The sequence below is a fragment of the Companilactobacillus sp. FL22-3 genome (genome assembly GCF_054881455.1).
In genome coordinates this window covers 230686-281054 of record NZ_JBTYYZ010000002.1, presented here as the reverse complement: position 1 = coordinate 281054, position 50369 = coordinate 230686, and the positions used below count along the sequence as shown (strand labels likewise).

General features: G+C 36.6%; 35 protein-coding genes and 2 pseudogenes (1 of these 37 running past the window's edge). 9 read left to right on the top strand and 28 right to left on the bottom strand.

The features are described from left to right. On the top strand, window positions 1-435 hold a 435-nt coding region (locus ACYT32_RS03320; RefSeq protein ID WP_395264465.1), incomplete at its 5' end, for an aldo/keto reductase. An 86-nt stretch (window positions 436-521) separates the two neighbouring features. On the opposite strand, the gene ACYT32_RS03315 is transcribed toward ACYT32_RS03320, so the two are convergent. The 3 genes from ACYT32_RS03315 to ACYT32_RS03305 all read right to left on the bottom strand — a co-directional run bounded on the left by ACYT32_RS03315 (window position 522) and on the right by ACYT32_RS03305 (window position 4639). Continuing rightward, the gene (locus tag ACYT32_RS03315; RefSeq protein ID WP_395264464.1) at window positions 522-1343 is read right to left on the bottom strand and encodes a Cof-type HAD-IIB family hydrolase; all 822 of its coding nucleotides are present in this window, start codon (window positions 1341-1343) and stop codon (window positions 522-524) included. Window positions 1344-1559: 216 nt separating this feature from the next. Further along, window positions 1560-3374, bottom strand: a complete 1815-nt coding sequence (locus ACYT32_RS03310; RefSeq protein WP_395264463.1) for a glycoside hydrolase family 2 protein — start codon at window positions 3372-3374, stop codon at window positions 1560-1562. A 14-nt stretch (window positions 3375-3388) separates the two neighbouring features. After that, window positions 3389-4639 (bottom strand): MFS transporter, encoded by a 1251-nt coding sequence (locus ACYT32_RS03305; RefSeq protein ID WP_395264462.1) that lies wholly within the window; start codon window positions 4637-4639, stop codon window positions 3389-3391. Between the two features lie 192 nt (window positions 4640-4831). On the opposite strand from ACYT32_RS03305, the gene ACYT32_RS03300 reads away from it, so the two are divergent. Beyond that, the gene (locus ACYT32_RS03300) at window positions 4832-5749 is read left to right on the top strand and encodes an ArsR/SmtB family transcription factor (RefSeq protein ID WP_395264461.1); all 918 of its coding nucleotides are present in this window, start codon (window positions 4832-4834) and stop codon (window positions 5747-5749) included. Between the two features lie 96 nt (window positions 5750-5845). On the opposite strand, the gene ACYT32_RS03295 is transcribed toward ACYT32_RS03300, so the two are convergent. The 3 genes from ACYT32_RS03295 to ACYT32_RS03285 form a co-directional block, all read right to left on the bottom strand. Further along, entirely contained in the window at window positions 5846-6667 is an 822-nt protein-coding gene (locus ACYT32_RS03295) for a Cof-type HAD-IIB family hydrolase (RefSeq protein ID WP_395264460.1), read from the bottom strand. A 63-nt stretch (window positions 6668-6730) separates the two neighbouring features. Further along, the gene (locus ACYT32_RS03290; RefSeq protein ID WP_395264459.1) at window positions 6731-7402 is read right to left on the bottom strand and encodes a phosphatase PAP2 family protein; all 672 of its coding nucleotides are present in this window, start codon (window positions 7400-7402) and stop codon (window positions 6731-6733) included. Between the two features lie 5 nt (window positions 7403-7407). Beyond that, window positions 7408-8061, bottom strand: coding sequence for a VTT domain-containing protein (locus ACYT32_RS03285; protein WP_395264458.1), 654 nt, complete (start codon window positions 8059-8061; stop codon window positions 7408-7410). A gap of 539 nt (window positions 8062-8600) precedes the next feature. On the opposite strand from ACYT32_RS03285, the gene ACYT32_RS03280 reads away from it, so the two are divergent. The 3 genes from ACYT32_RS03280 (at window position 8601) to ACYT32_RS03270 (ending at window position 15986) form a co-directional block, all read left to right on the top strand. Beyond that, the gene (locus tag ACYT32_RS03280) at window positions 8601-11381 is read left to right on the top strand and encodes a cation-translocating P-type ATPase (RefSeq protein WP_395264457.1); all 2781 of its coding nucleotides are present in this window, start codon (window positions 8601-8603) and stop codon (window positions 11379-11381) included. Window positions 11382-11695: 314 nt separating this feature from the next. Beyond that, window positions 11696-13096 (top strand): glutamate decarboxylase, encoded by a 1401-nt coding sequence (locus tag ACYT32_RS03275; protein WP_395264485.1) that lies wholly within the window; start codon window positions 11696-11698, stop codon window positions 13094-13096. A 346-nt stretch (window positions 13097-13442) separates the two neighbouring features. Continuing rightward, complete coding sequence (locus ACYT32_RS03270; protein WP_461793360.1) at window positions 13443-15986, top strand: Cna B-type domain-containing protein; 2544 nt, start codon at window positions 13443-13445, stop codon at window positions 15984-15986. A 375-nt stretch (window positions 15987-16361) separates the two neighbouring features. Here the strand turns inward: ACYT32_RS03270 and ACYT32_RS03265 are convergent, their stop codons facing one another. The 7 genes from ACYT32_RS03265 to ACYT32_RS03235 all read right to left on the bottom strand — a co-directional run bounded on the left by ACYT32_RS03265 (window position 16362) and on the right by ACYT32_RS03235 (window position 25194). Next, window positions 16362-17180, bottom strand: coding sequence for an alpha/beta hydrolase (locus tag ACYT32_RS03265; protein ID WP_395264484.1), 819 nt, complete (start codon window positions 17178-17180; stop codon window positions 16362-16364). A gap of 74 nt (window positions 17181-17254) precedes the next feature. Next, complete coding sequence (locus ACYT32_RS03260) at window positions 17255-17515, bottom strand: SemiSWEET family transporter (protein WP_395264455.1); 261 nt, start codon at window positions 17513-17515, stop codon at window positions 17255-17257. A 19-nt stretch (window positions 17516-17534) separates the two neighbouring features. Beyond that, the gene (locus ACYT32_RS03255; RefSeq protein ID WP_395264454.1) at window positions 17535-19931 is read right to left on the bottom strand and encodes a glycoside hydrolase family 3 N-terminal domain-containing protein; all 2397 of its coding nucleotides are present in this window, start codon (window positions 19929-19931) and stop codon (window positions 17535-17537) included. 39 nt (window positions 19932-19970) lie between these two features. Then, window positions 19971-21443, bottom strand: coding sequence for a PTS transporter subunit EIIC (locus ACYT32_RS03250; RefSeq protein ID WP_395264453.1), 1473 nt, complete (start codon window positions 21441-21443; stop codon window positions 19971-19973). A 14-nt stretch (window positions 21444-21457) separates the two neighbouring features. Further along, complete coding sequence (locus ACYT32_RS03245) at window positions 21458-22441, bottom strand: family 43 glycosylhydrolase (protein WP_395264451.1); 984 nt, start codon at window positions 22439-22441, stop codon at window positions 21458-21460. Window positions 22442-22549: 108 nt separating this feature from the next. After that, the gene (locus tag ACYT32_RS03240; RefSeq protein WP_461793359.1) at window positions 22550-24322 is read right to left on the bottom strand and encodes a hypothetical protein; all 1773 of its coding nucleotides are present in this window, start codon (window positions 24320-24322) and stop codon (window positions 22550-22552) included. Window positions 24323-24414: 92 nt separating this feature from the next. Then, window positions 24415-25194 (bottom strand): hypothetical protein, encoded by a 780-nt coding sequence (locus ACYT32_RS03235; protein ID WP_395264449.1) that lies wholly within the window; start codon window positions 25192-25194, stop codon window positions 24415-24417. 130 nt (window positions 25195-25324) lie between these two features. On the opposite strand from ACYT32_RS03235, the gene ACYT32_RS03230 reads away from it, so the two are divergent. After that, complete coding sequence (locus ACYT32_RS03230) at window positions 25325-26305, top strand: AraC family transcriptional regulator (RefSeq protein ID WP_395264448.1); 981 nt, start codon at window positions 25325-25327, stop codon at window positions 26303-26305. A 2-nt stretch (window positions 26306-26307) separates the two neighbouring features. On the opposite strand, the gene ACYT32_RS03225 is transcribed toward ACYT32_RS03230, so the two are convergent. The 5 genes and pseudogenes from ACYT32_RS03225 to ald all read right to left on the bottom strand — a co-directional run bounded on the left by ACYT32_RS03225 (window position 26308) and on the right by ald (window position 34064). Further along, the gene (locus ACYT32_RS03225) at window positions 26308-26799 is read right to left on the bottom strand and encodes a PTS sugar transporter subunit IIA (protein WP_395264447.1); all 492 of its coding nucleotides are present in this window, start codon (window positions 26797-26799) and stop codon (window positions 26308-26310) included. 274 nt (window positions 26800-27073) lie between these two features. After that, window positions 27074-27285, bottom strand: a pseudogene (locus tag ACYT32_RS03220) (ATP-binding protein); the annotation flags it as partial. Between the two features lie 697 nt (window positions 27286-27982). Then, window positions 27983-29584 (bottom strand): annotated as a pseudogene (locus ACYT32_RS03215) (ATP-binding cassette domain-containing protein). 615 nt (window positions 29585-30199) lie between these two features. Then, on the bottom strand, window positions 30200-32677 hold the full coding sequence (locus tag ACYT32_RS03210; RefSeq protein ID WP_395264446.1) for a hypothetical protein: 2478 nt from the start codon (window positions 32675-32677) through the stop codon (window positions 30200-30202). 262 nt (window positions 32678-32939) lie between these two features. Continuing rightward, window positions 32940-34064, bottom strand: coding sequence for an alanine dehydrogenase (ald, locus tag ACYT32_RS03205; protein ID WP_395264444.1), 1125 nt, complete (start codon window positions 34062-34064; stop codon window positions 32940-32942). 268 nt (window positions 34065-34332) lie between these two features. Here ald and ACYT32_RS03200 point away from each other — a divergent pair, with 268 nt between their 5' ends. Next, on the top strand, window positions 34333-37065 hold the full coding sequence (locus ACYT32_RS03200; protein ID WP_395264443.1) for an HAD-IC family P-type ATPase: 2733 nt from the start codon (window positions 34333-34335) through the stop codon (window positions 37063-37065). Between the two features lie 148 nt (window positions 37066-37213). Here the strand turns inward: ACYT32_RS03200 and ACYT32_RS03195 are convergent, their stop codons facing one another. From ACYT32_RS03195 to ACYT32_RS03185, 3 genes are all read right to left on the bottom strand, one after another. Next, on the bottom strand, window positions 37214-37720 hold the full coding sequence (locus tag ACYT32_RS03195) for a VanZ family protein (RefSeq protein WP_395264442.1): 507 nt from the start codon (window positions 37718-37720) through the stop codon (window positions 37214-37216). A 263-nt stretch (window positions 37721-37983) separates the two neighbouring features. Then, window positions 37984-39603, bottom strand: a complete 1620-nt coding sequence (locus ACYT32_RS03190) for an ABC-F family ATP-binding cassette domain-containing protein (protein WP_395264483.1) — start codon at window positions 39601-39603, stop codon at window positions 37984-37986. 75 nt (window positions 39604-39678) lie between these two features. Then, window positions 39679-40011, bottom strand: a complete 333-nt coding sequence (locus tag ACYT32_RS03185) for a bacteriocin immunity protein (RefSeq protein WP_395264441.1) — start codon at window positions 40009-40011, stop codon at window positions 39679-39681. Window positions 40012-40356: 345 nt separating this feature from the next. Here ACYT32_RS03185 and ACYT32_RS03180 point away from each other — a divergent pair, with 345 nt between their 5' ends. Further along, entirely contained in the window at window positions 40357-42396 is a 2040-nt protein-coding gene (locus tag ACYT32_RS03180; protein WP_395264440.1) for a KUP/HAK/KT family potassium transporter, read from the top strand. 84 nt (window positions 42397-42480) lie between these two features. Here ACYT32_RS03180 and ACYT32_RS03175 read toward each other — a convergent pair whose 3' ends face one another. The 3 genes from ACYT32_RS03175 to ACYT32_RS03165 all read right to left on the bottom strand — a co-directional run bounded on the left by ACYT32_RS03175 (window position 42481) and on the right by ACYT32_RS03165 (window position 46743). Further along, window positions 42481-44370: a fructose-1,6-bisphosphatase gene (locus ACYT32_RS03175; RefSeq protein ID WP_461793358.1), complete on the bottom strand. Its 1890-nt coding sequence runs from the start codon at window positions 44368-44370 to the stop codon at window positions 42481-42483. 248 nt (window positions 44371-44618) lie between these two features. Next, the gene (locus ACYT32_RS03170; protein WP_395264438.1) at window positions 44619-45521 is read right to left on the bottom strand and encodes an alpha/beta hydrolase; all 903 of its coding nucleotides are present in this window, start codon (window positions 45519-45521) and stop codon (window positions 44619-44621) included. Beyond that, the gene (locus ACYT32_RS03165) at window positions 45493-46743 is read right to left on the bottom strand and encodes a PTS transporter subunit EIIC (RefSeq protein ID WP_395264436.1); all 1251 of its coding nucleotides are present in this window, start codon (window positions 46741-46743) and stop codon (window positions 45493-45495) included. The genes ACYT32_RS03170 and ACYT32_RS03165 overlap by 29 nt, the downstream gene beginning before the upstream one ends. 212 nt (window positions 46744-46955) lie before the next feature. Here ACYT32_RS03165 and ACYT32_RS03160 point away from each other — a divergent pair, with 212 nt between their 5' ends. After that, a complete protein-coding gene (locus ACYT32_RS03160; RefSeq protein WP_395264435.1) occupies window positions 46956-47363 on the top strand; it encodes an iron-sulfur cluster biosynthesis family protein in 408 nt (135 codons plus the stop codon). A gap of 99 nt (window positions 47364-47462) precedes the next feature. On the opposite strand, the gene arsC is transcribed toward ACYT32_RS03160, so the two are convergent. The 4 genes from arsC to ACYT32_RS03140 all read right to left on the bottom strand — a co-directional run. Next, complete coding sequence (arsC, locus tag ACYT32_RS03155) at window positions 47463-47879, bottom strand: arsenate reductase (thioredoxin) (RefSeq protein ID WP_395264482.1); 417 nt, start codon at window positions 47877-47879, stop codon at window positions 47463-47465. A 2-nt stretch (window positions 47880-47881) separates the two neighbouring features. Continuing rightward, a complete protein-coding gene (locus tag ACYT32_RS03150; protein ID WP_395264434.1) occupies window positions 47882-48844 on the bottom strand; it encodes an alcohol dehydrogenase catalytic domain-containing protein in 963 nt (320 codons plus the stop codon). Between the two features lie 135 nt (window positions 48845-48979). After that, a complete protein-coding gene (locus tag ACYT32_RS03145) occupies window positions 48980-49129 on the bottom strand; it encodes a hypothetical protein (RefSeq protein WP_395264433.1) in 150 nt (49 codons plus the stop codon). A gap of 13 nt (window positions 49130-49142) precedes the next feature. Then, window positions 49143-50369, bottom strand: partial view of a nitric-oxide reductase large subunit gene (locus tag ACYT32_RS03140; protein WP_395264432.1) — the 3' portion only. It continues 1071 nt past the right edge of the window; only the last 1227 of its 2298 coding nucleotides appear in the window; its start codon lies beyond the right edge, outside the window; it ends in the stop codon at window positions 49143-49145.

Genomic DNA, 50369 nt, shown 5'->3' with positions numbered 1-50369 from the left:
GGAACTCCTTTTGTCCTCGATCAAATGAGCTTAAATCTGTTGAACAATCACGTTGAAACTAGCGGTTTAGCAAAACTATTACAAGATAACGGTGCTGGCGTGATTGCTTATGGACCATTGAGTGAAGGTTTATTATCCGACCGTTATTTGAAAGAAATTCCACAGGATTTTCATATTCATCATACTAATGCTAGTTTGTTGGACAATGGACCACTTGCCCTGGTCAAGAAATTAAATGCCTTGAACGACTTTGCCAAGAATCGTGATCAAACGCTCAGTCAAATGTCTTTGGCTTGGTTATTAAAAGACCCAGTCGTTGCCAGTGTGATTATCGGTACGACTAATAATCAGCATCTAGATGATAACTTAAAGGCTTTAGATAACTTAAAGTTTTCTGCAGATGAGATCGAACAAATAAACAAAATAATTGGATAGTTTCCCAAAATGAAAAACATCCCAGTAAAATTGACCCTCAAAGAAGATCAGTTTACTAGGATGTTTTTGTGTGGAAAAAAGTTTTTCTACAGAACAAATTTATTTATAACTTCTGCCAAAGCATCATGGTTATTATCGGCAGTAGTGATATATTTAGCGGCTTTTTTAACAGTATCAATCCCATTAGCAACGCTAACCGGTAAACCAACCACTTGTAACATGGGCAAATCATTACTATTATCACCGGCTGCAATAATTTCTTCCGGTTTAATATTCAACTTTTCACCCAATTGAATCGCTGCACTACCTTTATCGATCCCCGCTGGATTGAATTCAACGTAACGACCAGAAGAGAAAGTTGTCGCTAATTTACTAGGGTCAACTTTACTCTCGACAGCGGTACGCATTTGTTTGCGTTCTTCAATTGTTGGCAAAGCCATGATAACTTTCATAATATTTTGATCTTTAAAACGATCGAAGTCAGGTGTTTCCATTACTTCAAAGGAAACGCCTCGATTCTCTAAATAATCCGTGTCATCTTTAACTGGATGATAAATGTAGAGTTTATCTTGAGTATAGACGTGCGTATCAGCTTTTGAATTACTAGCACCTACTTCAAAAACAGCTTTTGCAGTTTCAAATGGCATAGCATTGATGATCAAGGGCTTGTTATTCTTGTTCTCCAAAACCAATCCGCCATTATAAGAAATAGAATACTCGTTGACTTGGTCTTTCAAATGCATTTTTTCTAAATCATTTTGAAAGGACGTATAGCTACGACCCGAATTGGGAACAAAATGAACTCCTTTAGCAGTGGCTGCCTGAATTGCGGCCGCATTTTTCTCTGATAGAGTTCCATCATCATTCATTAACGTTTCATCAAGATCGCAGACAATCATTTTATACATATTAATACCCTCTCAACTTTTAGGTTTACCTTAATACTCTAGCGAACTATTTCTGTAAACGCAACCATCATGACTAATAAAAAGAATTTTGTTTACCTAAGTTGTTCTAAAATGAGCAACAATATCCAACACCACAGTTTTTATCGCAAAAAATGTTCCATAATTGCTGGATTTTATATATCTAACAATTATGGAACATTTTAATGAAATAATTGACTATTTTTTATCATCGAAAGGTTTAACACTAGCGGGAACAAAGAAATCATTAATTGCTTTGATCTTATTTGGATCGACTTTGAATTCTCGGTCATAAGTTAATAATCCATTAACCTCTTGTTCAACATCACAGAGTTGGGTGTAACAAAAACCTACTAAACTTTGCGACTTAGCAATGGCCTTAATTACTCGACCGTAATCATTCAAGAAACCTTCATCTGAACTGACTGATGTATAACCCCAACCAGCATCATTAGAAGCTTTCTTATAACCAATTCCACCACATTCAGTCAAAACTATTGGTTGACCTTGATATTTGTATCCCTTAGCAAAAGTTCTCCAGCCACCAGGTGGTTGAGCTACGAGACGCTGCCAATCTGCTAATGAATCGACAAAATGAGCATATTTTTCAGGTTCATCTTTATTTCCTTGGGCATAATTATGAATGCCACAGACATCAGTAATGGTTTGTTCCCAACCATCATTTGACTCGACTAATCTGGTCGAATCAAGGGCGTGTACCAAATGATAAAGTGCTTGAGCATAATGTTGTTGTTGATGGTCAGAGTGAATTTGAGGAACTCCCCAACTTTCATTGATTGGAACCCACTCGATAATACTTGGATGGTTGAAATCACGTTGGATGATCTCTTGCCATTCGTCAGTTACTTCTTGAATAGATTTTGCAGTAAAGGCTGGTGCGGCTGCACTTTCACCCCAAACTAGGAAGCCTAATTTGTCAGCCCAATATAGAAATCTTGGGTCCTCAACCTTTTGATGTTTCCGACAACCGTTAAAGCCCATCTCCTTAGTCATTTCGATATCTTTCTTAAAGGCATCATCACTGGGAGCTGTTAATAATCCCTCCCGCCAATAGCCTTGATCAAGCACTAGTTTTTGATAAAGTGGACGATTGTTGAGATAAATTTGTCCGTCTTCAGTGTGAATCTTTCTCATCCCAAAGTAACTACTTACATGATCCAGTACTAGGTCATCAGTTGATCTCAATTCAACATCACAATCGAACAAGACTGGATGGTCTGGCGTCCAAGTCCAACCATCATTATGAAACATTGTGCGGAAAATATGATGATCAAAGAGGTTCAAGGTCATGTCAACATGGTTTGCTTCGGGTTTGACCGTAACTCGGCAAATCTCTTTTTGATCATAACGAATTGTGACATTAACTGGATTTCGATGTTGCTCCTCCAGTTCAGCCATAATTCTAATTGTTCCTTCATCTATATCAGGGATGAACTTCAAATCTTTGATTCGTTCAACATTTACTGGTTCAAGCCAAACTGGCTGCCAGATTCCCGTTGTCCCGGTGTAGAAAATCGAGAAGCTGTGTCCAACCCAGTTTTGCTTGCCACGTGGTTGTTCTTCATTAGTAGTTAAATCTTCAGCTCTGACGACTAATGAGTGGCTCCTTTCAGAATTCAAATAATTCGTAATATCAAATGAGAAACTTGTTTCACCGCCAACGTGTTGACCGACTTTTTCACCATCGACCCAAACGGTTGCAGTATAATCGACCGCACCAAAGTGTAATAATAAAGCTTGGTTTTCTTGTTTTGAATATTCGAAATCCTTTTGATACCAGACCACATCATGTGGGTCCAATTCGTTGATTCCACTCAATTTACTTTGATAAGCAAATGGTACTTCAATCTTTTGGTCAAACTCTGGATTCTGAAACCATTCTTTCGATAAACCAATATTTTTATCATCAAAAGCAAAGTTCCATGTTCCATTTAAGCTAGTCCACTCTTTACGTTGAAATTGTGGACGTGGATATTCCGTTCTTTTTGTCATCGCAAACTACTCCCTCATTTAACACTCTTGATCATCATAATAATGCCACCGCCGATGATGCAGATTACAGTTTCAATTGGGAACATTGCTTGGTATCCCCAATTTGAAATGATAATGGCCGCAATAATTGGTCCTAAAACCATCCCTGCGGTATTGGCAAGATTAATAATACCTAAATCCTTCGCAGCATTATCTTTATTTGGTAAAACTTGAATATTAAGAACTTGGTCGACGGAACTGTAACAGCCCATACCGATACCGGCAATAACACCGTAAGCAATCATTGTCCAAGGTGAACGAGACAAGAATGGAAGAAATGCACCAACACCAAGCATAATTGTCGTGATAGCAACTGGGCCTTTTACCCGATGTAATTTATCAACAATTGGTCCAACAATTGCTGGGCAAAAAATACCGGTGATCATTAAGGCCGTTGACATTAAAGTCAAAGTTCTTGCGGTCGCTGCTGCATTTAACTTCATGTAGTCCTTAAAAATATAAAGCTGATATCCGACAATAATATATTGTCCGGTTACCATCAACAATTTACCGATTAAAGCTAAATAATAATCTTTGGCGCCTTTGGTAGGAACTTTAAAATTAGCTAGAATCTCTTTCATAGAAACTTTAGTTTCTTGATCAGACTGATTACCTGGTTCTTGAGCCAACCAAGCTGAAATCAACCCGAGAGCAATTGTCCAAATGGCAAAGAAAATAATACCGGAAACAACATTGTTTAAAAATTGAGCAGCAATAACACCTGAACCATAATTACCAACTGACATACCAACAGCATAGAAGGAAGAAATTGATCCTTGCCAGCGCTTTGGTACACGATCAGAAATTTGGGCAACCATAGGTGCCACAACTCCATTAGAAGCAATTTCGAATAAGGCCCACATTACCAGCATCATCCAGATATTTCTTGAAACACCTAGTGCTACTAAAAATAAACCTGAAACAATTGAATTCCCAATGATCCAAGGAGTTCTCCGACCAAAACGGCTTCTCGTCATATCAGATAGAGCTCCAAAAACGATATTAGCAATTGCGGAAACAATCATCGCAACTGTCGAGAATAATGCTACCAATGCAACTTTATTAGTTGGATCAATCGCACCAATACGACTAGGTAATAATGTTGCAGAAAGACCAACATAAGCACCAAGCCAACCCGCAGGGCCGACTAGTAAAGCCATCCCTAGCCGAGTTGGACATTTATTTTCAGAAGAATGTTCATTAACATGACCGTGTTGTACTTCCATAATTTTTCGCCCTCCCAGACACTTAATGGTTTAGTTAACTAAATATGTTATAATATCTTTGGCCAGTTCTAAATTAACATTGAATGTAACCGATTACAACACTACTTTGACGCTTTTACTAAAAAGTCAAATATCAATGTAATCGATTACTTGATATTTGAAATAGTTAACCAAAATGGAAAGGAAAATGTTATGGATTTAGATGTTAGCAACCACGCATTGCCAGTTTATCGAGCATTAGGTTCAGAGATCCGTTTAGAAATCATTCGTAATATCGGTTCAGGTATTACCACAGCTTCTGAATTAGCTAAAAAGATGTCCTTGAGCGAGTCGGCGATCTCAAAGAATTTGGCACAATTGTTAGATGCCGGTCTCATAGTAAAAAAAGCTTCTGATGATGATCGTCAAAACAAGTTGGAATTAGCAGTTCAAGATATTAATATTCATCTACCTAGATTATTATTCCCCAAATATCAAAGATTGACCTATTCAATCCCTTTGGGTAACTACTTTGCGATTCAAAACGTCTCGGCTAGCTGTGGTCTAGCAGATGACTCTAGGGTAATTGGTAAGTTTGATGATCCCAATGCTTTTTTATTGCCTGATCGTTTTCAAGCCCAGTTACTTTGGTTTACGAAAGGAAGAATTGAGTATCAGATTCCCAATGAACTACCTCCAAATATTCAACCTAAAATGCTCGAAATATCTGCGGAAATGTCTTCCGAATTCCCTCGTTCTAATAACAATTGGCCCTCATCAATTGGATGCTATATAAATAACCAATTTTTAGGTGCCTTTACAGTACCCGGTAATTTTTCCGATGTTCGGGGCCGACTTACTCCTAGTTGGTGGGATAAAGATTATAGTCAATATGGTGTGTTAAAGCATATTCGAATCACCGATCAAAACACTGGTGTTGATGGTAAACAAATCTCTGACGTCAACTTGTCCCAACTAAAAATATCTAATCAAGCTCCATTACGTTTAGCCTTTGAGACCTTGCCACCAAGCGGATCTCCACACGGCCTGACTATTTTTGGACATCAGTTTGGTAATTACCCTCAGGACATCCAAGTGACTGTTTATTACACCGAATCAAAAAACAATTAACTGTTAAAATGTTTTCAACGAATAATCGCTGGAATCACTTCTTGTCAAAAAAAAAAGTATCTTCAGACTATTGTAAAAATCTGAAGATACTTTTTTTTAGACTAAACGGCTCAAAACGTTCAAGACACCCTCGTCGTTATTTGTATCAGTAAAGTGTTTAACATGTTGTTTGATTTTGTCTGAAGCATTGGCCATTGCATAACCATACGGCGTCAGTTGCAACATACTCAAATCATTTTCATTATCGCCAAAAGTCATAATTTCATCGTCCGCAATATTGAATTTTTCTTGTAACTTGCTCAAACCAGTAGCTTTATCAACCGAATCCTCACAGATCAACTCTGTATTATAACCAGATGTCTGACTAGATAATCCAACTGGCAAAGAACTTCTCAAGTCATTGATAGCTGCTACGATATCTACATGTGGCTGGAATGTAACGCCGATACTTGTGATTTGATCCTGCAAACTGCTCGGGGTCACTAACGGCAAGTCCTCAACTCGTTGTAAGTGATTATAGTAATGATAAGTCAAATCATAAGCAGCTTGAGAAATCGTTTGGTCAACATAAGCCGACTTCAAACCGACTACCAAATGTTCTGCAATATCAGTTGCCGCAAATTGACGATTGATAATCTTCAAGGTCGCTTTGACCGCTTCTTCTGGTATTGCTTGAATCAAAAGTGGTTGATCATTACTATAAACTGCCGCTCCATTTTGGGAAACAAAATCCATTTCTTCTTTAAATTCTTTAAACTGATCTTGCAACCGTTGGTATTGAGAGCCACTGGCCGCAACGACCCGAATATTTTTATTACGTAGTTTATTTAAAATCTCACCGAATCGTTGGTGGTTATAAGTATTTTTATCATTTAGGAACGTTCCATCCATATCAAAGGCAACTAATTTAATCGTCATCCACTTACCTCCATAAAATCATCTTTTTATCATATCACAAAAATGATTTTGAGATAATTGAATCTATTTTGCCAACATCAAACGAATTCGGTCAATTGTGTCCTTAGCTAAACCGTAAAATTTCAGATAAAGAATCTGAGCGAATTTCCACCAACCGGTAGCTAATAAGATGCTTCCGACTACATCAGATGGAAAATGAGCTCGCAGACAAACTCTTGAAATTGCCATCAATAATAACCAAAGCCACATAATGTTGGTTAAGACGAACCGATTTTCATAACCTTTAATTCTTGGTACAACGATATAAATTATGATCAATACCAAAATCGTGGTTCCAAATACATGGCCGCTTGGAAAACTAAAACCTGATTCACCGCCAATAACGTGCAATGGCCGAGGACGACGAACAATTTCTTTAAAAATTAAAGCAATCATATCGCCACCAAGAATCGTAAAGGTGATCCAAAGTGCAGTAACATCTTCTTTTTTGACCAAAAAGATAATTGCAATCAACAGACTGATTCCTACAACTACTCCGGGACTGCCAAGAACCGCCATAAACTGAAAAATCTTTGCTAAAAATGAATCAGTCATGATTGTGGTAATGTTTTGAATCATTGAATCTAAGCTAACTAACCAGTCAGCATTCAATTTCACCGCAATCAATAAAAATATAAATGCTAGACAAAAACTAAAACTTTCAATGCCACGATTTTTTCTTTTCTCAAAAATCACTTTGTTTATCCTTCTTTCTTGACCTTGTTTCGTTCATTTAAGCTGACAATGGCAACTGGTAATAAGGAAACAATTACAATTGCCACCATAATCAACTCAAAATGTTGATTAACTAAGGGAATATTGCCAAAGAAATATCCCGAAAGGACTGCGACAAGGACCCAAGAGATCCCACCTAAAAAGTTATAAGTTATGAACTTGTAATATGGCATTTCACTACCACCAGCCACAAATGGGACCAATGTTCTAACAATAGGAACAAACCTACCCAGAAAAATAGCGCTATTTCCATGCTTTTGAAAGAATGCTCGAGCTGTTTCTAAATGTTTAGGATTAATGCGTTTCATCCATTTTTCACTCGTCGTCAAATACTTTCCAAACCGTTTACCAATTTCAAAATTAGTTGAATCGCCTAAAATAGCCGCAATACTCAAAAGAATAATCAAGGCATAGACGTTCAGTCCTTGGTTAGCAATGGCTGCAATTGAACCACTCAAGAAGAGCAGTGAATCACCGGGTAGAAAAGGGAAAAAAACTAAACCTGTTTCTACAAAGATGATGATGAATAAACCCACGTATACCAATGAACCAAACTGGTTGATCAGTGCTGGCAATAAAGTTGTTAAATTAAAAATTGCGCCTAGTGTCATGGCCGTCATTGTTTTGTCCTCCTGAATTAATACAGCTAGCTTAACTATTTAGCCACAGGCCTTCCACATACAAAAAATTAAATTATTCTGAGAATTTTTCAGAAAATAAAAAAATCTTCAGTGAATCAACCATTCTTAATGGTCAAGATCACTGAAGATCCTCGTTAATTTGCAACCAAATATTTTGCTTAGTTGTTGACATAATAATCTGGTATCCATTTGTGTGTTGATGAACTAGTAATTCATCGGCCTATATTATTAACAGCCAATCATCAAAAATCAAACACAAATAATTGCATTATTAAGTTTTTTCATCGATATAACGCTACACCTAAGTTTAAAAAAATCTGTGTGAAGGTTACGGTTCTAAATTTCTCACCGCGATAATCACTATTTCAAGATTCTCCAAATATTTTTTGCAGTTTGGCCAAATAATCATTTTTAGGTATAAATATTTATAATTATCTCATTCAAAATGTCTTAACAGATTTATAATAAGGGATATTGAGAACCAAATATTCTATGTATTTACAAAGTTGGTGATTAAATTGAAAAATATTCAATCTGAAAAAGTTAATCTCGCAACTGAACCAATCAATCAGTTACTGACAGACTTTAAGACAAATGTTAACGGCTTAACCGACTCCGAGGCCAAACGGCGTCTGACTAAATATGGTCAAAATACAATTCACCGTAGCAAGCAGAAATCACAATTAATTACTTTTCTGAAAAACTTTGCCAGTCTAATGGCAATCTTGCTCTGGGTCAGTGGTTTTATTGCTATCTTTAGTGGATCACTGGAATTAGGCATTGCTATCTGGCTAGTCAATATTATCAACGGTTTGTTCAGCTATTGGCAAGAATTTAAGGCCGCCAAAGCTACCGACTCATTAATGGCAATGTTGCCTACCTATACTAAAGTTCATCGTGACGGGAAAGTCGAACAAGTCAATGCGACTGAGTTAGTCCCTGGAGACATTTTTGATTTACAAGCTGGTAATGCAGTTCCGGTTGATGCCAGACTGTTAGACGCTACTTCAGTTCAAGTTGACCAATCTGCTTTAACTGGAGAAACTGTCCCCGAATCAAAAAATGTTAAATTCGTAGCCGGTGAAGGAAAGTTTTCGGAATCGGACTTAGTGTATGCTGGAACTACGGTTGGTGCCGGAACAGCCAAGGCTGTGGCTTTGAAAACGGGGATGAATACTGAATTTGGTAAAATCGCTTCCTTGACTCAAAAACAAAATAAGGAAGCTAGCCCCCTAGAACTCGAATTAAATCGTTTAACGAAACAAATTTCCATTATTGCAATTGGCTTTGGCTTGATCTTTTTCATTGCAGCAATCCTCTTTGTTCACAACCCCATTGCCAAATCATTTATTTTTTCATTAGGTATGATCGTAGCCTTTATTCCCGAAGGTTTATTACCTACTGTCACTTTGTCATTGGCTAAAGGTGTCCAGAGAATGGCTAAGAAACATGCCCTTGTAAAAGATTTGAATAGTGTCGAAACTTTAGGTGAAACTTCAGTTATTTGTTCTGATAAAACTGGTACTTTGACTCAAAATCAAATGACCGTCAATCATATTTGGTTACCTAATGCACAATATACCGTTACTGGTCAAGGTTATGTAAACAACGGTAAAATTCAAAAGAACCAGCAAGATTTCAATTTTCAAACTGACCCTGATCTCAGTCAATTATTAAAAATAGCAACACTTAACAATGATACGACGATCGAATATGCAAAAGACACTCACAAACCCAAGATTTTAGGCACTCCGACCGAAGCAGCTTTAGTAATCGTGTCACAAAAAGCTGGCCTAAACGCTACTGAAACTGCCAAAGAGAATCCACGGGTTAAGGAATTACCTTTTGATTCAGATCGGAAATGTATGACCACGATTCATCAACAGGATGATAAGCTTTTCTTTGCTGTTAAAGGATCGCTCAGTGACCTACTGAAAAAATGCTCGAAGATCCAGATCAATGGCCAAGTTCGGTCTTTGACTGACGACGATAAAGCAAAAATCAATCAAGCTAATCGAAACTTTGCGACCCAAGGCTTGCGGTCACTGGCTTTTGCCTATCGAGTTGTAGAAGCGGACCAGTACCAAGTTGATAATCTAAAGATTGACAATACCGAAGAAAACTTGATTTTCTTAGGCCTTACTGTCATGGCTGACCCTCCTCGTCCTGAAATCTATGATGCTGTCAAAAAATGTCACAATGCTGATATTAAGATTGTGATGGTTACAGGTGACAGCGAAATCACAGCCAAATCCATTGCTGTAAAAATTGGTATTACTAGTAATCAGGCTCGAGTCGTCACGGGAGCTGAATTGGATCAGATGAATTCTGATCAGCTAAAAGAAGCTTTAAAAGGTGAAATTATTTTTGCCCGAGTTGCTCCTGAACAAAAATATAAAATCGTCTCCACTCTTCAAGATATGGGAGAAATTGTTGCTTCCACTGGTGATGGTGTCAATGACGCTCCAGCTTTGAAAAAAGCGAATATTGGTGTTGCTATGGGAGTTACCGGCACCGATGTTGCTAAAGATGCAGCTGATATGGTTTTAACCGATGACAACTTTGCTTCCATTGTGGCCGCGGTTGAAGAAGGTCGGACTGTTTATAGCAATATTCAAAAGTTCCTACTATATATCTTCAACTCTAATATGCCCGAAGCCGTCCCTTCAGCTTTGTTCTTACTCAGTCGAGGATTGATTCCTTTGCCACTGACTGTTTTACAAATTTTAACTGTCGATTTGGGAACCGATATGTTGCCAGCATTAGGATTAGGTTCCGAACAGCCTGAACCTGGTATTATGAACCAACCGCCTCGTTCACGAAATTCTCACCTCTTGAACAAGAATTTGATTATCAAGGCCTTTGCTTGGTATGGTGGCATGGCTTCTCTAGTCTCCACCTTGGCTTATTTCTTCGTCAATATCGAGAATGGTTGGCCAGCTAAGAATTTATTCTCAACCGGTATCGGCTATAATCGAGCAACAACGATGACTCTAGCAGCGATTATCTTTTGTCAGATTGCGGCTGCCATCAACTGTCGTACCAAATATACCTCGGTCTTTAAACTAGGCATCTTCAGTAACCCCAGAATCTGGGTCGGTATTATCTTTGAAATCATCTTACTAGCGGTCTTGGTTTACACTCCTAGTGTTCAATCTGTCTTCAATACAGCACCTCTGCAATTAAGAGATTGGGTCTTCTTATTCTTGATTCCTATCCCTATCTTCCTAATTGAAGAAATCAGAAAGTATTTTGTCAGACGTAATTTTACCAAACAGCAACACTCTTCTCGAACTTAAAATAATACATTTTATAAAACAGTTATTACATAAGCCAACCTTTGAAGATCTAATTTAGATTGTATTGGTAAAGACTTATTTCTAAGAAACATACTTTAATCGGTAGGTTTCTTTTTTTATACTCTTATAAGTGCCGTGAAGTGGTTGCTTATCAAACAACTTTAGGCATAAGTTTTAATTACGATCTTGATAATTTCCTTTATTGTTTGTGCTTTTCATGGTAAAAATGAACTGTCATATGATTCGGTTCCTGATAAACCTGAAGATATACTAAGGCATTAATCAAAACTAATTAGGAGATGATTGCTATGGCCATGCTTTATGGAAAAGACAGTCAAAGTGAATCAAAGTTTTTAAAACCAATTTTTGGCTCCGCAGCTGAGGACAAGGACATTCCCAAATATCAATTGAATCAAAAAGGAATCGAGCCTCGAGAAGCTTATGAATTAGTTAAAGATGAATTATTAGATGAAGGTAATTCTCGTTTGAATCTGGCAACTTTTTGTCAAACTTATATGGAACCAGAAGCCGAAAAATTAATGAGTGAAACTCTTTCCAAAAATGCCATCGACAAGTCCGAATATCCCCGGACAACTGATCTGGAAAACCGTTGTGTCAATATGATTGCCCACCTTTGGAACGCAGATCCTCAGGAAAAGTATATGGGAACGTCAACGATTGGTTCTTCTGAAGCTTGCATGCTTGGTGGAATGGCCATGAAATTTAAGTGGCGTAAGAATGCTGAAAAACAAGGTCTCGATGTCAATGCACAAAAGCCTAACCTAATCATCAGTTCCGGCTATCAAGTTTGCTGGGAAAAGTTCTGTGTTTACTGGGATATTGAAATGCGAACTGTACCGATGGACAAAGATCACATGTCAATGAACTTAGATAAAGTCATGGATTATGTGGATGATTATACGATTGGAATCGTTGGAATTTTGGGAATCACTTATACCGGCCAATATGATGATATTGAAGGACTAGATAAACTAGTTGAAGCTCACAATAAAAATAGTAAGTTTCCAATTTATATCCATGTCGACGCCGCATCGGGTGGTTTCTATGCTCCTTTCATGAATCCAGACTTTAAATGGGATTTTCGTCTCAAAAATGTTGTTTCAATCAATTCCTCCGGTCATAAATATGGTTTAGTCTACCCTGGCGTTGGTTGGATACTTTGGCGTGATAAACAGTTTTTGCCTAAAGAGCTAGTCTTTAAAGTCAGTTACTTGGGTGGAGAATTGCCAACAATGGCAATCAACTTCTCGCATAGTGCATCCCAATTGATTGGCCAATACTACAACTTCATTCGCTATGGTTACGATGGCTACAAATTGATTCATACCAGAACCCATGACGTTGCACAATATCTAGCTTCTGAGATCAACAAAACCGGACTATTCGAGATGGTCAATGACGGCGCAAAATTACCAATCATTTGTTACAAATTAAAAGACGATTCCGCACAAGAGTGGACTCTTTATGATTTGTCTGATCGTCTCTTGATGAACGGTTGGCAAGTACCTGCTTACCCACTGCCAGCCAATTTGGATAAAGAAATTGTCCAACGTCTGGTTGTGCGCTCTGATTTTGGGATGAATATGGCCTATGATTTTACTGAAGACCTTCATGCCGCAATTAAAGAATTAAAAAACTCACACATTCTATTCCACAAACCTAAAGAAATTAAAACTTATGGATTTACGCATTAAACAATTTAGAACTTTTATTTAACCAAAAAGCTGAGGAATCGATTGATACAATACTGTATCAGTCGAATCTTCAGCTTTTTTTAAAAACTATCGATATTTGATTTTATTTTTTAAATTTGTCTGATTTTTATCAATACAATAATTCTTGATACAACTTAATTAATTTACCAATATTTATATCAATTGGTCCTTTTTATCATATTAATCAAATTAATTGAATCAATTCTCTATAATTTTTTCTCAAATCTACATTATGAGGATATAAATAATAGTATTATAATAATTGTAATAGTTCTTATCTGTCGAATAAGACTTATCTATTTTAATATTGAGGGAGATTTTAAATATGTTTAAAAAGGGAAATAACATATTTAGTCTGCTAATCATAATTTTGTCTATCTTTATGACTAGTTCAGTAAATATTGTTAAAGCTACTGATGATAGTAATTCAGCCGGAACAGCTGGCAAAGATTGGGGCAGCGAATTAATTACTAAAGCGGAATTACAAAATTCCGAGGGGAAATCGCAGTCAAGTTTTGGGAAATATGAAGATATCAGAGCTTATTGGGAATTTAAAACTCCAACTTCAGGTGTGCACGCCAACGACACCATGAATGTAACTGTTCCAGAACAGTTGACAATTACTGGCGATATCACTGAGGGACAACCAATTTATGACTTAACTAATGGTAAACAAATTGGCACGGCTACCTTAAAAAAAGGTGGCGATATCGGATCTGGAACTGTAACGATAACATTTAATCAAGAAGCCGAGACTTTGTCTAAAAACGGACCCGTATCTGGATCATTCTATGTCAGCACCAATTGGAATTTGAATGAAGTTTCTACTGAAAATCCTATCCATTTAGACTGGAATATCAAAGGAACAGTGACACCAGACAATCCCGATTACAGTATGGGCACGGGAACTGATACTGGCACAGGCAATACTCCTTCCCCAACTGAAGTTTTATACAAGTACGGTAGTTACGTTGGATCCGGCGATACTATTCTCTGGACCGTCAGAGTCAACTACAAAGGTGAAACAATTGCCAACGCCTCGTACAAAGATACAATTGGACCAAACCAAGAGTTATTAACCGATCAAGATCATCCAATAAAAGTTAACTCTGCTTCAACTGACAGCAATGGTAACTTAACTAATGATACCGATAATGCATTTAAAGATTTGAAACCAGCCATTGCTGCGGACAAGTCAACTTTTACTATCAATTTTGGAAATCTTGAAAAGACAGCCATTATCACTTATTACACTAAAATCACCAATCCAGATAATAAGTCTACTTCATACGCTAACACCGGTGATTTGCTTTCTGATCACGACGAAATCCAGAACATCACTATCAATCAACCTACAACTACAATTGGAAGCGATGCTAAAAGCACTGATGAAATAACTTCTATTATGGGTCACAAAATATGGAAAGTACCCAGTGGTACTGCAATCCCCGAAAAAATCGTCGTTGATTTGAATTGTAATGGTAAAAAGAAAGATTCTCAAACTGTTACGAAAGATACCAACTGGTCATACGTTTTCTATAACTTACCTAAATATGACGAAAATGGAGACGCATATCACTATACTGTCAGTGAGGAACCAGTTGACGGTTTCATAGCAATCACTGATCCAACTAACTACGATATAAAAAATGTTTTACCGGAAATGAAGGTTAAAAAAATCTGGCACGACGGTAACAACTACAAAAACCGTCCTGGCTCAATTACCGTCGGTGTTTACGATGGAAATCACAAGTCATATGGGACAATTAGCTTAAATGACGATAATGAGTGGTCAAATTCCCTTCCAATTTCAAATGCAGATCCTTATTTATATGTATCTGAGATCGACCAACCCTATAATTACATTTCAACCCAAACCATCAATAATGGTAATGATTATGATAAGACTATAACTAACACACTAGCAGTACCATTTACTGTGACAAAAAAATGGGTTGATGACAATGCTTCTGACCGACCAGAGTCTATTCAAATTCAACTTATTCAACTTAATAAAAATAATGAACCTGTTGGTGATCCTGTTACTTTAGATAGCAATAATAAATGGACCTATACTTTTAAGGGATTGCCTCTATTCGATGCTAGCGATAATGAAATAAAATACTCCGCTAAAGAAATTTCAATGCCAAATGGTTATAAAAGTAATTCTAGTGAAGTAAATTATAATAAAGATAAAAATCTTAAATTACTTTCGTTGTCCCAAGTCATCACTAATACGCTGAACTCACCAACTACTCCGACAACCAATCAACGTTCTTTTACCGTTACCAAACGTTGGAATGACGATAACGATAAAGACAAATTACGTCCTACTAAAGTTGAAGTTCAATTAACCGCTGATGGCAAAAATAGTGGTGCTCCAGTTATTTTGAACGAACAAAATAATTGGTCGTACACGTGGGATAAACTTGACAAACAGAGCAACAATACTGATATTCAATATTCTGTTAAAGAGGTCACAGTGCCCGGTTACACTTCTAATCTCGATGTAGTTGATGGTGGCGTCCAAATTACCAATACACATACACCTGAGACAACTACTAATCCTGACGTACCGACTACACCAACCACTCCAACTACTCCAACCATTCCGTCTGTTCCAAATCAGACGGAGCATCCTGAGACTCCTCTGAATCCAACGGGATCAAATGATCAAAAAACTCCAGGTCTACCAAGCAATCCACTAATTCCAAGTACTCCTTCACAACCAAACACTCCGGTTAACTCAACAGACAAAAAGGGTTCTTTACTTCCACAAACAGGAACTAAAGAAGCTGCTGGAATATATAGCTTGCTTGGATTGTTAACACTTGGTTTTGCGCTTTACTTATTCAAAAAGAAAATTTAAAAAAACTCTATTCTAATTTTTGTGTCTAAACTTTATCGTGTTGGTAGATAATTTCTACTGGCACGATTTTTTCTCAGATGAAATGATCTTAAGTCTTTTTTGATCTTTGGAAAGCAATACGGTCGATTATTTACTTCTTACCATCAAAATAATCATTTACTAATTTAACTTTGAATTCTGAGGAGTATTTGGTTATAAAAAAATGCTCCTAAAGTTGTTAAATTATGTCTATCAACTTTAGGAGCACTTCATATATTGATTTGGGTCTTTTAGTTTGTCTTATTTTTTGTTTTAAATCTGACAATCGTTTTCTTGAATCATATTAAATAGTAATTCAATGAATGATGTTCTTCAACAATATTGATTTATAATTAATTATTTATTAGGTAAAATATTTTGTAATTTCAACCAATTTGTCATTAAGTCCCACCAAATAGCATCATTCTCACTTACTTGAGAAGCATACCCTTTATCTTGAGTAACATAAGTTGCTAAAGATAAACCATGATTACCTGAGCCAAATAAATGCAATTCACATTTAATTCCAAGTTCAATCATTCTTGAAGCATATAACAAAGAATTCTGAACAGGTACCAATTCGTCTGTTACTGTTTGCCAGATAAAAGTTGGTTTACCCATTTTTGTAAGAGTTTTTTCAGCACGCCAATATACTTGTTCCGAAGTTATTTCATTACGGGCATTATTTGTTTTAGGCCATCCTATTGTTAAGTCAACAACTGGATAACTAAGAATATTTGAAGATGGCTCTATAAGAATATTGTTTGGAAATATTTTTTCTCTTTGACTTGGATTCATCATTAAAGAATTATAATTGGCAACTACATTGCCACCAGCAGAAAACCCAATTAAAACCACCTTCTGAACATCAATATGTCGTTCATTCCTTTGCGAGTATACCCAGTTAAGTGTTGTAGCCAGTTCTTGCAGTGCTATTGGAAAAACATTTTTTTCTTCTGAAATCAATGAATAATTCAAAACAATTGCGTGCATCCCTATTGAATTAAATTTAAACGCAATAGGTTGTGATTCACGATCAGATAGAAATTTAAATGCACCACCAGGACATATAATTGCTAAGGGTCTATCAGATAATGTATTGAAATCGACTATTGGGTCTACCCAATATGGATTAATAGTAAAAGTTGTTTCTTTATATTTGAGACTTTTCTGCATCACGAGTATTTTCTTCCTTTTAATTAATATACGAAAAACCAACCTAAATTGATTTTAAGTTGGTTTTAATGTGGTTAATGAACACTTGTAATAAATGCAATCAGCGCTAATGCAATACCTGGTAAATTTGCTAAGAATATTGGCCAATCCTTATATTTTTTTAATAATGAATATAAACACCATAAAATGCAATTTCCGGCTGCAAATAGTGGTTGTATCGGATTTCCATAATTTCCAGACAGATTATTTATTATCTGTGGAACATAAGATACATACATTAGGATTGATAGAAGCATTGCAAACCTTCCAAGAAGAATGGTTCTTTTGGAATCCATACTTTAATTCCCCTTCATCCTAATTTATTGATGTGTCCGCCCACATCTTTTGTTCTGAACGTTTAATATATTGATTATTCATTACTTCAAATTCATCACTTAGTTTTAAATCATTTGAAGATGATCCAATCAATAATTTGAATTTTCCAGCTTCCACCTTCCACTTCATTTTGCTATCTAAAAATGCTAGTTGAGAGGCATCTAATTTAAATGAAACCTTTTTTGATTCGTGTGCCTTTAAATTGACCTTGTTGAAGCCAATTAACTCTTTTACGGGGCGCATCATAGATGCGTATTCGTCAGAGAGATACGCTTGTACTGTTTCTTGTCCGTCCACATCACTTGTATTTTCAATAGTCACATTGAACTGTAGTTGTTCATCAGCGTTGATGGATTTATCCTTAATTGATAGATTTTCATATTCAAAATCTGAATAAGAAAGTCCATATCCAAAATAATATCTGGGTTCATGTGATAGATCTGTATATGATGAAAAATAAGTTTGAGTATTGACATCATAACTTGAACCATTGTCGTGATTGTAGATTAAGGGTAACTGGCTTGCAGAATAGGCAACTGTTACGGGAAGTCTGCCACTAGGATTATTCTTTCCAAAAATAGTTTCCTCTAGCGCAACGCTTCCAAATTGAGCGGGACTCCATGCTTCAATTATTGCAGAAGCGTATTTGTCCGCGGCATCACTTGAAATAGGTCTCCCATCAAGATGAACCACGATGAATTTAAGTCCTCTTTTACCTAACTCATTTAAAAAATCCTCTTGAGCCTGAGGCAAATTAATACTTGCTGAATCAATTCCTTCTCCTGTTGTACAAGAGGTGCCCCAACCATATTTTCCACCTACTGTAACAATGGAAATGTCGGTATTTTCCGCATTTTCTAATGCTTCTGTAAAATATTCATGTGTATTTCCAGCGTAAGGGAATCCGTAGCTATATTTGAAATTTATATCCGGATGCTTGTATGTAAATTCGTCAAAGATATTATGGCATCCTTTATAGATTTTATTTGCAGCCTTTTCAAGATAAGGATGTTCCAGTTCGATATTACTTCCAGGATATGTTTCAACTGGTTTATTATTCGAACCATCATCTTTTCCTATCCCAGCCATAGTATTACGAGTCCCCATTGCAAGTTCCAAGACACTCATATAGGAATAACCGCCAAACAAACTACGGATTGATTTAATATGATGTCCTATCAATGAAATTGACTTTAATTGATCCTCTTTTAACGGAAGAATACCATCATTTTTCAAAAGAACCATTGATTCTCGGGCATAATTAAGACTTACTTTTCTGGCCTTTGAGTCATCTTTAGTAGATATAGTATCGTTATTAGCATAGGGATGTTCAAAGAGTCCTAAATCAAATTTAATTTTCAAAAGTCTTTGAACTGCACAATCAATCAGATTTTCACTAATCTTTCCAGTATTAACCAATCTTAATAGTCGTTCATTGAACAGAACTGGCGATGGCAATTCAACTTCGAATCCAGCTTCCAATACTCTAATGGCCGCTTCATCAAAGTCTTTTGCTAAATGTAATCTGGTCACTAATTCTTCCATAGAAGCATAATCTGACACTAAGAGCCCATTGAAATTCATTTCTTTTCTAAGCTTATCTTGTAACAGGTATTTTGAAGTTAAAACTGATTCCCCATTAACAGAGCTATATGCGTTCATTACTGAAATCAGGTTTCCTTGATTAATTGCAGCATTAAATGGCTTTGCATACGTTTCCCACAATTCACGTTCTGGTATCTCGACTTGTGCTGCGTGAATTCCAGCCATTCCACCATGATAGCCAATAAAATGTTTGGCAGTGGCAATTGTATGATGCTTTTCTTGAACCCCTTTTGTGAATTCAGTTCCCAACTCGGAAACTAAAGTCGGATCTTCACTGTAACTTTCTCCTTCTCGACCAAATCTTGGATCACGACTAACATCTAATACGGGAGATAAAGCCTGTCTAATTCCAAATGAACTTATCTCTTTTCCGACAACTTGACCCATTTGATTCTCAAGGTTTGGATTCCAGGCTGAGCCACGGCCAATACCTGACGGGAAACTGGTTGCTCCTGGAATGAGTCCCCCAGTTAAGGTCTCCACTTGAAATAGTGCAGGAATCCCAAATCTACTATTTGAAATGGCTTTACGTTGATATTCATTTAATTTCTCTGTTACTTCTTTCGGACTCTTATACCACGCTGCAGCTAGAAATGCGACGGAACCGACTCCGTGAATAAAATCCTTGTCTAAATTTGGACCTCTTCTATCCTTTGGATTGTAACAACTTAATTGAGCTATTTTTTCAACAAGGGTCATTTTAGAAAGCAAATCATTAGCTCTTTCCTCGGAACTGGCTGTCGCATCCTTGTAATCTTTAATTATTGACATAGATAAACTCCTTTGATCTTGATGCAAAAAAACTAATAATTATTTATCAGAAGGTAATTCGCCACCATTAATTTCAGCGATTTTCTTATCTGTCGTAAGAATATATGAACATATTGCACTAATAATAAATGCTACGAAGAAACAAATGAAATAACCAATTACGGATTGTGGATTCCCATTTGGATTCATTGATGATCCAAAGCTTAAAATACCACCGGCAACGGCTGGATAATATTGATTAACTTTCAAAATTGGAGATAGCAATCCACCTACGGCACCACCAATCATGGCACTAATAAATGGTACACGGTATGGTAAAGCAATACCAAAGATGCTTGGTTCAGTTACACCAAATAATGCTGAGGTCATGCCCGAGAATCCTGTTGCCTTGAGTTCTTTATTTTTTGTCTTCAAAGCAAATCCAAGTGCTGCACCAGCTAGTGCCCAAACGCCTTGACCTAAAATTGGATTAAAAGCATTAGATCCTTCACGTAATGTAATATCAGTCAAAATTGGAATGAAAGCATAGTGGAGACCGAATAGAACCATAACTTGCCAAAAGGCACCAAATAATACACCAGCAACTAGTGGAGAAAGATTATAAATACCCATTGTTCCGGCAGCAAGCCATTTACTTACGAGTGTGAATAACGGTCCGATGACGATAAACGTGAAGGGAACCATAACAATCAAAATAACCATGATACGAAGGAATTCAAGATAGTCTGGAATATATTTCTTTAAGTATTTTTCAAATTTTCCAGCCAACAACGTACTAATCATTGTTGGGAACAAAGAATTACCATAAGATTTTAGTAAGACAGGAATACCTAAGAAACTCATATTTACATTTTTCGTTGTCGCCGTTACAATTGCCGGTAAGACCAGTGTGGCACCAATTGCGACACCAATATATGGACTGGAGCCAATTGCCTTAGAAACAGATACTGCAATAATAATTGGCAAGAAATACAAGAATGCATCATTAATGCTCGTTAAAAGGATGTATGTTCCATCTTTAGTAGTTAACCATCCAAATAACAAGGTCACTGACATTAAACCTTTTAAAATACCGACTGCAGCCATTGTTGGGATGATCGGGAAGATCATCTTAACCATAGCACGAGATATTCTATTAAATAATGTTGTGTTGTTCTTTGCCTTTGCCTTGGCAAATTTATTTTTTAATTCATCCTTTTTATTCGTTGATGTATTCGGTGCGACTTCATAATCTTCTGGCACTTCAGCATCGGCAGCCGATGTAGTTCCACCTAACACCCTCTCAACGGCATCATAGGCATCATTGACAATGCTACCAACAATAACTTGGTATTGACCGCCAGCACGCATGACACCCATAACTTTTTTAATTTTTTTAATTCGTGCATCATCAGGAATTGATTCATCAACTAAAACAAATCTTAATCTCGTTACACAATGCGTTAAGCCTTGAATATTTTCTTTACCACCGACTGCATCTACTATTTCGGTAGCCATATCATTTAAATCCATTGTAATTTCCCCCTTTATAAGTCATTCATATTCCAATCGTCTTGCCAAATCACTTCAGGAAGACCTTCGTTACCAAATGATATTGGAAGCCAAACATATTCAGATAAACTTGTGTTTATATTCCAGGAACTTTTTTCAACCGTTGCATTTTGATCAGGAACCCATCGATCACCAATTGCAACTAATTGATGAGTGTCAGTGTCATGGAATACACTACTAAATTGACAATTAAACGAATCTTTTTTTAAATCATCAATTATAGGATTTCCCGCAATGTACCAAGGCCCATGAATATTGTCGGAAACTGCTAATAATGTTGGATTTGGGTAGTATCCCGTTGTTCCAGATGTAAAGAGATAATATTTATCCTTTACTTTAAAAACAGCTGGTGCTTCTCGAGCAATTGGTGGACCGATGAAATGAAGATGACTTGTAAAATCACCGGTAACATTCAAATAGTCTTTTGTTAGATCTGCAACAATAATTTCAGTATGAACTTTCCCAAAAATAAGATATGCTTTTTGATTATCATCGACAAAAAGATCAAAGTCCCCGCTGCTCATTCCTAAAGGAACAATTTTGTTTACAAGTTTGAAGTCATCCGTGATATGTTTTGCTGTTGCAATACCCATATACTGATAATTCCAATTATGAGGTTCCTCTTTTGTACCAACTAATTTCATCCACATAACATATGTTTGTGTAGCTTCATTAAAAATAATGTGTGGTCTATCCATAATTCTTGTTGGATGTAATGGATTATCTGGATCATCTGAACTTTTTAGAATAGTATTTTCAAATTTCCAGTTTGTAAAGTCCCTAGAAGAATAACAATTGACTCCATTTTGCCAAATATTACTACCTGGCACTGTCAATTCTTTGTTTTCCCCATACCAATAATAAGTATCTTTAATTTTTAAAATACTGCCGCCATGTGCTTGAATTCTATTACCAGTAGTATCATACCAGGCACCACCTTGATGAATTTTATTGTTCATTTCTTTCTCCTTTCACTCATTAAATATAAGCGCTTTCAACAATCTCAACAATGACACTTGAATTGCTAATATATAACATATCTTTAGATGTATGTTAAGGGCTCCTTTTTAGAAATCAAACTCTTTTACAATTACATCACCTGTAATACCAAGTGGGCCTAAGACCAAATATTGTGAGAGATAATCCCGTTGATACCTCCCCAAACTACTTGTCCAAGTAATAGTTATGTCATTTATTCCTTTTTTTATATATGAACTTATATCATACACATATGGAGTTCCGATTCGGCTTCCGACTTGTTTTCCATTTACAGAAATTGTAAGCAATCCAGATACATCTTTTAAATAAATTATTGCTTTATTTTTAGAAATATTAATTTTCGTTGAATACGAGACTGTTCCAGCAAAATTACAATATTCGTCACCGAGCCCCAACAAAGGAAGGCCTTTGCTTTTAATCTCTATTGGTGCTTTTTTTGTCAGTCCAACCCCATCGAATGTTATGTCCCACTTATTATCCTTAAGTGACGTTTCCCAAATATTGCTATATGAATAATCATCATTCTTTTCTGAATCATCTTGAAAAATAATTAACGTTTGTGATGGTTCTAGCTTGATATTAAGAATATCTTCATTAATTACCGGATCAATTATTTTATCTAAAGTGGGATCATATATTTTCCAATTTTTTTTCTTTAAATTTATTTTTTTACAAATGGTTACCTTTGTACTTTCATTAAAAAACATCTGAACAGAACCATCGTGTAGCTTATAACTATAAAACCTTAACCATGGGGTATATGACTTGGAGTTAAGACGGATAATTTTGAGATCATTCAAATTTTTTATCAAATCAGATAATTCAATTGAAGAAGACCTTTCAATTAACTCATTCAATAATGATGTGTTCTTCAAATCATCACTAATACCCTTTGGTAGACCACCTATAAACAAGATATTAACGTTATTTTTCTCTAATTGAATCAATTTTAATATAAGCTTTTTTGGAAGACGTTCACTATATGGAATTATCAAATTGTTGAATTTCATTTTGTTAATAATAAACGTTGCTTTTTTCGTTAATGAACTCTCAATGATGTAATCTGACGGAACAATCTCGAATCCAATCTGTGATTCATCAAGTTTTCTTGTTACCTTTTGATCTAACATTCTTTTTCCCGACCATTCGGCTTCGCCATGATAAAGAACTGCAGTGTTACATTCGTGTTCACCACCACTAAAGATTGTTGATACCTTGTTCATGTATGAGACAAGTTCTCCCATCCCTTTATATTGTGGATTTTTGCCATGAGCATAAAAATGGGGTGGACAATCTGAATCGGGATATTCTTTCATAGAAAATGCGTGTGGAACAAAATTATTAACTCCACGTACTAACATATGATCTGCAATCCATTTCATAAATGTTAAGTCTTCAGACCAACCAAACGCTCCAAACACTTCACACATTGTATTGCCATGCTTTTTAGGATCAAGTCGTCCTAAGGATGTTCCCATCTCTGCCAATGCATAATGAAAGAACTCCCCGTCCCATCCCGTTGATGTCATCGCATTAAAATAGCCATTATTATGTTCTGGCAATAACTGATGCAAAACTATATCAATGCCTGCCATATCCTGTCCAACCATCGATCTGAAGAAATGTCCAGAACCATATCCTAATCGAGCATGAGCATTATTATCTTCAATTACATGACCGATATATTTAACGTTGTGTGCTTTACACCAATTTCCAATACGCTTTGAAAAATTAATACTGTAAAGTGAACTAACTAAGTCCATAAATGAATATTGAATTTCATGTGCTAAGGGACTTTCTCCATTGAACAATAGTGGCAATAGTTTGATAACATCTGACACATTCATCCCTAATTTGTCGGCAATTTTTTTTTCTAAACCTTCAACCTAAGGCAATGCCATTTTTTTCTTACCAATGATTGCATCCGGACCCTTCACATTACCAAATCGAGGTTCATCGGAAAAAAACCATCAATTGTTGTTCCAAAATATTGACCAAAATGTTCAAAATGTTTTTGATAAACATTATTCAATAATAAATCTGTTGCTTCGGGAACTAACGGATTTAAGTAACCGGAGGTTGCTTGCTCACCTACCTCGTGAGTTATATATACTACCGTAATTGTCCAATCACCAGCTGGAATATCCCAATACAGGACACCATTCTTTACTTTATCTGTTAAATTTAAAATCTTATCTTCTTGAATTTTTTTATAGCCCAATTTGGGGGCAGCAAGAACCGCGACTGTTTTATTCTTGTTAGTGTCTTTTTCTAAGTTCACATCAGATTCTTTTCCAACGCTCATAATATGAGGACGGTTACCGGTGGCCCAATTGACCATAATCGTACTGTTCTTCATCGGCCCCGAAAAATCCAACTGAGATTGATCCAAAAAAGTTTTTTTTAAATGCTCATTCTCAACCTTTTCAAGCGCCCCTCCGGCATATCCTGTTGGAAAATGTTGATCATCAAAGAACCATACTTTCATTTTTCTCTTTTTACATTCTTTTATTATTATTTCAACATCTTTCCACCATTTCTCACCTAAAAAATCTGGATGTGGACGGGACTCTAAGCATACTGCTTTAATGCCAGTTTCATTTATCTTTTGAATATACTTTTTTATAGTATTTTCAGATTCTCCGTGCATCCAAACGAATGGAAACAAGTGGTTATCATATTTTTGGCTTATAAGATTATTTATTACTTTCAAATGATGTACCTCTCTTAAACTTAAATACATTGATTTATTGATTACTCTTACATTTTATAAAAGAAAGCGCTTTAATATAATGTCATAAGGATATAGAATATATAACATATCTTTGGAAAGAGGAATTCGTATGGAAATTACCGACGTTTATAAGAGATTGCATAAACTGACAACGAGAGAGGAATATTATAAAAAAAGAAATAGCCAGCTTTCCGCCGACTATTACGATAGATTGAAAAAGACGGAAATTAACGGAAAAGAAGCCTACATTTTTGATGATTTAGATTTGATTCCTACCGGACAAAGCTTCAACATTGTCAAACATACTCGATTTGTCCCAGTTCCACTGCATGTACACAATTTCATTGAACTGAATTACGTTTATTCTGGATCGTGTACTCAAGTAATCGACGGAAATACTGTAAAATTAACCAAAGGACAGATTTGCTTAGTTGATACTGATGTTCCACACTCAATAGATAATACTGGTGTAGATGATATTATAATTAACATCTTGGTTAAAAAAGATTATTTTCTCCGACAAATTAGTCAAGACAACTACAACGGTGGAATCGTTTTCGATTTTGTCCTTAATGCCTTATCAGAGTCACAAAGTCACAATCAATATATCGTTTTTGAAAACTCACAAGATAATAAAATTAGGTTGATCATAAACCAGATTATTACAGAACATTTAGAGCCAGGAATCGGAAGTGATAAAATTATTGAAAATTTGATTTCGATTCTATTCACGATGTTGGTCAGAATATTCAATTATCAAACCAATAAACAAACAAGTAAATCTCATTCTGATGTGTTATTGATTCTTCAATATATTGATCAAAATTATCAAAAATTAAGCTTGGATGATATTGCTCACCATTTTAACTACAATTCAAGCTATGTAAGTACATTAATAAAAAAAGCAACTGGAAGAACATTCTCCCAATTGCTAATTAATCTACGCTTAGATAGAGCAGAATCACTTATAAGAAACTCTAATAGTTCTATACGTGAGTGTGCTGAAAATTCAGGTTTCAATAACATATCTTTCTTTTACAAAAAATATCAAGAAAAGTATCATAGACTACCTTCGGCTAGCAAGGAATAGCATTACTTGTTAACTTGATATGATCCTATCTGATCAGATGCTGATGTTGTTCCATAACTATTGATATTAATTTTTTTAACTTTATCCATATTCGTAAATACGACGACAATATCGTCTTTAATATTTTTATTTTTCAAATAATCTAAATCTACTGTCGCAATTTTTGTAGAACTATTTACCTTATCTCCTTCTTCTACATATATATCAAATGGAATACCCTTCAATTCAACTGTATTAATACCCATGTGGACAAGAACCTGAACGCCATTATCACTTTCTATCCCCACCGCATGTTTAGTTGGAAATAAAGAAACTATTGTTCCAACTATCGGTGAATAGATATTTCCGTCGGTTGGCGATGTTGAAAAACCATCACCCAACATTTTTTGAGCAAAAACTTCATCTGGCGTTTTTGTTATATCGTATGAAGTTCCATTAACTGGACTGTATATATTAAAGTCTGTATTTTGCTTATGGAATAACTTTTTGAACATATTGTATCTCCTAAATAATAAAATTGTTTACAGTTATAAATATTATTGTAATCGGTGTCATTTAACAATGTCATATCTTTTTTTTAACGCAACATATCTTTAGATACTGAACTCTTCGTATATCAGTATTGTATTCCTTAAATACACTTTATTTACCATATCTTTATACAATTCAAACATGTTGAATTGTATAAAGATATGGACTTTTTTTTCAAATGCGGTCTTAAATTGTTGAAAAATGGCGGTTTAAAAATATAGGCTTTTGACGCTATCTTTACTCTTTTAATCGGTATGATTTACCGATGTTTTTATAACGTTCGCATGATGGACCAACTGGTTCAAAATGGCAGCTGCTATCGTTGGGTCGTGAAATTTTTCAACCTCACTATTGACAGTGATGATGGTGGAATTTCTCTCATAACGAGCGTTTATTAATTGAAACAACAAATTGGCTTTATCATGACTGACTGGTAAATAACCAACCTCGGCTTTTAATTTTGAACTATATTTAACCATATAAAAAAAGCTCCATAAACGTTAGATTTCTTGTCTAACAATTATGAAGTACTTCAAATCGGACTGATGCGATTTTTGTAATCTTGACCTCTGGTTCCTTTAGAACATGGGAAAAAGTTTTGAAAAAAATGATTGATATATTTTTAGAACAAATCTACTTCTTCCCTTTGATTACTATTTACATTTCTTTTATAACACGGTAAATCATTGACTAGTTTTTCTGGTTTAATATATCTTCAAAGGTTCGATCGTAAAATACTCATCATGATAGTTTCAGACATTAAACTTAACCCTATCTCCATTAACATCCCTTACTTAAATATTATCAACCATCTATAAAAGCAAAATAAACTCTTCCTATATTTGAGGTACTAACTAATGATAAAGGCTTACAACCTCAGAGAAAATCAGCTATTTAACATAACTCCGCCCCATTCAAAATGGTCAGGGTTATAAAGCTTTAACCTCAAATCAAGCAATCTCCCCGTTTTAGAATACTCCAATGCTTTCTGAAGTACTGAGAGATATTTAAACGTATAAAAGGGTTTAAAACGAATTTCTTTTTGAGCATCGTATTTCTACTAGGCATGTAACTTGAAAAATAATTTTGATTTCTTTCATTATAATAAAAGTCTGGATACATTTTTTTAAAGACAATTCTTAATTATTAATCTAATGAACTTGGAATGAGCCCATCCTTTTTTAACACAAAGACAGAATTATACAGACCTTCAGTTTCATTACTTATATGATGATCAATTTCTATCACGGAAATAGATTTATTTTTCAAAATCGAATCATGTATTTCATTTGCGGTCTCTTCATCGAGCGAGGCAGTTCCTTCATCGATCAATAATATCTGCCTATTGAAAAATAACGCCCTGGCAATCTCAATTCGCTTTAATTGACCACCTGACAAATTATGTCCATTTTCACTTATCCTTAACTATAATCCATCCTTAGATGCAAACTTTTCCAGCCCGGCCTTTTGTAATGCACTTATAACTTCCTCATCACTACTGTCAGCTTTCCCTAATGTCACATTCATTTTGAGCGAATCTTCAAAGATTATGGGTTCTTGACCAACTATTCCAAAGATATTATAGGCAAATGATCTGTCATAGCTATGATCATTAATTGTAATTTTACCCGAATAATTTTTCTCTTCCCCAAGAATTAATTTGAATAGTGTTGATTTCCCCACTCCAGACTTACCTTTAATCAAAATATGGTCACCATTTCTTAAATCAAAAGATACATCATTAAAAACGTTGTTATTAGAATACTTAAATGATACATTTTCAACGCTCAATCTCTCAAAGTTTTCTGAATTGTTCACCAGTGAAGGCTTCTTATTTTGAGGTAGTTTCAATAATTTTTTTCTAATGTCTTTTGTACTATTAATAGTATTCCATCCCTGAACTATTGAATTAAATCCATTTAAAATCCATGAAGAAGAATATTGAATTGCAACAAATTGAGCTAAAGTAATTGTCCCATTTATTGTAAAATAAATACCTACTGCAATTGGTAAGTATGTACAGATATATAGTAAAAATGTAATGGCATTATTAGAAAGAGCAATTTTATTTTTCAATTCTGCATTAGAATTCTCCATTTTTGAAATTGAGGATTTAAGTCTCTCGGAGAAACCAAACACAGAATTATATCTTTTTAATAATAATGATCCGTGTAATAAGTCCTTTACGACTAATGATAAATTTTGATTGTTTTTTGACCATTGATTTGTTTTTTCTTGAATACTTTTACTGAATATTTTAGGTGCAATCGTTGGTAAGATCATAAATCCTAAAAACACAAGTGTAATGTATACATTGCTATATAAAGCATACCCCAATGTTCCCACAGTCATTATGAAACCACTTAGTAATGAAAAGATTTGTCTCCAATAATTATCCTCTAATAATTTAAGATCATTCATAAAAAAAGAGAGGTTTGTAGACTCAAATTCATTTTCATCGGGATTTACCATCGAAATTTTGTCAATCATAAATGAATATTTTATATTGTTGTTAATCGAGTATACGTTTTTATTTATAAAAACACTTTTTGTATAATTTAAAGTACAGAATATACCATAGCCTACAATAATCACCACTACAGAAGGAAAAATTAATGTACTTGATTTGTTACTAATTAAATAAAATATATAAGAATAAGTAACAACATTAAATGGTGTTTCTAATCCTGCCAAAATACTTAAAATAATTGTAATAAAAAATAAAGGCTTATTTACGAATTTTTTCATGCTAAATCCCTTCCTTTAACTAAATAGTCGATCATGCCATACCTGGGGTACCACTTGCTTAACTGGCCTATTTATTATCCATTTTTGGTAATTATTAGTACTCACTGTCAAATTTTGTGTCAATGGTTCCCTTAAAAAATACAGAAAATTCGTTTTTGAAAGATAATCAACGATCATACTATGTATTTGATAACCATATAACTACAAATAAGATAAAAAATATAAATTTATTAACTCAATTTACGTATTGTATTTCCATATTTCATTGGCTTTTGGGATCTAGTCTTCGATATTTATCATCTATCTTATATCATCAATAACTTGTACACTCGATTTCGATTTAAAAATTTGCTAAAAATTGAATGAATCAATTACTACAAAATAGGATAATAGTATCAACAAACTTTTCTAAATGCTGTTTGTTATCCAATACTTCTAGCCGAGTCAACCAAGTTAGCACCCATGCTGAGTGCACCAAAAAAATCGTGCCAGTAGAAATTATCTACCAACACGATAAAGTAAGTTTAGATCCAAAATTTTAAAAAAACTCTATCCTATTTGACTGCTGTATAGCAGTGCAAATGAGAATAGAGTTTTTTTACTGACGAATTTATATCAAAGGTTTTCCATATAATCTCCAACTTGCCAGAAAACGGTACCATCGTATTTACCAGCTTGGTTATTACCGATCTGTTGCAATAATAATCCTGTATCACTCTTCCACAGATCAGCCACATTGATGGGAACGGCCTGGGGACCATAAGAATTTTTATCGGATAAGATTTTCACATACCCCTCATCTAAATCAAATATCTCTTTTTTATTATTGTAGATCAGACCACCATTAAAAATATCACCATCATTATCGGTCAGCTCAGACGATGCGACACTTAAAGTCCAAGGATTTTTCAAACTGTTGACGATAACATCATAATCATTGATTCGATTTAAAATCTTGTCCTGACTAAAGTTAGTAATTGTCTTGAACTCAAGGTTTGGCGAGACTTCTAGGCTCAGTAATCTATTCGGTACAACATTAATCGTGTACTCAATTGAATTAGAACTAATATTATCTCGATCAGTGGCTGTAACGGTAACTGTATGTGTTGAATTTTCTGTGAAAATATTCCAGAAATCTTCGCCAACAATATCGACTAAATTCAAGTCCAATTTACCTGTTGCTGGGTCAACATTTTTGGTAACTTGATATGCTTTATCTACCCCTGAAATCTTTAGAGTATAACTAAATTCATCCTTTTCACCAATAGCATGATTGTCACTATAGGATAAAGTAGTTGGCAAACTGACTACCGATTCATCAGGTTGATATGGTACTTCAAGTTCTGTTCCACCAGCTAAATTCAGTGTCCAATCTTTTGGCGTTCCGATAATGAAGCTAGGTGAATTTGTTGATGCAATCGCATTGGAACCTGTGAAGACGGCTGGTTCTTCATCAATATGATACTCTTGGTCGCTATCATTAGTGGCCACACCATATATCTTGACGTGAGCAACATTGTTGGTATTACCATTAATATTTCCCAATGGCTTTTTAATTGGAGCCCCGATGGTTTCATCATTTTCGCCTAACGCAGAATAAACATATTCCTTGGTACCGTCCTCATACTCAATTGTTGCTAAGATCCCCTTATTTGCCGGATAATTAACATGTTTTGGCAATTGGATTTTTCCACTAATATCTTTCCAATTATCGCGCCCTTTAACGAATTCAACCTTATAGTCGAGTTCCAAATTTGCGCCATGAGGAACATAATTATCAGCTTCGGTAACCGTCTTGCCATTATCCAAGTTAGTAATCGTGGCCTCAACGTTTCCAGTAGCCATCGCTGGAATGGATTCAAAAACCACCATCTTACTTGCAACACCAGGCGTGTAACCATTAGCACCAGTGAAGCCCCAGAGAATCTTTCCATCTGTAGAATTAAAGATTCTCGGATCGACTGTGATTTCCTTATCAATTCGCTGGAAAAAGTTTCCTTTAGTATTAAAATTTTCCTTTCCGTCAATATCTTTATCATTGAACGAATACTTAATAGTAGCTTTTTTGTCGTCATGGGGAATCCACTTGAAAGTTAAATGATGCCACAACAAACTACGACCTTCTAAGTTTTGATCATCAATCAAATTAGCCGGAGTCGAATCGATATGAAACATTGAAGGAGCTTCCTCATATCCCTTCCAGAGCTTGGTATTGTCGTAATCTGTAATCGGATATTTATAATACGAATCAATTATTCCTGGATACGTCAAAGCAATATGACCATATGTTCCTCTGGCACCTAAGGCGGTATTGGTAGGAAAAACGCTTGGTATATTAATGGAACGGGTGCTGGCAGTATCATATCCATTTAGTGAATAAGTACCATTACCATTACCTAAAATCATCGTTTCTGATAAAGTAATTGGCATACCGGAACGGCCATTGGTTGTAGTTGCGGGGTCTTCAATTGATGCATTAACATCGCTACGTTGAGTGTCGAATTCAAGCGATATGCTATTTTTAATAGCTGTATTCAAAACATACTCCACCGATGGTGGGGTTCGGGTCGTGAAGCCAGCCACGGTGAAATTATAGTGTTTGTCGTAACCATAAGCACCTAATCCCTGTAATCCCATCCCAATCGACTTAGTTTTTCGATCGTCATTTTGAAGCGTTAAAGTCATTCCGTGACCGTTATAGAGTTCGTCAGAATTATAATCGGGGCCAAAATATAACCAGGCGGAAATAGTTTGTTCTTCATTAATATTCATGTAGTTTAACTTGGAACTATTTCCCCAAATAGCACCGTAACTACCTTTGACATCTTTTCCCGGTCCATCCGTCAGTACTAAGACATCATCATTACCAGCTATTTTGGCGGAATTAACTGTGAAAGGGAAATCCTTCGTATAGCTAAAACTGTCAATCGTAAAATAATCTTTGATATTCAAGCCACCAGGATGTTCAGCAATTGCGTTTTGATCATCTGTGGTTAAGGCATTGATCTTTAATGGTTGAGAAAACCAAAATATCCAAATAAAGTTCAACACTACCAATATAATAGTTATCCCTGTCAGCCGCATTTTACGCATGTTTTTTACCCCTCGATGAATAATTATTCTGTTGATGATGAAATTACTGATACACCAAAAAACCACTAACTAATTTAGTGGCTTTTTCCAACCTATCCAATCCAAATGGTGACAAGTCTTCTAGCCTGTCGAGGTTGGAATCGCTTTCAATTATAGTATATCATATATATCATCCATTAATATTCCATTATTAAAAACGCTCTAAACCTAGCTGACAAAAAAAACTTGTTTTCTACATTAATGTAAAAAACAAGTTTCTTTATTATTGATTCTCAACCATGCTTGTAAGTTCTGCAATTGAAGTAAAAGGCAAACCCAAACTATCGGCAACAGCTTGAGAAGTTAATTTACCATCGAACACATTCACGCCAGTAGCGATTGTTGAATCCTTAATTGAACTTTCAAATCCTTCAGCTGCAATTTTAACTGCATAAGGCAGGGTCACACTTGAAAGAGCTTCAGTCGCAGTCTTAGGAACGGCGCCTGGAATATTTGCAACGGTATAATGGATCACGTCATGAACCAGATAAATTGGATCGTCATGCGTCGTTGCTTTAGTGCTAGTTTCAAATAGACCACCTTGATCGATTGGAATATCGACTACCACTGAACCTGGTTCCATGGTGGCAATCATCTCTTCGGTAACTAATTTTGGCGTGGCTGCCCCAGGAATCAAAACGGCTCCAATCACCAAATCTGACTCTTGGACTACTTTAGCGATATTTTGCGAGTTTGACATCAAAGTGTGGATCTTGTCATTGAAAATATTCTCAATTTCTGCCAACCGATTGGCGTCGATGTCTAAAATTGTCACGTCAGCACCCATACCGATAGCAATCTTAGCAGCATTAAAACCGACTGTTCCACCACCGATAACGGCAACTTTTCCACGTCTAACTCCTGGGACACCGCTCAACAACAAACCCTTACCTTGATGAGGTTCTTCTAAAAAGTGTGCCCCAACTTGGACTGCCATTCGTCCAGCAATCTCACTCATTGGAAAAAGTAAAGGCAAGCCGCCTTTTCTACCGACCATGGTCTCGTAAGCGATTCCAATCACATGGCTCTTTAACATCGCTTCTGTCAATTGTTTATTGGCAGCTAAGTGTAAATAAGTATAAATAATTTGTCCTGGCTGGAAGTATTGATACTCAACCTCGATTGGCTCTTTAACCTTAATGATCATTTCATTATCCCAAGCCGTCTGAGCATCAACGATCTTTGCGCCAGCTTTTCTATATTGTTCATCAGTATATCCAGAACCAATTCCAGCAGATGTTTCAACTACAACTTGATTGCCATGTTGAACCAATTCCTTAACGCCACTAGGTGTCATCCCCACGCGCTCTTCTTGATTTTTGAGTTCCTTTGGTATACCAATTTTCATGTAATGCCTCCTTGAGTGATTTTTTATCTATCCGCGACATACCATATCATGGATTGTAAACGTTCTCAAGCAACTGCACGTCAAATTGTTCACTTAAAATTTGACTGTCAGCAATTGAATCTGATTGGTCAATATCCCTAAAAACAAATATTTTTATTCCAAATTTTCATTATTCTTGTTGTTTTAGAATAGGCTTCTCCCTTATAATGTTTCTTAGAAATACCATGAGGTTTTTTAATATTCGTTTAATACAGGAGGAATTTTTTTAATGCAAGACGAAAACGTCTATCAATCTAAGGGCTCTCAAGACTCTGATTCGGATCACGTCCCGATACAAAGCTCAAAAGAAATCTGGCAACTGACCGATTCGGAATTAACCCAAAAGTACCAAACTAATTTGGTTGATGGTTTAACCATTGAGGAAGCCAAAACTCGACAAAAAAAGGATGGACCTAATGAACTAGAAATCAAAAAGACTTCTAAGTTTATCCAATTCATCAAACAATTCAACAATAGTATCATCTACATCTTAGCGGCCGCTGCTATCATGACCTTTTTGATGCATCGCTATTCGGATTCAATTGTTATTGGCTTGGTCATTATTGTCAATGCCATCATTGGCTACATTCAAGAACAACAAGCTGGCAATGCTTTGGAAAAGATTCGGGAAATGTTAGTCTCCAAGAACTTTGTCTTTCGAGATGGTGAAAAACTGGAATTAGATGCGAGAGAATTGGTAGTTGGCGACTTAGTCAACTTGGAAGCTGGGGATGCAGTACCGGCCGATATGAGACTGATCTCTGCAGACAATTTAAGTGTGCAAGAATCAGCCTTAACTGGTGAAACCAATCCTATCGAAAAAATTGAAGAAGCAATTTCTGAATCCAAGTTACCATTGGCTGAACGCCGTAATATGGTCTACGCCTCCACTGCTGTAACTAGTGGTTCAGGATTAGGGATTGTGACGGCAATTGCTGGCCAAACCGAAATTGGTCAAATTCAAGATTCGGTTGAATCGGTTAAAAGTCGTCCAACACCATTGATGCGGAACTTGAACTCATTAGGTTTTGGCCTATCAGTTGCAATCGTTATTGCTGCGGTAATTCTCTTTATCTTCGGTTACATTTTCGATACTTATTCCCTACCAATGCTATTGATCTCAGTGATCACAATGGTCGTGGGTTCAATGCCTGAGGGGCTACCCGCAAGTACTTCGGTCGTTTTGGCAATGGGAACTAGGAAGATGACTAAACGAAAAGTTATCGTCAAGTCGCTTCCAGCCGTTGAAACTCTAGGAGCTGTTGATATAGTTAACAGTGATAAGACCGGAACTTTGACTAAAAATGAAATGACGGTCAAAAAGGTTATCACTCCTAAACATACTTTTACGGTAACTGGCGTCGGTTATGGTGCTGACGGTGGAGTTGATTTCTCTGGTAATTTGAAATTAGACGGTCAAGACTTTGATTGGCAAGCCGACCCACAAATGAAAGAATTAGTCACAATCGCTGGTCAAACGACTGACGCTCAATTGCATTTTGAAAATAATCGCTGGGAGTTGAATGGTGAACCAACCGATGGTGCCCTGACAACGCTCTATCGAAAAATGACTGGACATGATCCAGAAGTTACAGAAATCGATTCCTTACCTTTTGATTCGGCCTTTAGATTCTCGGCTCGTTTAGCAATGGTCGATGGTAAAAGATTGCTGATGGTCAAAGGTTCGCCTTCAACGATTATGTCGCTTTCAAAGATTGGAACGAAGAGTGAATACTGGAATCAAAGTATGCAAGATTTGGCAGCCGAAGGTTTGCGTGTGGTTGCTTTAGCATACCAAGAAGTCGATCAGAGTGTTTCTGAAATCGATAAAGATAAGATTAAAGATTTAATGTTTTCTGGTTTGGTCGGAATCATCGATCCTCCTCGTGAAGAAGCGAGAAAGTCGATCCACGAATTACGCATGGCCGGCATCAAGGTCAAAATGATCACTGGTGATCACCCTGACACAGCCTCCGCCATTGCTAATAAATTGGACCTCGATTCGGTTGTCAAAGCTATCACCGGACCAGAAATCGATGCTATGTCAGACGAAGAACTGAACAGCAAGATTGATGACTATAACGTCTTTGCCCGCACGACTCCAGCTAATAAGTTGCGAATTGTGAAGGCTCAACAAGCGAATGGTCACGTCGTCTCCATGACTGGTGATGGAGTGAATGATGCACCAGCTTTAAAACAAGCTGATATCGGTGTTTCTATGGGTATTAAAGGTACTGAAGTTGCCAAAGAATCCGCTGATATGGTCCTGGCCGATGATGACTTTGCTGATATTGTTGTCGCTGTAAAAGAAGGACGTCACGTCTTTGACAATATTCGTAAAACCATTCGTTTCTTATTGCCAACCAGTTTTGCCGAAGGTTTAATCGTAGTTATCAGTATCCTCTTAGGCCAAGACTTGCCACTATATCCAGCCCAACTACTCTGGATCAACATGGTTTCAGCCTTAACTATTCAATTTGCTTTCATCTTTGAACCACCAGAAGCCGGGATCATGGCTCGTGGTCCAAGAAATGTTAAAGCGGGACTATTGAACAAACTCGATACCTTTGAAATCATCTACGTTTCTGCTCTGATTGCCGGTTTGGGTATCTGGATCTTTGATCTCCTGACGAGTCAAGGATTGCCAGAAATAGTTGGTAGTACGGTAGCCTTAAATATCATTATTTTTGGGAAAATCTTCTATCTGTTTAACCTGCGAAATAATCATCCGGTCATCTCTAAGTACTTTTTCCAGAATAAGATGGCCTTTTACATTATTGGTATCTTGATTGTCCTGCAATTGGGAATTATCTATCTACCATTCATGCAGGATATCTTCCACACGACTAACGTCAACTTCTATTATGGGTGGTTGATTCCAATAATGGCGGGATTAGTCGTCCTCATAATCACTGAAATTGGTAAATTCATCCGTATTCGGGTCTTAAAAATTACAAGTTAATTATTGAATCCACTTGCTTAGGCAGGTGGATTTTTTCTGTGATTTTTCAAACTAGTCCAGCAAAAAATCCCAGTAGATTACCTTTTTAATGGTTAAATCTACTGGGATTGCTTATCTCAATCAATGTTAGTCTGGACTGAATTTCAAATTAAATTCGCTTCTTGAGTAAATCTTCTTCCACCACATAGCGATAAACTAAGACTAAAGTTGCACCAATAACAATGCCAATTCCGTTAGCAACAACATCACTGATATCACTAGTACGGTTGATGAGGTATAAGTGTGATAAGTAATACTGCATCGTTTCAATAGTCGCCCCAATCATTAAACCGATTGGAGCCATTGTGATCCAAGGAATCTTGTTAAAAGCACGCTTCAATAAAAATCCTAAAGGAACAGTCAAGGCAATGTTTTCGACAAAACCAAGGTCATAATAAATATGGTATAAATTGACGCTGCCGGTTCCAGCAGGCATGACGTAAACCCCTACTCCATCAAAAGAAAATGGTGTGAATAAGATCGTTCCTAACAGGGTCATGTAGATGAGGCTTAAAAAGGCAATTCTTCGTTTAACGATATCTTTGACATTATCAAACAGATAGATTCCACAGAGCAGCGATAAGATCAAGATAACGAATAATGGTATCCAACGCATCGACAACACTCCTTTCCGACAAATTTATTTTTTATTCGTTGGTTTTCTTTAAGTTATGATCAAATCTTAGCATCCAAATATTTAGTCTACCTTAAAATAATGCGTCAATAGTTTGAAGAAAATGTATCCTTGAGATGAAAAAGCTTACGAAATAACTTTGAATTAATTAAAAATACACCAAAAAATCTCAATGAACTAATCATCTGGGACGATTAGCTTCACTGAGATTTTTTTGAAGTGAATAATTTTTCTTGAAAATATATTTAGTCTAATTCAGCAATTTGTTTTTCAACTTGCGGATTAGTTCTGAATTCATCATACGTTGTATCGGCACGGTCAACTACCCCATCGCTGGTGAGATAAATCAGACGGTTGGCAATTGTTTGAATAAATTGATGATCGTGCGATGCAAATAGAATTGAACCTTTGTAGTCGATCAAACCGTCGTTCAAAGCCGTGATTGATTCCAAATCTAAATGATTGGTTGGATCATCTAACAGCAAGACATTTGCCTTGAGCAACATCATCTTCGACAGCATGACACGAACTTTTTCACCACCGGAAAGAACATCCACATGCTTAGTTACGTCATCTCCAGAAAAGAGCATTCTTCCTAAGAAACCTCGTAAGAAAGTATCGTCGTCCTCACCTTTTTCGGCAAATTGACGCAACCAATCAATAATTGGTGTGGGTTCAGTAAACATGGAGTTGAAATCTTTTGGTAAATAAGCTCGACTGGTTGTGACACCCCAAGTGATCGTACCGGAATCGGGAACTAAGTCACCACTCAAGACTCTGAAAAGTGCTGTCGTTCTCATATCATCTTTGGCTAAAAAGGCTACCTTGTCATCTTTGTTCAAGATAAAGCTGACATTGTTCAATACTTTCTTGCCATCGATCGTTGCCGAAAGGTTATCGACTTTTAACAAATCATTACCGATTTCTCGGTTAGGCACAAATTTGATAAATGGATAACGTCTCGAACTAGGTTGAATATCATCTAAAGTAATCTTATCAAGCATCTTCTTACGTGAAGTTGCCTGTTTTGATTTAGACGCATTGGCTGAGAAGCGAGCGATAAAGTCTTGTAATTCTTTGATTTTTTCTTCTTTTTTCTCGTTTTGATCTTGCTTCATCTTTTGAGCTAATTCGGATGATTGTTGCCAGAAATCATAGTTACCGGCATAAAGTTGAATCTTACTGTAATCAAGGTCGGCCATATATGTGCAGACTTTGTTCAAGAAGTAGCGATCATGGGAAACTACGATCACGGTGTTTTCAAAGTTGATCAAGAATTCTTCCAACCAGTCGATCGACTCAACATCCAAGCCATTGGTAGGCTCATCAAGTAACAAGACATCTGGTTGTCCAAATAATGCTTGAGCTAACAAGACTTTAATTTTTTGACCAGCAGTTAAAGTGTTCATTTTAACTTGATGCAAACTTTCCGGAATGTTCAAGCCTTGTAACATTTGAGAAGCTTCACCTTCAGCTTCCCAGCCACCCATTTCACCAAACTTAGCTTCTAAATCGGCCGCTTTCAATCCGTCCTCTTCACTAAAGTCTGGTTTTGCGTAGATAGCATCTTTTTCTTGCATGATTTGGTAAAGTTCTGTGTGGCCCATTAAGACCGTTTCCATAACTGTATAATCATCATAATCGAAGTGGTTTTGTTTTAAGGTAGCTAAACGTTCATTGGGTCCTAATTTGACAGAACCTGTGGAAGGTTTTATTTCGCCTGACAAAACCTTTAGAAATGTTGACTTGCCGGCACCATTAGCACCAATCAAGCCATAGCAGTTCCCCGGAGCAAACTTAATATTTACATCCTCAAATAACTTTCGATCGGCAAAGTGCAAACTAACGTCACTAACAGTAATCAAATATATAATCCTCATTTCTTAAATGTAGTCTAGCTTGCATTATACGGGGAATTATTGATGGACGCAATTAATTCTTTAATTTTCCAGCCAAACAGTTCCAGATTGTACTGTACTCCATGCTAAACCATCGTACTTATTAGTCTCGATTCGAGCCCAATAATATAATTCGATCAGAGATTTAGGGAAATTGTTAGGATCCTCAATGTACTTTAAGCTGATCTCTTGAAAAAGTTGCGGTGCGATTCGATCGATATTTTTAGTCTTAGTTAAGATTACAATATCTTTGTTCAAAATTTGAAATAAATCAGGCCGCTTTTTTAACTCAGGGTCACTAATAACTTCATTCAATTTTACTAGCATTTCTTCTACTATCTTATTAAGTATTAATTGCTTTGTTGTTTTATTCATGACATTAACCTCTTTTTTCAACCACAATAATAGAGGCTTATTAATTTTTTAACTACAAATTGCTTAACAAAAATAATTAATTTTTTTACAATATTTTTGCGATTATAACAGTGTTTACCACCAATCAAACATTTTTAATTTAAAAATAAATATCGGTGAGACGTAACGGCGTTTAAGAAAAAATTACTTGATTTCAAGCGGTTTCTTTGAAGATTTAAAGCGGCGTTATAATCTTATGCCTAATCTTTTTATAAATAGTTATTGAAAAAAGGATTTAAAAGTACTATCTTTAATCTTCGTTAAAGAAATAAATGGTTATTTTCAAGAAATCGAGGGGTATATAAAATGAAAAGAACCACGACGACATCCTGCACCAAATGGGGGATGTTGATTACTCTTGGTATCGTTTACGGTGATATTGGTACTTCACCACTCTATGTTATGAATGCCATCCTAAAAGATGCTGGTACGATGTCAAAAAGTCGGCCTGATTATATAATCGGCAGTGTTTCACTGATTTTTTGGACCTTAATGCTGATTACGACTGTTAAATACGTTTTAATTGCTATGAAAGCAGATAACAATCGTGAAGGTGGGATCTTTGCCCTCTATGCTTTGATCAAGTCACAAGCAAAATGGTTGATAATTCCAGCTTTGATCGGTGGCGCGGCGTTATTAGCGGATGGAACTTTGACACCGGCCGTGACCGTTACGTCTGCGATTGAAGGAATCAAAGGCCAGTCTTTTGGCAATTTTGTCTTCCCGAATGATCAAGGGATGGTCTTGATTATCGTTACAGTTATACTATTAACAATTTTCTTTATTCAAGTTTTCGGGACTGAAAAAATTGGTCGTTCTTTTGGGCCAATCATGTTGATTTGGTTTTCCTTTATCGGTTTAATGGGCTTACTTAACTTGACTAGAGACTTCTCTGTTCTAAAAGCCCTCTCTCCCATCTATGCGATCAAAGTTATCGCCAGTCCTGATAATCATGTGGGAATCTTTATCCTGGGTAGTGTCTTTTTGGCAACTACTGGTGCAGAAGCTTTGTACTCCGACATGGGACAAGTTGGTAAGAAAAATATTTATGCCACCTGGCCTTTTGTCTATGCCATGCTAACTTTAAACTACTTAGGACAAGCCGCTTGGGTAATTACTAATTACAATCGTCCAGAATTTGCTGGCGTTAAGAGCATCAATCCTTTTTATGCAATGTTACCTAACCGTCTTCAATTTTTTGCCATCGTGATTGCGACAATTGCTGCTGTCATCGCATCCCAAGCTTTAATCACGGGGTCATTTACTTTAGTACAAGAAGCAATTGGCCTAAAAATCTTGCCTAAGATGCGTGTCAAGTTCCCTGGCCAAGTCAAGAGTCAGTTGTACATCGGCGCTGTCAATTGGATCATCTGTGCAATCACACTGGGAGTCGTCTGGGGCTTTAAGACTTCCGAACATATGGAAGCAGCCTATGGTTTGGCGATCACCTTAACCATGCTGATGACGACTTTATTATTGCATCAGTACTTGATTATGAAAAAGCGTCCTTTATTAGCAACCGTCTTCGTGATTTTCTTTGCCATTTTGGAATCGCTCTTCCTAATCTCCAGTCTAATCAAATTCATCCACGGAGGGTATGTCACCGTTATTATCACGACTGCTATATTGTTGGTAATGATAGTTTGGTTCTTTGGCAACAAACGACGTGACGCCTACCTTGGTGAAAGTGAATCAGTTTGTTTGAGTGACTTTGTGCCACAGATTGAAAAGCTCAGTCAGGACAAAACGATTCCGCTATATGCGACTAATCTAGTTTATATGAACAAGACGAATCAAGATTATTCCTGCAAACGTTCCATCATCTATTCAATTCTTGATCAAGATCCTAAACGGGCTAAAGTTTACTGGTTTATCAGCGTTAATCAAACTGATGCCCCCTACGAATGCAACTACACAGTTGATATGATGGGAACTAGAAATATCGTCAATGTTAATTTGAACCTCGGCTTTAAGAAGTCGCAACACGTTAACATCTACATTCGTCAGATCATCAATTCCCTCTTAGATAAAAAGATCATTGATGATCAAACGCCAGAATACTCAATTTTGCCAAATCGTCGGGCTGGATCTTTCAAGTTCATCATTCAAAATCAGCAGTTCCAAGATTTAGGAGCTCAAGATTATATGAATAATTTTGACCGCTTCTTGATTGGTGGACGACTTTTGCTCCAAAATATTACTTTGTCGCCTGCTATGTGGTTCGGTTTGGAATTCAGTGATGTGGTCGAAGAAAAGGTTCCGCTATTCTTAGGTAAACATTACGATCCATATTTAGCTCAAAATAAAATTAAGAACAGTCTTAAACCCAAAGAGGTTTTAGATTAAATTTATCATTTAAAAGGCACGGGATTCTCGTAAAAGAAGAATCCTGTGCCTTTTTGGTTTATCTCGATAATACCTAAATTCAAATCATTTAGCTAATTGTTTCAATAACTGATTCATCTGTTGTTGCAATTCTTGACCTATATCAGTTTCGGCGACGGTCTTTCGTTTAACAGACTGTTCAATCACCCGCTTAGTCGAAACAACATCCGTCATTTCTGCAATAGCTTTTTTTCTCGTGGTGAACGGTTCATGCGTGACCAATTGGAGGCCATAGGAATTTGATAACAGCGTATAACCACCAATTCCTGTGGTCTTGTGATAAGGCTTAGACATCCCTCCGTCGATCACAAAAATCTTACCATTGGCTAAAATGGGTGACGTTCCAGCTTTAACAGGCGTATGACCGTTGATAATATGGCCCTCCGATGTCAAGCCAAATTCCTCAAATAATTTATCCGCAAACCACGATGCTTTACGTAATGAGTAATAAGGATTTAACCGTTCAATTTGCAGTCGTTTATCATCTATAAAATATCGTTCAAAGGTCGTCATCTTGTCCTTGCCAAATAACGGTGACATTTTGCCAGTCCAAAGATACCAAATAACATCATTTTCAAAAGTATCGGCGGTAGTCGGATGATCCAAAGCCTGCCGAATTATTCGATCAAAATAGTCAAACAGTGCCTTCCCGGCATAGGAATGACCTTTTATCTGCCAAGCAAGTAATTCACCATCCTCTGCTACCGGAACACAGCCATGCAATAAGAGATTACCATTATACTTCAAATACATTGAACCATTGTCGATCAAGTATTGAATATGTTGTTTCAGCTTCTTTGAGGACATGAATTGTTTCATCAAATCGTCAATCGTAGCTGATTCTTTGGCGGTTAATTGATAAGGATCTTGACTATCAACCATTTGAAAACAACCGTTGTTGATGGGATAGCTTTTGCCTTCGATAGTGATTTCTTTTCGATCAAAACTTAATTTATCAAGTAAAAGTCGATTCTCCATTTTAAATTCGGGACGCCGTTTAATGGCTTGGCCTTCGAGTTTAAATTGTAAAATGGCAGCCGCCTGTTGAATTCGGTTATCAACCGCGGCTTGTGCCGGACTGATTTTTTTACCGGTATCGGATTTAGGGGTAAAACTGGCCAGAGGCTGATAGTTATCGACTGCCAACAAGCGAATTTTAGAGAGGTCGATTCCATAAGACTGCTCCAAGATTTCCAGATTATCATACCGGGCACAGATCCTTAAGAGATTTAACATACATAGTTTAGAACCGGCCACGCTGCCCATCCAAAGTATATCGTGATTCCCCCACTGAAAATCAAAGTTTTTCCAGTGATGAACTAGGTGTTCAATAATATAATCCGGGTGTGGTCCACGGTCATAAATATCGCCGATAATGTGAATGTGGTCCACAACCAATCTCTGAATCGAATGGCAAGTGTCAATGATAAAGTCATCGGCCATGTTCAATTTAATGATACTATTCATGATTTCCTGATAAGACAATTGTTTCATTTCGGCGTTAGTATCGGCATATAACAATTCTTCCGTCACGTAAACAAAATCTGGGTTGAGTGCTTTTCTAACCTTCGAACGGGTATATTTATTAGCGGTATACTTCAACATCTCGATTAAATTATTAAAAGTATCCATGTACCACTGAATCATTTGCTCATCGTCATTAATTGCTAACTTAGTCTTAGCAAGAATTTCGGAAGGATAATAAATCAAAAAAGCCAATTTTTTCTGACTCATAGGCGACAAACGGCCGGTAAACAATTCCGCTATCTTCTGTTTAGTATTTCCCGAACCATTACGCATAATGTGTGCAAATTCATCATATTCGCCATGGACATCACTGACAAAGGCTTCCGTCCCCTTTGGCAAACTTAAAATGGCTGATAGATTGATAATCTCTGATTTAACTTCATTTAAATTGGCAAATTCTTCGTTCATTTGATATATACCTTTCTTAAAATAGTCGCTGTTTCTCACTGGTACGGCGGTACAATCAAAACTATACCATTCTAAGTAAGCGATTCCAAGTGCAATTAAAAAAGAACATCCCGTTTTATCTCTAAAACACGGATGTTCTCTTTAATTATCAAAACTGGCGAAAAGCTAGTAACAATCCAGCCCAGCACCAATAAATTATTTTGTGCTAATCTAAACCGAACGAAACCTGAAAAAGATGATTAATTTATCTAAGGATTTTTTGGCTGATTATTCATATTGCTTTTTCCATTTAGCGATTGTTTAGAACTTGGATCCAAAATATATCGATTGATCAAGTCAATGATCTGGTCATTTTGGGGCAAATCGGAATGTTGCGCATCTGACCCTGATACGGAAATAGTTGTAAAATGCTTAACTTGTCCTTGATAAATATATTTACCGGCTACCACACTGCCCAGTGGCACTAAGCCATCGGAATTATAAGTTTCGGTCCCGGCAACAATGTAGACATCCATATTAGTTGGTAAATTCTTACGGTCAGCAATATAATCCGTCAACATTTGGGTCTTATGATGAACGGAATTTTCGTTGAAGTTATATGGCGAACCAATTGTCATCAAACGTTTCAGGGTCACACGGTCTGAATAGTTTGAAAAATATTTTTCCAAGAACAAGGTGTAAATCAGGCCGCCATTCGAATGTCCAATCGCCTTGAAATTATTGAATCGATACGCATCGGTGATGTACTTGAATGCGATATTAAAACGTCTAGCTTGCTGTTTAATGTTGCTGTAGCCATCGGCATTATTCTGAAAACCGACCACGATTATTGGCTCATTGTCACCAGTTCTAATCTGACCAGTGATATTCAATTTATCATTATTCATTACTTCGATTTTTAAAAGACTGTGTTGATCCTTTTTCGCTTTGCCCTTATTGAGCTTCTTGACTAAGGTGTCGAAACGATTGACTGTGGCCGAACTACCAGGAATCATAATGACTGGAGAAACTTTTGAGTTATGCCAGCGCATCAATTCACTGACTTCAGTTTGAGTCCATTGAAAAGACATGATAACTAAGACGGTGGAAATGAACACCCCAACGATCGTCCAAATCCACTTTTTATACCGCTTGTACTGCTTCATCATCATCGCCGACCTCCTCAATCGTTTTATCTGCCAATTTGACAAACGGCATGTAAATCAAAACGTCTAAGCAAATCAGGATGGCTCCGAAAATAAAAGCCCACCAATTACCGTTTGTACCGATAAAGGCAATCAAAGGCCCAGGAGTCCCATATGGCACTGGATAGGCTGACGTCGGCATCCAACGCAATGACAAGAATAACGCTGCCACCAGCATATTAAAAAATGGCGCTAAAACAAATGGGAAAAACATGATTGGATTAAATAAAACTGGAATCCCAAACATCATCGGATAATTATTGTTAAAAATTGCGGGAAAAATGGCCCATTTAGAAGTATTTCGATTGACCTTTTTCTTGGAGAAAATCAATATGGCAATGATCAAGGCTAACATAACCCCGGTCCCACCAAAATTGGCAAAACTATGATACAAGGTCGTATCGGTAAATTTAAAAGGTACATTCCAAACTGATTTTGCTTTCAAAGCAGCATTCATATTAGCTAAAGAAGCTGCATCGGTGAAAGATGGTGCATGTATGAATGGTCCACCGATTGCTAACCATGATAAAACATTGGTCAATAATCCCATCCCCAAGACATACATTAAAGAATTAACTTGTGAGTGTTCGGTTACAAAAGTTGCCACATAACTGGGAATCTCTAATCGGCCAACAAAGCCCAATATCAAATTAACGATTGCAGCACTAAGGATAATAATACTTACCGGCTTCAAGAGTTGAAATAACTCTTCCTTTTGAAGATTGACTAGTTTGACCATCAGCCGACCGCAGAGATAGCCAATAATTAAGGAAAAGAACATCCCATTTGACATCAAACGCGGATTGAAATTCAACAACCCATCTTGATTAGGTTGATAAGCGACAATTAAGAATGCTAACAGTCCCATCGCCCCAGCCGCTGAAGATTTACGTCCATAAACTTTGGCCGTGAAATAAGCCGAACCATAGGCAGAATAAATTGCTACCATATCGATCGTACAGTGATAAATCACCCCCATACCCCACGCTAAGTCTTTGTGAAACGGCAACCACTTAGTGATACCGAACAAGACAGCCATGAAACCTGTCGGTGTTAAGAAAGTGACTTGCAAAACTTCCGCAAAACTCCCAAATAAGATAATTGGAAACATCATCTTGAGAGTATCACGAATAATGCGCATCATTTTACTACCATAAACCCAGGTTGTAAATTTCAACAATCGATCCATTGATCTACCCCCTCTTCCTCAGAACGTTCTAATTATAAAACCATTATTTCAAAAAAAATATAACTTTCATTGAATTTAATTAAGCTTTAGATTTATTTAAAAATATCCAAGCAAGTGACTTGCAAATGCACTAAATCAAGACTAAATTAAAGATGTAATAAGTTTTGTACGAGTTAATTTTTCTAAACCTTTTTTCAGAGAGGAGTATTATTATGAAAATTACAATTACTGATAATGCTAAACAATTTTTGGCCGACAAAATTCCTACTGGCAGCGTTGTTATTCTGACTACTGACGATGGTTCCAACAAGTACTCAAGTGTCGGAGCTACTTGTGATTTAGCTGACAAATTTCAGCTGATCATCTTAAATCAGCCCGACGATAATTTTAATCTAACGATCGAAAATGACTCTGGTTATCAACTTAGTATGTCTAAATTTGAAGAATATCTAGTTGGTGACAATCTAACCATTGATTTTGACCACGATACCCTCACCTTAAGGGACAAGACCGGTATCCTTGATAGTAACTTGTCGATTATCGATTGGCGGAATGTTAAACCTGAAACCGAAAAGGAACGACTCAATAAAATGGTTACCTTGGGCGATCAAATCTGCTGATAATAATCTGTCTTACACATATTTATCAAGTCAAAAAGCAATCAGAACTATCCTCAATTGAGGAGTCTGATTGCTTTTTTGTGATACTTTTTATATCTATTAGCGATTCAATTCTTGAGCTAATTGCGAGATTTTTGCTTCAATCTGATCCCGAACTTGGCGAAAAACTAACATTTTTTCTGCCTTAGTTCCTTTTGCTTGTGCGGGGTCAGCTAGAGGCCAGTGCAATTTTCGAACTGTTTTTGGCGTTACTGGACAACGATCCTTTGCATCACCACAGAGTGTCACTACGAGTTGACATTGTTGCAAATAGTCATTATCGATCAGCTTCGATTTATTTGTCGAAATATCAATTCCTACTTCTTGCATTGCTTCGATGGCTAAGGGATTGACCCCATGACTTTCGATTCCCGCACTAGCGACTTGCCAGTCATTCCCTAAGAGTTGTTTGGCAAAACCTTCTGCCATTTGGCTCCGACATGAATTACCGGTACAGAGAAAATATATTTTTTTCATCATTATCTCCAAGTTAAAACGATCTTTTGACCATCCGTTTGATGATTCAATAACATACTTTGAGCTTGTTTCATTTGGGCCATCGGTAGTTGGACAATTTTATCATCGAGCAATTTACCTTGAGCAAAAGCTTGATTTAACAACTTTGCAGCTTTTCTTAGTTGTGACAAAGGGGCATGACTAATGACGAAGCCCTTGATGGCCTGATCTTGAGTATACATCTGACGGACATCAAAGGAAAACTGATTATCACTAGGAGCGGTAATCAAAGCAATCTGCCCGCCTAATTTCAACTGATTGAGATTCATCTGTAAATCAACATTGCCCGAAGTATCGACAATATAATCGAACTTTTGACTAATTTGAGAAATTGGTTGGTGGTAATCATAAGCTTTTACTGCACCAAAAGAGGAGAATTTGTCAAAATCTTTCGTATTACTAGTCGTAGCAACTTGTAAGTTTAAACTCTTAGCCAATTCAACTAATTTAATTCCCACGTGACCAGCGCCACCCTCGATTAAAATATTTTTCTTAGCTTCAACCTTTAAAATATCAGTCAATAAAATTGCCGCTGTCGCAGCCGAATGAACTGCAGCAACCAATTTAATTGGATCAACTTGATTGGGAATCTTGAATAGTCGTTGACTAGGAATAGCAACCAATTGACTGGCAGTTCCGGCTCGGCCATCATAGCCCATACTATTTGTCCAGACCAGGTCACCGACTTGAAAATCTGTCACTTTTTGACCGATTTCTTTGACAACACCGACACCATCTCGTCCTAAAACGAATGGAAAATTCAACTTCGTTTGAAAACCACCTGAACGAACGAAAGTATCGACGAAGTTGACGGAAACGGCCGTAATTTCTACTAAAACTTCATGTTCATTAATTATTGGATCAGCTATTTCACCAAATTTTATTTCATCCAGATCGCCAGTTTGATCAATATAAGCAGCTAACATTTCTACCTCCTGAAACTTGGATATAACTATTTTTGCTTTTAATACAAATAGAGCGGCAACCCCAAGTCGAGTTACCTCTCTATTTACATTGATGCTAAAAAGCAAACGTATTTTGTCCTGCTCTCTTTAAAGCAATTATTTTTTCATTCCACAGTAGCCATTGCAGGCACATTTTTCATCACTGATCATTGGACAGTGACAAATACCATCGCTACTTGCACAACGACAACCAGTGTGACATTCCATACCTGCATGACAGTATGGATTTTCTTTTGTATCAGACATAACTTTTCCCTCTTTATTTAATATCGTAATCAATCGGATTCAACTTATTTGAAGCTTTCTTCAAATGGAACATTGCTCTGAAGAATACTACTAATAAGATTACCACTCCGACGGTAAAAATAACATCAGGGACGGACCGAGCAATGGTCAAACCTTTTTCAAGCGGTGCCCGATAAAAGCTCAACTGTCTAGCATGCCAATAACCGTTCTCTAGTGCATCTTTTAGCTGTAAGAAACCAAGTGGCATCAAGGTGATGAAGACCATGCCAGCTAAACCAACATTCATGGTGATACATGCCCATTTGATCCACTTCTCAACTTTTTCAGTCCAAAAATCACTGACTGTCAGATGTCTGATCGCAAATAGCATGATAGCTACCGAGAAGAAGCCATAAACCCCGGCCATTGACCCGTGAGCATGAGCGGAAGTCCATTGAGTACCATGTTCAAAATAGTTGATTGCAGGTGCATTGATCAAGAATCCTAATGCACCGGCTCCTAAAGCATTCCACAATCCGGTTGAGACAAGAAACATAAAGGTGCCTTTATATGGAAAGTCTTTGTGACTATCTTTATAAACCCGATAATGCGTGTATGCTTCCCAAACTAACAAACAAAGTGGGATTACTTCCAAAGCGGAGAAACAAGAACCTAGAGCTAACCAGATCGAATGATCTCCTTCCCAGAAATAGTGATGTCCCATTCCGACAACACCAGTTCCAAGTAAGAGGATCAATTGGAAATACAAAGCTCGAATAGTCGATTTGATAGTTGTTAGTTTCATATCGACCATCAAGTAACCGATTAGGATTACGGCAAAGGATTCAAAGATACCTTCAACCCATAGATGGACGATCCACCATCTCCAATAATCGGCGAAAGTAACGTGTGAGTTTGGCAAAATGAAGAGTGATGCCAAATAGAAAGCTGGAATAGCAATTGAACCAATAATCAATAATTGCAACAATCTTGAACGATCCAAATTCTTCTTGATTCGGATTGCCGGGATAAAACCACGACACATAATGGCAATCCACAAGAACATCCCAATGATGAACAAGACTTGCCAGAACTTACCCATTTCAGCATATTCCCAGCCATAATGACCAAAGAGCCACCAGTCTTTATTGATAATGCCTAAAGTAGAACCCCATTCACCAAGCATTGAACCACCAACAACGACAATCAAGGCCCAGAATAAGATATCAACTAGGACACCTTGATGTTTTGGTTCTCGACC

What these genes read in the sequence shown, in the direction of transcription:
- ACYT32_RS03160 (WP_395264435.1), top strand. Translation starts at nt 46,956, where the DNA reads ATGAAAATTACAATTACTGATAATGCTAAACAATTTTTGGCCGACAAA.
- ACYT32_RS03180 (WP_395264440.1), top strand. Translation starts at nt 40,357, where the DNA reads ATGAAAAGAACCACGACGACATCCTGCACCAAATGGGGGATGTTGATT.
- ACYT32_RS03315 (WP_395264464.1), bottom strand. Translation starts at nt 1,343, where the DNA reads ATGTATAAAATGATTGTCTGCGATCTTGATGAAACGTTAATGAATGAT.
- ACYT32_RS03200 (WP_395264443.1), top strand. Translation starts at nt 34,333, where the DNA reads ATGCAAGACGAAAACGTCTATCAATCTAAGGGCTCTCAAGACTCTGAT.
- ACYT32_RS03210 (WP_395264446.1), bottom strand. Translation starts at nt 32,677, where the DNA reads ATGCGTAAAATGCGGCTGACAGGGATAACTATTATATTGGTAGTGTTG.
- ACYT32_RS03265 (WP_395264484.1), bottom strand. Translation starts at nt 17,180, where the DNA reads ATGCAGAAAAGTCTCAAATATAAAGAAACAACTTTTACTATTAATCCA.
- ACYT32_RS03255 (WP_395264454.1), bottom strand. Translation starts at nt 19,931, where the DNA reads ATGTCAATAATTAAAGATTACAAGGATGCGACAGCCAGTTCCGAGGAA.
- ACYT32_RS03295 (WP_395264460.1), bottom strand. Translation starts at nt 6,667, where the DNA reads ATGACGATTAAATTAGTTGCCTTTGATATGGATGGAACGTTCCTAAAT.
- ACYT32_RS03250 (WP_395264453.1), bottom strand. Translation starts at nt 21,443, where the DNA reads ATGGATTTAAATGATATGGCTACCGAAATAGTAGATGCAGTCGGTGGT.
- ACYT32_RS03165 (WP_395264436.1), bottom strand. Translation starts at nt 46,743, where the DNA reads ATGGATCGATTGTTGAAATTTACAACCTGGGTTTATGGTAGTAAAATG.
- ACYT32_RS03245 (WP_395264451.1), bottom strand. Translation starts at nt 22,441, where the DNA reads ATGAACAATAAAATTCATCAAGGTGGTGCCTGGTATGATACTACTGGT.
- ACYT32_RS03230 (WP_395264448.1), top strand. Translation starts at nt 25,325, where the DNA reads ATGGAAATTACCGACGTTTATAAGAGATTGCATAAACTGACAACGAGA.
- ACYT32_RS03150 (WP_395264434.1), bottom strand. Translation starts at nt 48,844, where the DNA reads ATGTTAGCTGCTTATATTGATCAAACTGGCGATCTGGATGAAATAAAA.
- ACYT32_RS03145 (WP_395264433.1), bottom strand. Translation starts at nt 49,129, where the DNA reads ATGTCTGATACAAAAGAAAATCCATACTGTCATGCAGGTATGGAATGT.
- ACYT32_RS03275 (WP_395264485.1), top strand. Translation starts at nt 11,696, where the DNA reads ATGCTTTATGGAAAAGACAGTCAAAGTGAATCAAAGTTTTTAAAACCA.
- ACYT32_RS03305 (WP_395264462.1), bottom strand. Translation starts at nt 4,639, where the DNA reads ATGGAAGTACAACACGGTCATGTTAATGAACATTCTTCTGAAAATAAA.
- ACYT32_RS03225 (WP_395264447.1), bottom strand. Translation starts at nt 26,799, where the DNA reads ATGTTCAAAAAGTTATTCCATAAGCAAAATACAGACTTTAATATATAC.
- ACYT32_RS03260 (WP_395264455.1), bottom strand. Translation starts at nt 17,515, where the DNA reads ATGGATTCCAAAAGAACCATTCTTCTTGGAAGGTTTGCAATGCTTCTA.
- ACYT32_RS03175 (WP_461793358.1), bottom strand. Translation starts at nt 44,370, where the DNA reads ATGAACGAAGAATTTGCCAATTTAAATGAAGTTAAATCAGAGATTATC.
- ACYT32_RS03270 (WP_461793360.1), top strand. Translation starts at nt 13,443, where the DNA reads ATGTTTAAAAAGGGAAATAACATATTTAGTCTGCTAATCATAATTTTG.
- ACYT32_RS03170 (WP_395264438.1), bottom strand. Translation starts at nt 45,521, where the DNA reads ATGATGATGAAGCAGTACAAGCGGTATAAAAAGTGGATTTGGACGATC.
- ACYT32_RS03195 (WP_395264442.1), bottom strand. Translation starts at nt 37,720, where the DNA reads ATGCGTTGGATACCATTATTCGTTATCTTGATCTTATCGCTGCTCTGT.
- arsC (WP_395264482.1), bottom strand. Translation starts at nt 47,879, where the DNA reads ATGAAAAAAATATATTTTCTCTGTACCGGTAATTCATGTCGGAGCCAA.
- ACYT32_RS03300 (WP_395264461.1), top strand. Translation starts at nt 4,832, where the DNA reads ATGGATTTAGATGTTAGCAACCACGCATTGCCAGTTTATCGAGCATTA.
- ACYT32_RS03185 (WP_395264441.1), bottom strand. Translation starts at nt 40,011, where the DNA reads ATGAATAAAACAACAAAGCAATTAATACTTAATAAGATAGTAGAAGAA.
- ACYT32_RS03285 (WP_395264458.1), bottom strand. Translation starts at nt 8,061, where the DNA reads ATGACGGCCATGACACTAGGCGCAATTTTTAATTTAACAACTTTATTG.
- ACYT32_RS03310 (WP_395264463.1), bottom strand. Translation starts at nt 3,374, where the DNA reads ATGACAAAAAGAACGGAATATCCACGTCCACAATTTCAACGTAAAGAG.
- ald (WP_395264444.1), bottom strand. Translation starts at nt 34,064, where the DNA reads ATGAAAATTGGTATACCAAAGGAACTCAAAAATCAAGAAGAGCGCGTG.